General features: G+C 61.8%; 33 protein-coding genes (2 of these 33 running past the window's edge). 23 read left to right on the forward strand and 10 right to left on the reverse strand.

Annotated elements, in window-relative coordinates:
- Together HU727_RS16825 and HU727_RS16830 are read left to right on the forward strand one after the other, a co-directional pair.
- A protein-coding gene (locus HU727_RS16825) for a cyclic peptide export ABC transporter (RefSeq protein WP_186532656.1) crosses the window boundary here: on the forward strand, positions 1–743 show its 3' portion. Its footprint begins 907 nt before the window's first position; the window shows 743 of its 1,650 coding nt (coding positions 908–1,650); the start codon falls outside the window, past its left edge; its stop codon occupies positions 741–743.
- 115 nt (positions 744–858) lie between these two features.
- A complete protein-coding gene (locus HU727_RS16830) occupies positions 859–3,342 on the forward strand; it encodes a TonB-dependent siderophore receptor (RefSeq protein ID WP_186532657.1) in 2,484 nt (827 codons plus the stop codon).
- Between the two features lie 896 nt (positions 3,343–4,238).
- Here the strand turns inward: HU727_RS16830 and HU727_RS16835 are convergent.
- The 6 genes from HU727_RS16835 to HU727_RS16860 form a co-directional block, all read right to left on the reverse strand.
- On the reverse strand, positions 4,239–5,195 hold the full coding sequence (locus HU727_RS16835; protein WP_186532658.1) for an alpha/beta hydrolase: 957 nt from the start codon (positions 5,193–5,195) through the stop codon (positions 4,239–4,241).
- A 69-nt stretch (positions 5,196–5,264) separates the two neighbouring features.
- Positions 5,265–17,579, reverse strand: a complete 12,315-nt coding sequence (locus HU727_RS16840) for a non-ribosomal peptide synthase/polyketide synthase (protein WP_186532659.1) — start codon at positions 17,577–17,579, stop codon at positions 5,265–5,267.
- A 12-nt stretch (positions 17,580–17,591) separates the two neighbouring features.
- The gene (locus HU727_RS16845; RefSeq protein ID WP_186532660.1) at positions 17,592–25,418 is read right to left on the reverse strand and encodes a non-ribosomal peptide synthetase; all 7,827 of its coding nucleotides are present in this window, start codon (positions 25,416–25,418) and stop codon (positions 17,592–17,594) included.
- Positions 25,415–28,816 (reverse strand): non-ribosomal peptide synthetase, encoded by a 3,402-nt coding sequence (locus tag HU727_RS16850; protein WP_186532661.1) that lies wholly within the window; start codon positions 28,814–28,816, stop codon positions 25,415–25,417. The genes HU727_RS16845 and HU727_RS16850 overlap by 4 nt, the downstream gene beginning before the upstream one ends.
- 187 nt (positions 28,817–29,003) lie before the next feature.
- Positions 29,004–29,987, reverse strand: a complete 984-nt coding sequence (locus HU727_RS16855; RefSeq protein WP_186532662.1) for a TauD/TfdA family dioxygenase — start codon at positions 29,985–29,987, stop codon at positions 29,004–29,006.
- A gap of 38 nt (positions 29,988–30,025) precedes the next feature.
- On the reverse strand, positions 30,026–30,766 hold the full coding sequence (locus HU727_RS16860) for a thioesterase II family protein (protein WP_186532663.1): 741 nt from the start codon (positions 30,764–30,766) through the stop codon (positions 30,026–30,028).
- Between the two features lie 136 nt (positions 30,767–30,902).
- On the opposite strand from HU727_RS16860, the gene HU727_RS16865 reads away from it, so the two are divergent.
- Positions 30,903–32,036: a cupin-like domain-containing protein gene (locus tag HU727_RS16865; protein ID WP_186532664.1), complete on the forward strand. Its 1,134-nt coding sequence runs from the start codon at positions 30,903–30,905 to the stop codon at positions 32,034–32,036.
- 34 nt (positions 32,037–32,070) lie between these two features.
- Here HU727_RS16865 and HU727_RS16870 read toward each other — a convergent pair whose 3' ends face one another.
- Entirely contained in the window at positions 32,071–33,243 is a 1,173-nt protein-coding gene (locus HU727_RS16870; protein ID WP_186532665.1) for an MFS transporter, read from the reverse strand.
- A 261-nt stretch (positions 33,244–33,504) separates the two neighbouring features.
- Here HU727_RS16870 and HU727_RS16875 point away from each other — a divergent pair, with 261 nt between their 5' ends.
- The 5 genes from HU727_RS16875 (at position 33,505) to HU727_RS16895 (ending at position 39,024) form a co-directional block, all read left to right on the forward strand.
- On the forward strand, positions 33,505–34,515 hold the full coding sequence (locus tag HU727_RS16875; protein WP_186532666.1) for a terpene synthase family protein: 1,011 nt from the start codon (positions 33,505–33,507) through the stop codon (positions 34,513–34,515).
- A 121-nt stretch (positions 34,516–34,636) separates the two neighbouring features.
- Positions 34,637–35,437 (forward strand): glucose 1-dehydrogenase, encoded by an 801-nt coding sequence (locus HU727_RS16880; RefSeq protein ID WP_186532667.1) that lies wholly within the window; start codon positions 34,637–34,639, stop codon positions 35,435–35,437.
- Positions 35,430–37,256: a glycoside hydrolase family 15 protein gene (locus HU727_RS16885; RefSeq protein ID WP_186532668.1), complete on the forward strand. Its 1,827-nt coding sequence runs from the start codon at positions 35,430–35,432 to the stop codon at positions 37,254–37,256. The genes HU727_RS16880 and HU727_RS16885 overlap by 8 nt, the downstream gene beginning before the upstream one ends.
- A 394-nt stretch (positions 37,257–37,650) precedes the next feature.
- Positions 37,651–38,040 carry a hypothetical protein gene (locus HU727_RS16890; protein ID WP_186532669.1) on the forward strand — a complete coding sequence of 130 codons (390 nt, stop codon included), beginning with the start codon at positions 37,651–37,653 and terminating at the stop codon, positions 38,038–38,040.
- A gap of 96 nt (positions 38,041–38,136) precedes the next feature.
- Positions 38,137–39,024, forward strand: coding sequence for an alpha/beta fold hydrolase (locus HU727_RS16895; protein WP_186532670.1), 888 nt, complete (start codon positions 38,137–38,139; stop codon positions 39,022–39,024).
- On the opposite strand, the gene HU727_RS16900 is transcribed toward HU727_RS16895, so the two are convergent.
- On the reverse strand, positions 38,993–39,976 hold the full coding sequence (locus HU727_RS16900) for a GlxA family transcriptional regulator (protein WP_186532671.1): 984 nt from the start codon (positions 39,974–39,976) through the stop codon (positions 38,993–38,995). The two genes, HU727_RS16895 and HU727_RS16900, sit on opposite strands and share 32 nt — an antisense overlap.
- A gap of 89 nt (positions 39,977–40,065) precedes the next feature.
- On the opposite strand from HU727_RS16900, the gene inhA reads away from it, so the two are divergent.
- From inhA to HU727_RS16915, 3 genes are all read left to right on the forward strand, one after another.
- Positions 40,066–40,752 carry an isonitrile hydratase gene (gene inhA / locus HU727_RS16905; RefSeq protein ID WP_186532672.1) on the forward strand — a complete coding sequence of 229 codons (687 nt, stop codon included), beginning with the start codon at positions 40,066–40,068 and terminating at the stop codon, positions 40,750–40,752.
- A 262-nt stretch (positions 40,753–41,014) separates the two neighbouring features.
- Positions 41,015–41,806, forward strand: coding sequence for a CPBP family intramembrane glutamic endopeptidase (locus HU727_RS16910; protein ID WP_186532673.1), 792 nt, complete (start codon positions 41,015–41,017; stop codon positions 41,804–41,806).
- A gap of 101 nt (positions 41,807–41,907) precedes the next feature.
- The gene (locus HU727_RS16915; protein ID WP_186532674.1) at positions 41,908–43,473 is read left to right on the forward strand and encodes a methyl-accepting chemotaxis protein; all 1,566 of its coding nucleotides are present in this window, start codon (positions 41,908–41,910) and stop codon (positions 43,471–43,473) included.
- A gap of 159 nt (positions 43,474–43,632) precedes the next feature.
- On the opposite strand, the gene HU727_RS16920 is transcribed toward HU727_RS16915, so the two are convergent.
- Together HU727_RS16920 and HU727_RS16925 are read right to left on the reverse strand one after the other, a co-directional pair.
- On the reverse strand, positions 43,633–43,986 hold the full coding sequence (locus tag HU727_RS16920; RefSeq protein ID WP_186532675.1) for a DUF6124 family protein: 354 nt from the start codon (positions 43,984–43,986) through the stop codon (positions 43,633–43,635).
- A gap of 1,022 nt (positions 43,987–45,008) precedes the next feature.
- Positions 45,009–45,686: an alpha/beta family hydrolase gene (locus tag HU727_RS16925; protein ID WP_186532676.1), complete on the reverse strand. Its 678-nt coding sequence runs from the start codon at positions 45,684–45,686 to the stop codon at positions 45,009–45,011.
- Between the two features lie 94 nt (positions 45,687–45,780).
- Between HU727_RS16925 and ccoN (HU727_RS16930) the strand changes: the two genes are divergently transcribed.
- The 12 genes from ccoN (HU727_RS16930) to HU727_RS16985 all read left to right on the forward strand — a co-directional run.
- The gene (ccoN, locus tag HU727_RS16930) at positions 45,781–47,205 is read left to right on the forward strand and encodes a cytochrome-c oxidase, cbb3-type subunit I (protein ID WP_186532677.1); all 1,425 of its coding nucleotides are present in this window, start codon (positions 45,781–45,783) and stop codon (positions 47,203–47,205) included.
- A 10-nt stretch (positions 47,206–47,215) separates the two neighbouring features.
- Complete coding sequence (gene ccoO, locus HU727_RS16935; RefSeq protein ID WP_186532678.1) at positions 47,216–47,824, forward strand: cytochrome-c oxidase, cbb3-type subunit II; 609 nt, start codon at positions 47,216–47,218, stop codon at positions 47,822–47,824.
- A 3-nt stretch (positions 47,825–47,827) separates the two neighbouring features.
- Entirely contained in the window at positions 47,828–48,025 is a 198-nt protein-coding gene (locus HU727_RS16940; RefSeq protein ID WP_186532679.1) for a cbb3-type cytochrome oxidase subunit 3, read from the forward strand.
- Positions 48,022–48,975, forward strand: a complete 954-nt coding sequence (gene ccoP, locus HU727_RS16945; protein WP_186532680.1) for a cytochrome-c oxidase, cbb3-type subunit III — start codon at positions 48,022–48,024, stop codon at positions 48,973–48,975. The genes HU727_RS16940 and ccoP (HU727_RS16945) overlap by 4 nt, the downstream gene beginning before the upstream one ends.
- Before the next feature lie 481 nt (positions 48,976–49,456).
- Positions 49,457–50,899: a cytochrome-c oxidase, cbb3-type subunit I gene (gene ccoN / locus HU727_RS16950; protein ID WP_024012334.1), complete on the forward strand. Its 1,443-nt coding sequence runs from the start codon at positions 49,457–49,459 to the stop codon at positions 50,897–50,899.
- On the forward strand, positions 50,899–51,507 hold the full coding sequence (gene ccoO / locus HU727_RS16955; protein WP_042558541.1) for a cytochrome-c oxidase, cbb3-type subunit II: 609 nt from the start codon (positions 50,899–50,901) through the stop codon (positions 51,505–51,507). Before ccoN (HU727_RS16950) ends, ccoO (HU727_RS16955) begins: the two co-directional genes overlap by 1 nt.
- Before the next feature lie 5 nt (positions 51,508–51,512).
- Positions 51,513–51,698: a CcoQ/FixQ family Cbb3-type cytochrome c oxidase assembly chaperone gene (locus tag HU727_RS16960; RefSeq protein ID WP_003175465.1), complete on the forward strand. Its 186-nt coding sequence runs from the start codon at positions 51,513–51,515 to the stop codon at positions 51,696–51,698.
- Positions 51,695–52,678 carry a cytochrome-c oxidase, cbb3-type subunit III gene (gene ccoP / locus HU727_RS16965; RefSeq protein ID WP_186532681.1) on the forward strand — a complete coding sequence of 328 codons (984 nt, stop codon included), beginning with the start codon at positions 51,695–51,697 and terminating at the stop codon, positions 52,676–52,678. Before HU727_RS16960 ends, ccoP (HU727_RS16965) begins: the two co-directional genes overlap by 4 nt.
- 143 nt (positions 52,679–52,821) lie before the next feature.
- Positions 52,822–53,034 (forward strand): hypothetical protein, encoded by a 213-nt coding sequence (locus HU727_RS16970; protein WP_186532682.1) that lies wholly within the window; start codon positions 52,822–52,824, stop codon positions 53,032–53,034.
- Positions 53,035–53,238: 204 nt separating this feature from the next.
- Positions 53,239–54,654, forward strand: coding sequence for a cytochrome c oxidase accessory protein CcoG (ccoG, locus tag HU727_RS16975; protein ID WP_186532683.1), 1,416 nt, complete (start codon positions 53,239–53,241; stop codon positions 54,652–54,654).
- A gap of 11 nt (positions 54,655–54,665) precedes the next feature.
- A complete protein-coding gene (locus HU727_RS16980) occupies positions 54,666–55,205 on the forward strand; it encodes a FixH family protein (RefSeq protein ID WP_186532684.1) in 540 nt (179 codons plus the stop codon).
- 122 nt (positions 55,206–55,327) lie between these two features.
- On the forward strand, positions 55,328–57,671 hold the 5' portion of the coding sequence (locus HU727_RS16985) for a heavy metal translocating P-type ATPase (protein ID WP_186532685.1). It continues 107 nt past the right edge of the window; the window shows 2,344 of its 2,451 coding nt (coding positions 1–2,344); it begins with the start codon at positions 55,328–55,330; the stop codon falls past the right edge of the window.

Here is a 57,671-nt window from a genome sequence, read left to right on the forward strand (position 1 = left end):
CGTTTCGCCGCATCGCCGAACTCAGCGAACAGTTCTCCTCACCGGAACCGCACCTGCTGCTGCAGGATCAGGGTAGCAAGCCTGCTGCCGTCAATAGCCTGGAACTGCGCAATGTGCGCTACGCCTTCCCGGCCGTGGAAGGCAGCGAACCGTTTCGCCTGGGTCCGGTGAACCTGCGCATCGAACAGGGTGACATCGTGTTCATCGTCGGTGAAAACGGTTGCGGCAAAACCACGCTGATCAAACTGCTGCTGGGGCTGTACGCACCGACCGAAGGCGAAATCCGTGTCAATGACAAGCCGATCACCGCCGTCAACCGCGACGATTACCGGCAGAACTTCACCACAATCTTCGCCGATTACTACCTGTTCGATGACCTGATTCAGGGCGATCGCCAAGTGCCGCAGGACGCTACCCGCTACCTCGAACGCCTGGAGATTGCGCACAAGGTCAGCGTACGCGACGGCGCGTTCAGCACCACTGACCTGTCCACCGGTCAGCGCAAACGCCTGGCGCTGGTCAATGCTTGGCTCGAAGAACGGCCGGTGCTGGTGTTCGATGAATGGGCCGCCGATCAGGACCCGACATTCCGGCGGATTTTCTACACCGAGCTATTGCCCGACCTCAAGCGCCTGGGCAAAACCATCATTGTGATTTCCCATGACGACCGTTATTTCGACGTCGCCGATCAACTCGTGCGCATGGAGGCCGGCAAGGTCAAAAGCGAACTGCAAACCGCTTGATTGAAGAAGCCGCGAACAGGCCGGGAAAAAAACTTTTCCGGTTTGCCGCGGCTTCCTCGTCTTAATGAGATGAATAAGAACCATTAACAACTATACCTGCCAAGGTCTTAACCTCATGTCCGCATCCCGTTTCATGCTTCGCCCTCTGACTCGAGCCCTGCTGATGCACGGCGCGACACGCACTCGCCTGGCCGGTAGCGGCCTGGGTCTGGCAATGGCCCTCACGGCAGCGCCGTATGTTCAGGCTCAGGAATGGACCTTGAACATCCCATCCCAACCGCTGGCCCAGGCCCTGCAGACCCTCGGTCAACAGACCAGCCTGCAAATCGTCTATAGCCCGGAAAGCCTGCAAGGCCTGCGCTCCAGCGCGCTCAATGGGCGTTATCAGGACGACGAGTCGCTCAAGGCGATGCTGAGCGGCACCGGCATCCGTTATCAGCGTGACGGCAACACCGTCACCGTGCTCGGCCCCGTCACCGACGGCAGTGCAATGGAACTGGCCCCGACCAACGTCAACGCCAACCGCCTCAGCGCCACCACCGAAGGCAGCAACTCCTACACCACCGGCGGCGTGACCATCGGCAAGGGCGTGCACTCGCTCAAGGAAACGCCGCAGTCGGTCACGGTCATGACCCGCAAGATGCTCGATGATCAGAACCTCAACACCATCGAACAGGTGATGGAGAAGACCCCGGGCATCACCGTTTACGACTCGCCAATGGGCGGCAAGTACTTCTATTCGCGCGGTTTCCGCATGACCGGCCAGTACCAATACGACGGCGTGCCGCTGGACATCGGCAGCAGCTACGTGCAGGCAGACAGTTTCAACAGCGACATGGCCATCTACGACCGCGTGGAAATACTCCGCGGCGCCGCCGGCATGATGAAAGGCGCGGGCGGCACCGCGGGTGGCGTCAACTTCGTTCGCAAGCGCGGCCAGGACACCCCGCACACGCAGCTGTCGCTGTCAGCCGGAACCTGGGACAACTATCGCGGCCAGGTCGACACGGGTGGCCCGCTGAACGACGCCGGCACTGTGCGTGGCCGCGCCGTGGTCACCCAGCAGACCCGTCAGTATTTCTACGATGTGGCTGAACGCCGCGACCAGATCTACTACGGTGCGCTGGACTTCGACCTCAGCGCCGACACCACCCTCGGTCTGGGCATGGCCTATGAAGACGTCGACGCCACTCCGTGCTGGGGTGGCCTGCCCCGCTACGCCGACGGCTCCGACCTGCATCTGAAGCGTTCCACCTGCCTGAACACCGCATGGAACAACCAGCGCAGCAAACGCGCCACCTACTTCGCCGACGTCAAACACCAGTTCAATGACGACTGGTCGCTGAAAGTTGCCGGTGTCTACTCGCGCAACACTCAGGACATGGAATACGCCTTCCCGAGCGGTGCGGTACCCCTGGGCGCCACGGCCACCAACACGCTGATGCTGGGCAGTACTTATGACTACGATCAGCGTGACTACGGTTTCGATGCCTATGTCGATGGCAAATTCGACGCTTTCGGCCAACAGCACGAACTGATCGTCGGCGCCAACGCCAGCCGTTCGCACAAAGATGACTTCTACGCGGTGGCTGCGTTGCCACAGCGGCAGAACATCTTCAATCCGAACCACCACATTCCACAGCCGGATGAAAGCTACTACCTGGCCAACGCCTCCCGTGGCGGTCCGGTGGATATGCACATCAAGCAATACGGCGCTTACTCGATCGCCCGCCTGAAACTCGCCGATCCGATGACGCTGGTGCTCGGCAGCCGTGTGAGCTGGTACAAATCCGACACCGACTCGGTGCAGTACTTCCGTGGCGAAGGCACCGAGGTCAACACCAAATCCACCGAAACCGGCCAGGTCACACCGTTCGCCGGCCTGCTGTACGACCTCAACGACAACCTGACCGCCTATGCCAGCTACACCGACATCTTCACCCCGCAAGGCTCGTACAAAACCATCGACGGCAGCACGCTCAAGCCGCTGATTGGCCAGAGCTACGAGTTGGGGATCAAGGGTGAGTGGTTCGACGGTCGCCTCAACAGCTCCTTCAACCTGTTCCGCACCATCCAGAAAGATGCGGCCCAGGATGACCCGCGTTGCGAGGACAGTTCCTGCTCGATCAACTCCGGCAAGGTTCGCGCCCAGGGTTTCGAAGCTGAAGTCAGCGGTGAAGTGATCGATCGCCTGCAATTGCTGGCCGGCTACACCTACACCCAGACCAAAGTGCTGGAAGATGCCGACGCGACTCAGGATGGCGTGGTCTACAATTCGTACGTACCGCGTCACCTGTTGCGCGTCTGGGGTGATTACAGCCTGAGCGGCCCACTGGACCGTGTGACGATTGGTGCGGGTGTCAATGCGCAGACCGGCAACTACCGGACTTCACCTTTGGGTGGGGACAACATCAATGGTGCCGGTTTTGCGGTCTGGAACGGTCGCGTTGGCTACCGTATCGATGACACCTGGTCGGTGGCGCTTAACGGGAACAACCTATTTGACAAGCGTTATTACTCGACCATCGGTACCGAAGGGTTCGGTAACTTCTACGGTGATCCGCGTAATTTTGTGATGTCGGTGAAGGCTGATTTCTGATGGTTTGATGTTGTTTGGAAGCCCCGCTTTGGCGGGGCTTTTTTGTTTTTGGGATTGGGATTGGGGGCATATCCGTTGCTGCGGGTGCTGCCGCTGGCGGTTTCGCTCTTACAGCGACTCACTTTTTCAAACACCAAAAAGTAAGCAAAAGGCTTTGCCCCGGCGTACGGCCCGCTCGCTGGGGCTCGGGGTTCCTTCGTTACGGAATCGATCCGGGCGCAGCGGCTCCGGTTGGCTTCGCTGCACCTACACTCGCTGTGTACGACTGCGTCGTACGGTCGCTGCGCTCCCACACCCGGATCGATCCCGTAACGAAGCCTGCCGAAGGGGCAAAAGATCAGAAGCAAAAGCAAAAGCCAGATCAAAAGATCGCAGCCTTCGGCAGCTCCTACCGTTGGATCGCGGGTATGTGATGGAAATCGGTTGACCTGCAGGGCGCCATCGCGAGCAGGCTCACTCCTACAATTGGATTGGGTGCTGGCAGAGAGAAATCAGTCGGCTGTCGGGCCGCCTTCGCGAGCAGGTTCGCTCCAACAAAAGCAAAAGCAACGCAGCGTAGCTGCCCGCGGCGAAGCCGCCCCACTCCACAATGAGCGCAAGCTCGAGTACCGCTCTTGATCTTGATCCACGGGCGACGTCGGAAGGCTGAGTGGAGGGGTTGATCAGGGCGTGGGAGCGCAGCGACCGTACGACGCAGTCGTACACAGCGAGTGTAGGTGCAGCGAAGCCAACCGGAGCCGCTGCGCCCGGATCGATCCCGGAGCGAAGGAACCCGAGCCTGCGAGGGCCGAACGCAGGAGCAAGCCTTTTTGGTTACTTTTTCGGCGTCTGGAAAAAGTGACCCGCCGTAAGGGCGGAACCGTAATCAGCAACCCCCGCAGCAACGGATATGCACGCTAAACCAGAGCCCGCGAAAGCGCCCCACCAACCCGCCCATGCACCTCCAGAACCCCAGGCACCACCGAAGCCAGCCGCAGCAAATCATGCGTCAACCCCTCACAGCGCTCGACCTCGACACGCACTCCATGTTCGCGCAGCTTATCGACATAAGCCTGCCCTTCATCCAGCAACGGATCAAACCCGGCCAACAGCACAATGGCCGGCGCGACACCGCGCAAATCCTCCGCCAGCAACGGCGAAAAACGCCAATCCAGATAATCCTCCGGCGCACGCGCATAGTGCTGATAAAACCACTCCAGCGTGTCGTTCTCCAGCAGATAACCCTCGCCAAACAACAGACGCGAATCATGCGCCCGTGACGCATCAGTCACCGGATAACACAACAATTGCGCCTTGGGCGCGATGGCCACGGTATGCGGTTGCACCACCGCCTGAATGGCAAGCACCGTCGCCAGCGTGGCTCCCGCGCTGTCGCCGCCAAACACGACCCGCGAACCATCCAGGCCGAGGGTCGCAGCCTGTTCGGCCAGCCACGACAAAGCGTCCTCGCCATCCTCCAGTGCTGTCGGAAAGCGATGCTCCGGTGCGCGCCGGTAGCCGACCGAAAGCACCGCACACGGCGTGCGCTGACAGAACTCGCGGCAGACGCCGTCATGTGAATCCAGACTGCCGACCACAAACCCGCCACCGTGGAAATACACCAACACCGGCAGTGGCGAGGGAACTCCATCGGGCCGATACAAACGCAACGCCAGTGCCGCGCCGTCACGGGCCTGTGTTTCGATCTCGATGACTTCAAGATCCTGCGGTGCGGGCCAGCGCAGTTGCGCGGTGGTCTGCTCGAATGTGGTACGGGCCTCGCTCGGGGTCAGCTGGTGCATGGCCGGCAGGCCGGCGTCCTGGCTGTCTTGAGCGAGGTCGAGGAAAGCTTCCAGATCAGGGTGTAACGACATCGATAAAAATCCTTGTATCCGCAAAAAGACGGGCGCGCCTGGGCAGCGCCCGCGCAAAAGGCCCGGCGATCAACCCGCCCGTGCCATGCAGTGCTCGATCAACGCCTCAAGCTCTCCCTGGTAATCGCTCATCAGGGCATCCATGGTGCCGGCCCGGTAGCGCTGGCTGCTGTAGATGCAACGCAAGGCCAATTGACCGTCATAGACCTGGCCGACAATTTCCAGCCAGTTGCCCAGGTTCGCCTTGAGGCTGTAGTTGTCGCCGGTTTCTTCCAGTGCCGGCACCAGCAGTGCCTTCTCGTCGAAGCTCTGGTCGAACTGTCCGAGGTAATTGAACGTGACCCGTGCTTGCGGCAGCCCCGCCAGTTGCGCCGAGATTTCAGGCCCGGCCAGATGGCGCAGCACGCCATAGCCGATGCCCTTCTGCGGTACGGCCGCCAACTGTGTCTGCACATCGACGATCGATTGACCAATGTCGTTGCTGTCCGGGCGCAGGCGCACCGGGAACATGCTGGTGAACCAGCCGAGGCTGCGGCTCAGGTCGATCGATTCGAAGAGGTCTTCGCGGCCGTGTCCTTCGAGCAGAATCAGCGCTGATGGTTGCTGGCTCCAGCGGCACAGGGCGCGACTGAGCGCCGACAACAGCAGATCGTTGATCTGTGTGCCGTACACCGCCGGGGCCTGTTTGAGCAGTTGTTCGGTGTGCTCGCGAGACAGCTTGAGCCGTGCCTGTGCCTGTTGCCGCACAAGGTTTTTACCGCGCGGGTTGTCGCACGGCAGATCGACGCCCGGTTGATCCAGTTGCTCCAGCCAGTAAACCAGTTCCTGCTCGGCAATCACCGGCGCTTGCGCCTGCAACGCTTCGGCGAACGAACGATAACTGCTGGTGCGAATCGGCAGCTGCGGTTGCGACCCCTGCACGCAGGCCTCGTAAGCCACTTTCAGATCGTCGAGCAGAATCCGCCAGGACACGGTGTCGACAACCAGGTGATGGATCACCACCAGCAAGCGCGCCTGGCCGTCCGGCAAAGCCACATGCATGACCCGCCAGACCGGCCCGTCGTCCAGCTTGAGGCTGCGCTGCGCGAGGTTGGCCAAGGCTTCGACCTCTTCGCTGTTTCGCGCTTCACGGCGCCACAGCACCGCTTCGGTCGGCTCGGTGGTGCTGTAGCGCTGCAGCCAGCGCCCGGCGTCATTGGAGAACCGCAGGCGCAGCGAATCGTGATGCTGTTCGATCCAGCCCAGTGCCTGTTCCAGTGCATCCAGATCCAGTGGCTGACGCGCGCTCAGCAGCAGCGACTGGTTGTAGTGATGCGCCTCGGCCATGCCTTCGGCGAAGAACCATTCCTGGATCGGCAGCAGATTGAACACGCCCTCAGCGGCCACTTGGGTCACGTCCGGCAATGGTTGCCCATCGCCCTTCTTCGCCACTTGCTGCTCGACGATGCCAGCGATGGTTTGATAGCGCATCAGATCGCGCAGCTTCAGATCCATTTGCAGCGTCGGATGGTTTCTCACCCGCGAGATCACTTGCAGGCTGAGGATCGAATCGCCGCCGAGTTCGAAGAAGTTATCGCTGATGCCGACCTGCTCGACCTGCAACACCTGCGCCCAGATCTCAGCCAGCAAGGACTCCTGCTCAGTGCGCGGGGCGAGGTATTCGAAGCTTTTGAACTCCGGCTCGGGCAGCGCCTTGCGATCGAGTTTGCCGTTGGGTGTAACCGGGAACGCACTGAGGCAGACAATCTGCGCCGGCACCATGTATTCGGGCAGCGAGGCGCGCAGCCCGACCTTGAGTTCATCACCGATGTCTTCACCGGTGGCGGTGACCACGTAACCGATCAGTTGTTTGCCCGAAGCGTTGTCGCGAGCGATCACCAGCGCGTCGGTGACCGCAGGCAATTGACGCAGGCTGGCCTCGACTTCGCCCAGTTCGATACGGAAGCCACGCACCTTGACCTGATGGTCGATCCGCCCGACGTAATCGACCACGCCGTCGGCACGACGCCGCACCAGATCGCCGCTGCGGTACAGGCGTTCGCCCGGGGCAAACGGGTTGGGCACGAAGCGCTCGGCGGTCAGATCGGGCCGCCCGTAATAACCCCGGGCGACGCCGTAACCGCCGATGTACAACTCACCGGCAAAGCCCGGCGGCAACGGATTCAAGTTATCGTCGAGCACGTACAGCGAGCGCGCACCGACAGCGCGGCCGATCGGCGCATACGCAGCTTCGCAGTGCTGGCTGACGGCGACTTTCCAGAGCATCGGCGTGACCACGGTTTCGGTCGGGCCGTAACCGTTTGTGAAGTACTGCGGGCGCAAAGCCGCTTTCACCTGTTCGAAGGTCTGCTCCGGCACCGCATCGCCACCGAAGCAATAGATGCGCACCGGCGGCGGTGCAATGCCACTGGCCGCCGCGTACTCGGCCAGTTGCTTGAGATAAGCCGGCGGGAAGCAGGCGATGGTCACGCCGTAATCATGCAAGGCCTGATACGTCTGCTCCGGTGTCCACAGGCAACCGTCGCGGATCACCAGGCGACCGCCGCTGTACAACGTACTCAGCCAGCGTTCGTGAGCGCCATCGAAAGCGAACGACATGAAGTGCAGCTCGCAACTGCTGGCATCCATTTCGTACAACTCGGCGATGGCCTGGCAGTGCATGCTGAGCGGGCCTTGCGTCACCGCCACGCCTTTCGGCCGCCCGGTGGAACCCGAGGTGTAAACCAGATACGCCAGGCTCTGTTCGTGAACATGGCAGGCCGGGGCAGCATCGCTGTAACGGCTGCGATCAAGCTGATCGATTTCCAGGCGCTGCACGCCTTGCGGCGCCGGCAACGTCGCGCGCAGGCTGCTTTGCGTCAGCAGCAGGGCCATGCGCGAATCTTCGATCATGTACGCCAGGCGCTCCGGCGGATAATCGATGTCCAGCGGCACGTAAGCCGCACCGCTCTTGAGCACGGCGAGGAAGCTCACCAGCATTTCCAGCGAACGCGGCAACGCCACGCCGATCACTACTTCCGGCCCGGCACCGTGCGCAATCAGGCACTGCGCCAGACGATTGCCCTGCTGCTCGAGTTCGGCGTAAGTCAGGCTTTCGCCCGCGCATTGCACCGCGATCGCATCGGGTTGCTGCTGTGCATGACGGCTGATCAGCTCAGGCAACAGACGCGGCTCATGGCGGTGTGGCGGTTCTGCACTCCAGGCCTGCGCCGCTTGCCATTGTTCGCTGGACAACCGCTGCAGATTGCCCAGCCGTTCATACGGCGCGGCCATCATCGCATCAAGGGTGTTTTCCAGCGTCACGCGAATGCCTTCCACCGCCTCGGCGCTGAAGTGGCTGCGCAGGTACAGGTACTCGATCGACAACTCGTCGCCGAGCATGACCGCGAGGTCCATCGGCACGTTGGTCACGCCGTGGCCGATGGATTTGCCGAAGGTCAGATCGGTGTCGGTTTCTTCCTGCAGACGTTCGTCGATCGGGAAGTTCTCGAACACCACAATGCTGTCGAACAACGCCTGGCCGCCGAGGCTCGACCAGCGCTGCACATCAGCCAGTGGGGCCTGTGAATAGTCGCGAATGTCGAGGTTGTAGGCCTGCACTTCGCCCAGCCAGTCGGCCAGGCGCTGATCGGCTTGCGGGGTTTGAATGATCGGCAAGGTATTGATGAACAGACCGAGCATGTTGCCGACATTCGGCAGACTTTCCGGACGCCCCGACACCGTGGCGCCGAACGTCACCGTCTGTTGGCCGGTATAGCGCTGTAGCAGCAGCAGCCATGCGCCCTGAATCAACGTGTTGGGGGTGATCCGCAAGTCGCGGCAGAACTCCAGCAAACGCGCGGTGTGCGCCTTGTCCCAATTCGAGTAAATCGCATCGTGACCGGCAACATCGGCGCTGTGGCGCGGATGCATCGCCTGACTCAGTGCCGTCGGCTCGTTGACGACTGCCAGACGCGCCTTCCAGAACAACGCTTGCGCGTCCTGATCCTGCGCCTGCAACCAGGCGATGAAGTCGCGATAGCGTCCGTTTTCGCCAGTGATTTCGCCCTTGGAGTAGTACTGCAAGACCTCGCCAAACAGCCTCGAGCTGCTCCAGCCATCCATCAGGATGTGATGGCTGGTCCAGATCATCTGGTACTGCTCGTCGCCCAGGCGCAGCAAAGTCACCCGCTGCAAACGCGCCTCGGACAAGTCGAAACCCAGCGCACGGTCGGCGCTGGCGAACTCGGCAATCGTCGCTTCGCTGCAGTCCTGCTCACGCCAATCGAGTATCTGCATTTGCAGCGGCGCATGGCGATGCACAACCTGCAACGGTTTGGCCAGACCATCCTGCCAATGAAAACTGGTGCGCAGGATCGCCTGACGGACGATGACGAACTCCCACGCCTGGCGGAATCGCTCCACGTCGAGCCCCTTGATCGGCAGGCTGACCTGTTGCACATAAAGGCTGCTGCCGTTATCCGACAGCGTATGGAAGAGCATGCCTTCCTGCATCGGCGACAGCGGATAGACGTCTTCGATCAGTTGCGCTGGCACCGGCAAGGCATCGAGCTGCGCCTGATCCAGTTGCGCCAACGGGTACTCGATAGCGGCGCTCGATTGCTCATCGGCAACCGAAACGACCGCTGCCAGCTTTTGCACGGTCTGCTGCTGGAACAGATCTTTGGGCGTAAAGCCAATCCCCTGCTGACGCGCGCGGCTGACCAGTTGGATCGAGATGATTGAATCACCGCCAAGGGCGAAGAAGTTATCGGTCACCCCGACCCGCTCGATCTTGAGAATGTCCTGCCAGACCTCGGCCAGTTGTTGTTCGAGTGGCGTCGACGGCGCCACGTAATCACGTTGCGACTGGCTGGCGTCCGGCACCGGCAAGGCCTTGCGATCAAGTTTACCGTTGGGCGTCAGCGGCAACTGCTCGAGAAACAGCCACTGCGCCGGCACCATGTATTCCGGCAGATGAGCCTTGAGCGCGGCTTGCAGCGCGGCACTCAGATCATCCAGTTGGGCGAGGCTCTGATCGGCTTCGGCCGGCACCACATAGGCCACCAGTTGCTGACCGCCAACGCCGTCCGCCGCCAGCACCACGCCTTCGCGAACGCCGACCTGCGTCAGCAGACGCGCTTCGATTTCGCCCAGTTCGATACGGAAGCCGCGCACCTTGACCTGGTGATCAACGCGACCGACGTATTGGATACGGCCGTCGTCCATGAAACGCGTCAGGTCGCCGGTGCGGTACATGCGCTCGCCGTTGCTCGACGACGGATTGGGCACGAAACGCTCGGCGGTCAGGCCCGGGCGGAACAGGTAGCCACGGGTGATGCCCTCGCCAGCCAGATACAGTTCCGCTGAAACGCCCAGCGGGGCCGCCTGCAATTGCTCGTCGAGCAGGTACGCGGTGGTGTTGCGCAGCGGCCGACCGATATTGGCCTGGCCGCCGAGTTCGCGACGGGTCCAGGTCGAATACGTGGTGTCTTCCGACGGCCCGTACAGGTCGTAGACGTGAGCCACCGAAGTCTCGCGGTACAACGTGTCGACCAGCGCCTGCTTCAGCGGCTCGCCGGCCAGATTGATGATGCGCACGCCCGGCGGGATCTGACCGATGCGCTGCAGCGCGGCAATCGCCGACGGCACGGTGTTGATCAGACGCACCTGCTCACGCTCGGGCAAGTCCGGCAGCTCGAGGGCGTTGCGCGCCATGACGATCGAACCGCCGCGCGCGAGGGTGACAAAAATCTCCCACACCGACAGGTCGAAGCACACCGACGTCGACGCCAGCACGCCTTGCAGATCGTCCTCGCTGTAGACCTCGGCGGACCAGTCGATCAGCGCCTGTACGTTGCGGTGGGCAATGGCCACGCCTTTCGGTTTGCCGGTGGAGCCGGAGGTGTAGATCACATAGGCGAGACTGGTCGAGTCGGCGCGCGCCGGCAGGTTGTCCAGCGCCTGCCCGGCAAAGGCCTGGCCGCCGGCCTCGACCAGCAGCACCTGCGCTTCGGTCGACGGCAATTGCGCCAGCAGCGCTTGTTGGGTCAGCAAAACTTTCGCCTGGCTGTCGTCGAGCATGTAGGCCACGCGGTCGGCCGGGTAATCCGGATCCAGCGGCACGTAGGTGCCGCCGGCCTTGAGCACTGCCATCAGGGCGATCAACAGCTCCGCCGAACGCGGCATCGCCACCCCGACGCGAACTTCCGCAGTCACACCGAGCGTCAGCAGATGACGGGCCAACTGGTTTGCGCGCCGGTTCAATTCGTCGTAGCTCAGGGCCACACCGGCATGACTCAACGCCAGTGCCTGCGGATGCGCTGCGACCCGAGCTTCAAAGCTCTGCGAGATCAGGCGCTCGGTCGGATACGCCGCGTGATTGTCGTTCCACTGCGCGAGTATCTGCCGCTCGGCCAGCGGCAGCAGGCCGATCTCGCCGAGAGGCCGCTGCGGCGCTTCGATGAATTGCTGAAGCAATTCGCGCAAATGCGCTGCCAGGCCCAGCACGCTGCGTTCGGCAAAGTGCTCGGTGAGGTAGTTGAAATCGAGATTGAGCACTTCGCTGGCGCCCGCGATCAGGGTCAGCCCGTAGTTGGTCTGCTCGCGATGCTCCAGACCGGAGAAACGCAGCCCGCCCGGATTCGCCTCCAGCGCGTCCGACACGGGGTAGTTCTCAAACACCAGCAAGGTGTCGAACAACGCTTCGCCACTCAGCGCGGCCAGGCGCTGAATATCCTGCAGCGGTGTCTGTTCGTAGTCGCGCAACAACAGGTTCTTGTCCTGCACGCTGCGCACCCAGTCGCCGACGCTGACCGTGGCCTGCGGGCTGGCGATCACCGGCAGGGTGTTGATGAACAGCCCAAGTTGTTCCTCGATTCCCGGCAGGTCCACCGGGCGCCCGGACACCGTGGCGCCGAACGCCACGGTGCTCTGGCCGGTGTAGCGCTGCAAGACCAGCAGCCATGCGGCTTGCACCAGACTGTTGAGCGTCACCTGTTGTTGGCGGGAGAAATGGTTCAGACGCTGGGTCAACGCTTCGTCGAAATGCAGGCGATGCATCTGTTTGCCCGGCCCCGGCACGGTTTGCCCGTGGCAGGCCGAGGCCAGTCGGGTCGGCTCGTCGAGCTCGGCCAGTTGACCGCGCCAGAAGTCCTGCGCGGCGGCCTTGTCCTGCCCTTGCAGCCAGACCAGAAAATCCCGATAGCGGCCCTGTGCGCTCGGTACCGGCTGGCCGGCGTAATCCTGCAGCACCTCGCCGAACATCCGCGAGTTGCTCCAGCCATCCATCAGGATGTGGTGGCAGGTGAAGATCAGCCGATGCCGTTCATCGGCGGTGCGCAGCAGGCACAGGCGCAACAGCGGTGGATTCTGCAGGTCGAAGCCGCGTTCACGGTCGGCCTGCGCCCGCGCTTCAAGCACCGCCGGCAGATCGGCGACATCGCGCACATCGACTTCTGGCATTTCCAGGGTCAGCTGGCGATTAATCACTTGCAACGGCGCATCGAGGCCATCGCGGCCCCAGATGAAACCGGCGCGCAGCACTTCATGGCGATCGACCACCCGTTGCCAAGCTTGCTGGAAGCGCGCCACGTCGAGGCCGTCGATGTCCAGCAGCATCTGATAGACATAGGCGCTGGGGTCAGCGTCGTACAGGCTGTGGAACAGAATGCCTTGCTGCATCGGCGCCAGCGGATAGATGTCCTCGATGCGCTGGGCGGCCATCGGCAGGCTGTCCAGATGCGCCTGGGACAAACCGGCCAAGGGTACGTCGGACGGCGTCAACCCGCCCGGATGGCTCAGACAGTGGTCAATCAATTCACACAGCGCTGCCTCGTAGGCGCGGGCCAGGCCGGCAATTGTCACTTCTTCGAAGACATCACTGCTGTAGGTCCAGGTCAGGCTCAACTGGCCCTGATAGACCCGGCCGTCGATGGTCAGCCAGTTGGCCATCGGCGCGTTTTCGTCCTGACCGGCGCCTTTGTCCTCGGTGGCCGGCCGCCACAAGGCGTCTTCATCGAAGTTGTTGTCGAACTGGCCGAGGTAGTTGAACGTCACCTGCGGCTGCGCCAGCTCGCGTAACGCCGCTTGTGCGTCGGGCGTGCCGAGATAACGCAGCAAGCCGTAACCGATACCCTTGTTGGGGATCGCGCGCAGTTGCTCCTTGATGCCTTTGATCGAGGTTTCGAGACTGGCATCAGGCATCAGGCGTACCGGGAACATGCTGGTAAACCAACCCACGGTGCGGCTCAGGTCGATGTCATCGAAGAGGTCTTCGCGGCCATGACCTTCCAATTGCACCAGCGCACTGTCGCTGGCGGTCCACGCACACAACACCCGGGCCAGTGCGGTCAGCAGCAGGTCATTGACCTGGGTGCGGTAGACCGCCGGGGCCTGTTGCAGCAACTGGCGGGTGCGCTCGGCATCCAGACGCGTGTCGACGCTGCGCTCGAAGCGGTTGTTCAACTGGCCCTGCGGATTGTCCAGCGGCAAGGCGACAGGGGCGTCGCGCAACTGCTCGCGCCAGTAAGCCAGTTCACTGTCCAGGGCCGCGCTGCGGGCATGCTCTTGCAGGCGCGAGCCCCAGTCCTTGAAGGCGCTGGTCTTGGCCGGCAGACGCACGATTTTTCCGGCGCCGATCTGCTGATAAGCGCTTTGCAGATCTTCAAGCAGGATTCGCCACGACACGCCATCGACCACCAGGTGATGAATTACCAGCAACAGACGTTGACTGGCGTCCGGCAAGTCGATCAGCGCCGCGCGAATCAGCGGGCCGTTTTGCAGATCGAGGCTGCGTTGCAGTTCCAGACACAACGCCGGCAATGCCGCGCTGTCTTCCAGCGTGAAGGTGCGCAACACGTCTTGCGGCTGATCCGCCGCGCCGTGGCGTTGCTGCCAGCCCTGCTCCGTTTCGCGATAGCGCAGACGCAAGGCGTCATGCTGCTTTTGCACGAGTACCAGGGCTTGTTGCAGCGCAGCGGCCTGCAGGGTTGTGGCCGGGGTCAGCAGGATCGACTGGTTCCAGTGATGACGCGCCGGGATATCGCTGTGGAAAAAGTACTGCTGGATCGGCGTCAGCGGCGCGTCGCCGAGCACCTCGCCCTGCTCCGTTTGCGCCGCGTCGCTTTGTTTCGCGACGGTCGCCAGACGTTGCACGGTCTGGTGCTGGAAGATGTCCTTGGGCGTGAAATGAATGCCGGCCTGCCGCGCGCGGCTGACGACCTGAATCGAAATGATCGAATCGCCGCCCAGCTCGAAGAAATTGTCCTCAAGCCCGACCCGCCCGACCTTGAGCACGTCCTGCCAGATCTCGGCCAGCCGTTGTTCCAGTTCGTTGCGCGGTGCAGCGTAAGCCTGTTGCGCCTGAGCGATTTGCGGCTGTGGCAGTTGCTTGCGGTCGAGTTTGCCGTTGGCGGTCAGCGGCAACCGTTCGAGGAATGCCCAACTGATCGGGACCATGTAATCCGGCAGGGTTTCGCGCAGGTGCGCCTTGATCGAATCACGCAGGGCGCCCTGCTCGTCCGCGTCCAGCGTTTCGTTGGGCACGACCCAGGTCGCCAGTTGCTGGCCGCTGAGGCCTTCCACCGCCAGCACCACGGTTTCGCGCACTTGCGGGTGCTTGAGCAGTTGCGCTTCGATTTCCCCCAACTCGATGCGGAAACCACGGATCTTCACCTGATGGTCGATACGCCCGATGTACTCGATCACTCCGTCGCCACGCAGCCGAGCGAGGTCGCCGGTGCGGTACAAACGTTCACCTGCCTTGCGGTTGAACGGATCGGGCACGAAGCGCGTGGCCGTCATGCCTGCCTGATTCAGGTACCCGCGCGCCAGACCGGCCCCGGCAATGTACAACTCGCCGATGCAGCCCGGCGGCACCAGGTTCAGCGAGCTGTCGAGCAAGTACCACGAAAGGTCGACAATCGGCGCGCCGATCGGACTGCTGTGGCTGCTGTGCAAATCGGCCAGCGACAACGGACGATAGGTCACGTGCACGGTGGTTTCGGTGATGCCATACATGTTGATCAGGGTTGGCGTGTGATCGCCGAACCGCTCGAACCATGGGCGCAGGCTCTGCACTTCCAGCGCCTCGCCACCGAACACCACGTAACGCAGCGTGTTGCGGCGCGAAGAATCACTGGCGACCTGCATCAACGGTTTGAACGCCGATGGCGTCTGGTTCAACACCGTGACCTGTTCATCGCACAGCAGGGTGTAGAAATCCTCCGGCGAACGACTGACGTCATGGGGTACGACCACCAGTTTGCCGCCGTACAACAGGGCGCCGAAAATCTCCCAGACCGAGAAATCGAACGCGTAGGAATGGAACAGCGTCCAGCTGTCCTGCGGGCCGAAATCGAACCAGTGCTCGGTGGCGCTGAACAGGCGCATCACGTTGCCGTGCGGCAGCAAGGCGCCCTTGGGTTTGCCGGTGGAACCGGAGGTGTAGATAACGTAGGCCAGATTGTCCGGTGTGGTCAGGCACGGCGGGTTGGTTTCAATGCCGCATTCTGGCGCTTGATCCAGATCGAGGCACGCCAGCCCCGGCGGAATCGGCAATTGCCCGAGCAGATGGCCCTGGGTCAACAGCAACTCAATACCGCTGTCCTTGATCATGTAGCTCAAGCGCTCATCCGGATAGCTCGGGTCCAGCGGCACATAGGCACCGCCAGCCTTCAACACCGCGAGGATGGCGACGATCATGTTCAGCGAACGCTCGACCGCAATGCCCACGCGCACGTCTGGTCCGACGCCACGATCGATCAGCGTGTGCGCCCACCGGTTGGCGCGGCGATTGAGTTCGGCGTAGGTCAGGCGCTGCCCGGCGAAGGTCACGGCCACGGCGTCTGCATGACGCTCGGCCTGGGCTTCGATGGCTTGATGAATGCACTGCGTCAGCGGCTGTTCGACCAGCACCGGATTCCATTGCGTCAACAGCTGTTGCTGCTGGCCGGCGTCGAGCATCGGCAGTTCGCCAATGCGCTGCGTCGGCTCGGCGACGATGGCCTGCAACAGCGCTGTCCAGTGTTGCGCCAGACGCTCGATGGTTGCCGCGTCGAACAGGTCGGTGGCGTACTTGAGCACCGCTTCGATGCCGTGAGCCTGTTCGGTGGTGTTGAGGGTCAGGTCGAACTGGGCGGTCTGGCTTTGCCATTCCAGCGGCTCGATGTTCAGCCCGTTCAGACGCGTCGCGACGCTTGCGCGGCGCTCTGCCTGGTGGTTGAACATCACTTGGAACAATGGGCTGTGACTGAGGCTGCGGCCCGGCTCCAGCGCTTCGACCAGTTGCTCGAACGGCAAGTCCTGATGGGCCTGGGCGTCCTGTGCAGTCTGTTTGACCTGACGCAGCAGCTCGACAAACGGCAGCTGTGCGTCCATGTCAGCCTTGAGCACCTGGGTGTTGACGAAGAAGCCAATCAGGCGCTCGATTTCCACCCGGCCACGGTTGGCCACTGGCACGCCGACACGGATGTCGCGCTGCCCGCTGTAGCGATGCAACAGGGCCTGAAACGAGGCCAGCAGCAATACAAACAGGGTGACGTTTTCCTGCCGGGCAAAAGCCTTGAGCGCATTGCTCAGCGCCGAATCAAGAATCAGGTTATGGCTCGCGCCGGCGAAGCCCTGATCAACCGAGCGCGGGCGATCCAGCGGCAGCTCCAGCACCGGCTGCTCGCCGCCGAGTTTTTGCTGCCAGTAGGCCAGTTGTCGCTCCTGCTCACCGGCCTCCATCCACTGGCGTTGCCACAAGGCGTAATCGGCGTATTGAATCGGCAGCGCCGGCAGACCGGCGTCGTGACCGAGATTGAAACCGGCATAAAGCTGCACAAGTTCTTCAATCATCACTTGCAGCGACCAGCCGTCGGAGACGATGTGGTGCAGGGTCAGCACCAGCACATGGTCAGTCGGGCTGACCTGCAGCAGCGCGGCACGCAGCAACGGGCCGTGCTGCAAATCGAAAGTCTTTTGGCTCTGGTTCTGCACGAAAGCCTGGATCGAGGTGTCCGGGTCATTCGCCGGCTCACCGCTCAGGCAATGAACGTCGAGGGCAAATGCACCTGCAGGCAGGACCACTTGTAGCGGTTGTGCGGTGTCCTGAGAGAATACCGTGCGCAAGGTTTCGTGGCGTTCGATCAGCGCCTCGATGCTGCGCTCCAGTGCCGGCACATCCAGCGGCCCCTGTAAACGCAGGGCCGTCGGAATGTTGTAGGCCGCGCTGTGCGGTGCCCACTGCCAGAGGAACCACTGGCGCTGCTGAGCGTAGGACAGCAGCAACGGCTCTTCAGCCGTGCGCTTGAAAACCGGGGCAATGTCAAAGAGGTTGACGCCTTTCTGCTTGAGCAGAACCGCCAGGGCCTTTCTTTGCTTAGCCGAAAGTTGTCCTACCGACTCGATTAACTCTTGCACGCGTTTTCCCTCTCAAGAAATCAGTTTTTCCAGATCATCGAGGGATAGACGTTTGAGGGCCTCCAGTGATTTAGCCAATTCATCCTGAACGGGCGACATTTCGACACGCAACGCTTCGATCCGCGCACAGAAATCCTTGAGGGTGTCGGTTTCGAACAATGCCTTGAGCGGCACCTTGTCGCCCAGACGCTCCTGAACCCGGGTCACCACCAACGTCGCCAGCAACGAATGCCCGCCAAGCTGGAAGAAGTTGTCGGCCAGCCCTACCCGTTCGACCTCCAGCACCTCCTGCCAGATCGTCGCGACTTCCCACTGCAGATCGCTTTGCGGCACCTGGTACTGCTCCTGCGTCGGGCTCTCTCCCAAGGTCATCAGCGCCTTGCGATCGAGCTTGCCATTAGGCGTCAACGGGATGGCTTCGATCAGATGCAGATGCCCCGGCACCATGTGCGCCGGCAAGCGACTGGCCAGTGCGCTGCGCACCCGCTCCGTCAGCGTCGTCAGATCGCTGGCCGTCGCAGCGACGAGATAAGCATGCAGGTGTTTGCCGGCGGCACCGTCCTGCGCAAGCACCACGGCTTCGCCAATGTCGTCGAGCTCCAGCAGACGCGCTTCGATCTCGCTGAGCTCGATGCGGAAACCGCGAATCTTCACCTGATGGTCGGCGCGGCCAATGTACTCGATGTTGCCGTCGTCGCCCTGGCGCACCAGATCGCCAGTGCGGTAGACGCGCTCGCCATTGGCCGCGTGCGGATTGGGCACAAAGCGTTCGGCGGTCAGCCCGGCGCGCAGCAGATAGCCGCGCGTCACCCCGGCGCCACCGAGGTACAGCTCGGCCGGCACGCCCTCGGGCAGTACCTGTAGCTGACTGTCGAGCAGGTAGGCGACGGTGTTGTCCAGAGGCCGGCCAATGTTCGCCCGGCCTTGCGGCGTGCGCAGGGTGAAGGTCGAGTAAGTGGTGTCTTCCGACGGCCCGTACAGGTCGTAGACCTGCTGCACTTGAGTGCTGGCATACAGGCTGTCGACCAGACTCTGCTTGAGTGGCTCGCCAGCCAGATTGATGGTGGCGACCGAGGACGGAATCTGCCCGGCGCGTTGCAGCGCAGCAATCGCCGACGGCACCGTGTTGATCAGGGTGACTTGATCACGGGCCGGCAAATCGGCCAGGGCCAGCGCGCTGTCCGCCAATACCAGGCAGCCACCGCGAGCCAGAGTGACGAAAATCTCCCACACCGACAGGTCGAAGCAAATGGAGGTCGAGGCGAGCACGCCGCGCAATTGCTCTTCGCGATAGACCCCCGCCGACCACTGAATCAGCGCCGACAGGTTGCCGTGAGTGATGGCCACGCCTTTCGGTTTGCCGGTGGAGCCGGAGGTGTAGATCACGTAGGCCAGGTTGCCTGCTTCGATATTTACCTGCGGCGCGGTGGACGGGTATTCGCTGGCGACGCCCTCGTCCACCAACAGCACCTGCGCATTCAACGGCTCGGGCAACATGGCCAGCGCCGCCGGTTCGGTGAGCAGCACGGCGGCGCGGCTGTCGTCGAGCATGTGCAGCAAGCGTTCCTGTGGGTAATCCGGGTCGAGCGGCACATAGGCGCCACCGGCCTTGAGGATCGCCAGCAAGCCGACCAGCATGTCCGGCGTGCGCCGCATGCACACGCCGACGCGCACTTCCGGCCCAACGCCCACGCCTTGCAGCTTGTGCGCCAGACGATTGGCCCGGGTATCGAGGTTTTGGTAATCGATGGATTGCTCAGCGAACAGCACCGCACTCGCCTGCGGCTGACGTTGCACCTGCGCGGCGATGTGCGCCAGCACCGTGCGTCGATCCGGCGCGATCACCGGCGCCTTGCCCCACGCGATCGCCCGTTGACGTTGCGGCTCGGCGAGCAGTTGCAACGCACCCAGCGGCTGCGTGACATCGGCGAGGAACTGCTCGAGCAGGCCTTGCAGTTGCGCACTCAGCGCGCGGATCGCTGGCGCATCGAAACTGGCCTGATCGTAACTCACGCCCAGGCTCAGCTCGCGTCCGGTGACCGCCACCAGCGTCAGCGGATAGTTCGTCTGCTCGTGACGACGGATCGCCGAAAACTTCAGACCGGTCTCCGGCCCCTGCGCCAGCGCTTCAGCCATCGGATAGTTTTCGAATACCAGAATGCTGTCGAACAACGCCCCGGCACCCGCACCGGCCCAACGCTGAATGTCGTACAGCGGCGTGTGTTCATGCTCGCGCAAGGCCAGGTTGAGAGCCTGCACCTGTTGCAGCCACCGACCGACGCCGATCTCGGCCGACGGCGCCGCCACCACCGGCAGGGTGTTGATAAACAGGCCGATCTGCTGCTCCACACCCGGCAAATCGGTCGGCCGCCCGGCGACAGTCGCACCGAAGGCTACGTGTTCCTGCCCGGTGTAGCGCTGCAACAGCAGCAGCCAGGCCGCCTGCACCAGCGTGTTGAGTGTGACCTTCTGCTCGCGGGCGAAGCGGTTCAGTTCGGCCGTCAGTTGTTCGCTGAATACATGCTCGTGGTCGGCATAGCCGCTTGCTGCGTCCTGCCTGACTGGCATGGCGCTGGCCAGTCGCGTCGGCTCTTCAAGATCGGCCAGCGCCGTGGTCCAGAACTGCCGACTGGTCTGCTGGTCTCGCTGCCCGAGCCATTCGATGTAATCGCGATAACGCCCCTGCCCTGCGGCCGGCGTCATGCCGGCGAAGCGCTGCAGCACTTCGCCAAACAACTGCGAAGTGCTCCAGCCGTCCATCAGAATGTGATGGCAGGTGTAGATCAAGTGATGACGGGTTTCATCGGTGCGCACCAGCGTCACGCGCAACAGCGGTGCTTCCAGCAGATTGAAACCGTTGTGCAGATCTTCAGCGGCCAGTTGATCGAGCGCTGTATCGAGCCCATCGCGACCGCGCCAATCCTGCACCTGCCACGGCATCTGCACACGGCTGCGCACCACCTGCACCGGCGCGGCGGCATCCTGCGGCCAGACGAACACGGTGCGCAAAATATCGTGGGCGTCGAGGGTCTGCTGCCAGGCCTGACGGAAGCGCTCGGCGTCGAGCTGCTGCACGTCGACGCGCAGCTGATTGGTGTAGGCCGGGCTGTCCGGCTCGTTGCGGCTGTGGAACAGAATGCCTTGCTGCATCGGCGACAGCGGATACAGATCAACGATGTCTCGCGGCGCAATCGGCAGGGCCGACAACTGCGCCTGCGTCAGCTTGGCAAGGTTGAAGTCGGACGGCGTCACGCCACCCGCGCCACGCTCGCAGCAATGCTCGATCAGACGTTCCAGCTCGCGGCGGTAAGCCTCGGCCAGCGCCTCGATAGTTTCGGCGCGGTACATGCCGGTGCCGAAAGTCCAGGTCAATTCCAGCTCACCGGCAAAGACCTGACCGTCAACACTCAGCCAATTGCCCAGCGGCGCTTGCCCGTCCTGGTTGGCGCCGGTACCTTCGCCGCTCGGCACGAACAACGCGCCTTGCTCAGCGCTGAACGCGCCGTCGAACTGACCCAGATAATTGAACGTCACCCGCGGTTGCGCCAGCGCCTGCAATTCGGTGGACCGACTGAGGTAACGCAGCACGCCATACCCGATGCCTTTGCCCGGCACCGCGCGCAATTGCTCCTTGATCGCGCACAGCGACGCAGCGGGAGTCGCCTGTGGTGTCAGGCGCACCGGGAACAGGCTGCTGAACCAGCCGACGGTGCGACTCAGGTCGATATCGTCGAACAAGTCCTCGCGACCGTGGCCTTCGAGCTGGACCAGCACCGAAGACTGCTCGCTCCAGTCACACAACACCCGCGCCAGTGCCGTCAGCAACAGGTCGTTGATCTGCGTGCGATACGCCGCCGGGGCGACTTTCAGCAGCTTGTCAGTCAGTGCCTGACTCAGGCGTGTACTGGCGCGGGCGGCCTGCGCGCGGGTCTGGCTGTCCTCGGCAAAATCCCGTGGCAGTGACGCGTCATCCGCCGCCAGGGTCTGACGCCAGTAAGCGCTTTCGCCGGCCAGCGCTTCGCTCTGTGCATAACGATGCAACTGCTCGGCCCAGCTGTGTAATGAACTGCTTTTGCCCGGCAACACCCGCGCTGTACCCGCTGCCAAAGCGCTGTAAGCGTGTTGCAAGTCCTCAAGCAGGATGCGCCACGACACACCGTCGACGACCAGGTGATGGATGACCAGCAACAAGCACTGCTCCGCGTTCGGCAGATTGATCAACACCGCGCGCAGCAAATACCCGCGTTGCAGATCCAGGCTGCGCTGCGCCTCATCGGCCAGCACTGGCAAGGCGTCGAGGCTGTTCAGCTCGCGCACCCACAGCAATTCAGCGTCACGCTGTGTCTGCGGCAGCGCCTGCCAGCCCTCGCCCGACTGCACGAAGCTCAGGGCCAGCGCATCATGCTCGTCAACCAAGGCCGTCAGCGCCGTGCGCAGATGCCCTGCGTCCAGTGTTGTGGTCGGTTGCAGCATCACCGACTGGTTCCAGTGCTGGCGCTGGGCAATCGGCGTCTCGAAGAAGCGCACCTGGATCGGCAGTAACGGCAACGGCCCACGCGTTGCCGGCATCGCGACGGCGACCGGTTTGGTCTCGATCAGTTTGGCCACGACGGCCAGTTGGCCAATGGTCTGTTTTTCGAATAATTGTTTGGGACTGAGCTTGATGCCTTGGCGCTTGGCTCGGGCGATGATCTGCAGGCTGAGAATCGAGTCACCTCCCAGTTCAAAGAAGTTGTCGCTGCTGCCGACGCGCTCGAGCTTGAGCACCTCGGCCCAGATCGCGGCCAGTTTCTGCTCGATCTCGCCGACCGGCGCGACGAACTGCTGAGTGACCGCTCCCGGAACCGGCAAAGCGCGTTTGTCGAGTTTGCCGTTGGCGGTCAGCGGCAACTGTTCGAGCAACATCAATTGCGCTGGCACCATGTAATCAGGCAGACGCGCCTGCAATTGCTCGCGCAGTTCCTGCGCCTGTACGTTCGCGCCCGCTGCCGGCACGCACCACGCCAGCAACTGCAGACGCGCAGGATCGTCATCCAGTGCGAGCGCCAGCACGGCGGCCTCGCTGACGCCGTCGAGGCTGAGCAAGACCCGCGCGACTTCCGCCGGCTCGACGCGATAGCCGCGCACTTTGACTTGATCGTCGGCGCGACCGATGAATTCCACCGCCTGCTGGCGGTTGCGACGTACCCGGTCGCCGCTGCGGTAAACCCGCGCACCCGGTGCGCCAAACGGGTCGGGCAGGAAGCGCTCGGCCGTCAGCCCCGGCTGATTCAGATAGCCGAGTGCAACGCTGTCACCGCCGATATACAACTCACCGGCGACCTGATCGGGCACCGGGTTGAGCACATCGTCGAGCACATAGACATGAGCACCGGTCAGCGCCGTGCCGACCGGAACGCTACGCGCCTGGGCGACAAGCTCTCCGACCTCATGGGCCAGCACGCCTACCGTGGTTTCACTTGGGCCATAGTGATTGATCAGGCGGCAGCCCGGTTTGAGCCGGCGCACACGCTCGACCAGCGCTGGCGAACAGGCTTCGCCACCGACAATCAATGCGTGTTCCGGCAGCACGTCGGCAGGCGTTGACGCTTGCAACAGCGCGGCGAGATGGCCCGGGACGATTTTCAGCAGGCCGACGCGATGGCGAGCCATGTAACCGGCAAACCGGTCCGGGTCGAAACCGAGGTCTTCCGGCAGCACATGCAGCAGACGTCCGGAGCACAACGCGCCGAACAGCACCGTGAAACCGAGATCGGCGGCGATGGTGGAGACCAGCGCCATGCTCGCCTCTGGTGCCGGCGCCAGACGTTCAAGCACGCCGCGCACATAACTGCCCAGCGCGCCATGGCTGACCAGTACGCCCTTCGGTTGCCCGGTGGAACCGGAGGTGTGAATCACGTAGGCCGGCGACTGCGCATACAGCGTCAGCTCAGGCGCGGACGCCGGCAGCGACTGCCATTGCCCCGGCGCAAAGACCAGCCCCTGACAACGCCCGACCGCCAGCTCGCCGACCCGCGCATCACCTTCGCCCCCCACCAGCACCCGTGCCTGGGCAGCGCCGAGCATCTGCCGCAGGCGCGCGATCGGCGCCTTGACGTCGAGCGGCATGTACACCGCGCCCGCCTTGAGAATCGCCAGCACGCAAGTCAGCCAGTCCAGCGAGCGCTCCATCAGCACCGCCACCGGTTCACCGGTGCCGACACCCTGCGCACGCAGATGCTGGGCCAGGCGATTGGCCGCTTGATCCAGCGCCTGGAAAGTCATGGTTTGATTCATGTCACGCGCGGCCAGCGCTTCGGGTTGGCGGGCGACCTCGCGCGACCAGTGCTGCAGCACGCTCAAGGCCGGTTCGCGAGGCGTTGAAAGCGCATCTGGCCTTTGCGTGGCGACCATGTGCAACGGCGCCTGCGGGGTATCGAGCAACCGGGCAAACAGATCGAGCAACATCGACACGAAGCCTGCGACGGTCTCCGCCCGATAGAGATCGCTGGCGTAGGTCATCTGGCCGTGAATCAGCGCGCCGTCGTCGGTAATGTCCAGCGCCAGGTCGAAGTGCGTACCGTCCCTGTCCAGCGAGTATTCGCTGACAGTCAGGCCAGGCAAGGCCATCGAGCGCTGTTTCTGCATGCCGACATTCTGGTTGAACTTGGCCTGGAACAGCGGGTTGTGCCCCAGGGTGCGTTCGGCTACCAACTCGTCGACCAGTTGTTCGAAAGGCAACTCTTGATGAGCCTGCGCACCGAACGCCGCTTCGCGCACTCGCGCCAGCAAATCGGCGAAACTGCCGCATTCATCGACCTCGCAACGCAGCACCTGGGTATTGACGAAGAAACCGATCAGCCCTTCGACTTCGGCCCTGCCTCGGTTGGCGTTCGGCACGCCGACACGAATGTCGCGCTCGCCGGCCAGACGTGAAAGGAACAGCGAAAAACCCGCCAGCACCAGCATGAACAGGCTGACGCCCTGGCTACGCGCAAAGGCATTGAGCTGTCGAGACAAGTCAGCACCGAAATCGAAGCTCAGGGTCTGCCCTGCAAAGCTCTGCGTCAGCGGCCGGGCAAAGTCCGGCGCCACCTCCAGCAACGGATGCTCTTCGCCCAACTGCTGACGCCAGTAGTCGAGCTGCCGTTCGCCCTCGCCGGCCTCCAGCCAGCGCCGCTGCCAGATCGCGTAATCGGCGTACTGCAACGGCAACGCCGGCAATTGCGGCTCGCGCTCCAGGCTGAACGCCTGATAGCACTGCACGAATTCCTTGACCATGACGTCCATCGACCAGCCGTCGGAGACGATGTGGTGCATGCTCACCACCAGCACGAATTCGTCGCCGGCCAGTGCAAAAAGGCTGGCGCGCAACAACGGGCCGTGGCGCAGATCGAACGGTTGCGCAGTGACAGCCTGCACACGTTGCGCCAGCGCCTGCTCACGCTCTTGTGAGGCGATACCCGTCAGGTCGAAGCGTTCCAGCGCGATACTCTGTTGATCGAGGATCACCTGATGCGGTTGATCGCCGTCAGTCTGGAACACGGTGCGCAACACCTCATGGCGCGCCAGCAGATGATCGAACGAACGGCTCAGGGCCGACTCGTCCAGCCGGCCTTTCAGGCGCAAGCCGGCCGCCATGTTGTACGCTGCGCTGTGCGGTTCCAGCTGCCAGAGGAACAGCAGGCGCTGCTGCGCGAACGACAGCGGGATTTGCGCGCAGTCGTGCCGACTGACCGGCAACGGCAGCAGGCTGAAATCCTTGCCCTCCTCGCGTAGCCTGGCGAGAAACAGCCGACGCTGTTCCAGCGGCAGACCGACGAATCTTTTGGCAATACGCTCCGCCATCGTGCCGCTCATACTTCTTCTCCTTGCAAAGCATTCATGAACTGATCCATGTCGGACCAGTCATCGTCACTGTTCGCCTCGGCCAATTGCCCCAGCACCCCGGCCAGATCCGCCAGCAGCGGTTTTTCGAACAGGCTGCGCAGCGGCAGCACCACCCCCATCTGATCCTTGATCCGCGCAATCACCTGCGCGGCCAGCAACGAATGGCCGCCCAGTTCAAAAAAATGATCGTCCAGGCCCACACGCGGCACCTGCAGCACCTCGGCCCAGACCTGCGCCAGACACTGCTCGGCCGGCGATTGCGGGGCGCGGTAATCGCCCTGCAATTGCGCCGGATCTGGTGCAGGCAAGGCCTTGCGGTCGAGCTTGCCACTTGGCGTCAGCGGCAGATTCGCCAGCACCAGCAGATGCCCCGGCACCATGTAATCGGGCAGGCTGGCTTGCAGCGCGGCGCGGGTCTGCTGACGAAACGCCGTCTGCGTCGCCGCGCTGGCGAGTACTGCAGGATCCGTCACCACATAGGCGACCAGTTGCGCGCCACCAGCGAATGGCACCGCCAGCACGATCGCTTCGCGAACGCCGGGACATTGCTGCAGGCGCGATTCGATCTCGCCCAGCTCGATACGGAAGCCGCGAATCTTCACTTGATGATCGACCCGACCGACGTACTCAATCGCCCCATCTGCGCGCAGCCGCGCACGGTCGCCGGTGCGATACAGGCGCTGGCCTTCGGCGAACGGATCGGCAGTGAAGCGCTCGGCGCTGAGGCCTGGCTGGTGGTGGTAACCGCGCGCCAGACCCGGACCACCGATGTACAACTCGCCCACCGCGCCTTGCGGCAGCAGGTTCAGGTCATCGTCGAGCACATACAGCCGGCGCCCCGCCAGCCCCTTGCCGATCGGTATGCCGCGCCACGACACGTCCTGCGCCGTCAGCGCGGTGCAGTCATGAATCGTCGAGACCACCGTGGCTTCGGTCGGGCCGTACGTATTGAGCAAGCGCACATGCCCCAGCCCGGCCTGTTGCCACAGGCGCAAACCGTCCACCGCCATGGCTTCGCCGCCAACGTGAATCTGCCGCAGCGCGCCGAAGCCTGTGACAGGTTTGGCGGCGTATTCCTGCACCAGCCAGTACCAATAGGCCGCCGGCAGATCGGCCAGCGTGATGCCCTGATCGAGAATGACGCGATGCAGCGTCGCGCTGTCCCACAGCGGCGCATCGCGCATGACCACGCTGGCGCCATGGCACAACGGCGGGAAAAACTGCTCGACGAAACCGTCGAAACTGCTGGTGGCGAACTGCAGAACCCGGTCGCCTTCGCGTAGATCGCTGTAATCGATGGCGCGGGCGATGAACTCGCTCAGCGCGCCATGACTGACCGCCACGCCTTTTGGGCGCCCGGTGGAACCGGAGGTGTAAATCACGTAGGCGAGATTGCCAGGCTCAACCGTGACCGGTAGATTGTCGGCTTGCCCGCTGTCGGGCATTTGCTCAAGGCACAGGCACTCGATGCCGTCCAGAGGCGGCAAGCTGGCGAGGCTGTCGCGGTCGCTCAGCAACAGTTTCAGGCCGCTGTCGTCAAGCACATGGCGCAAGCGTTCGGCCGGGGTTTGCGGGTCCAGCGGCACGTAGGCCCCGCCCGCCTTGAGCACGGCCAGCAATGCCACCGTCAGTTCCAGAGAACGCCCCAGCGCGACGCCGACCAGCACGTCCGGGCCGACGCCCTGCGCGCGCAATTGATGGGCCAAGCGATTGCTGCGGGTGTTGAGTTCGTCGTAGCTGAATGAACATGAAGGCGCGCTCGCCAACAGCACCGCCGGCGCTTGTGCAGTTCGCGCAACTTGCGCTTCGAACAGGCGTTGCACACAGACGAAACGAGGCTCGGGCGCCGTTGCCTGGATCAACTTGTGCCGTTCGCTCTCGGCGAGCATCGCCACCTCTCCGATCAACTGCTGCGGGTTGCGGCAGACGGACTGCAGAATGTTGCGCCAGTGCCCGGCCATCGCGACGATGGTCGAGGCATCGAAAATATCCGTGGCATAAGTGAACGCGGCGAACAGTTGCTCCCCCTCCTCGCGGGTGTCGAGCATCAAGTCACTGGTGGCCGCGTGTTGCCGACCGCTGCCGGCCAGTTGCTCTTCGCTCAGATAACCAACGCGCAAGCCTGACGCCAGCTGCGCCTGCTGCAAATCAGTCACCAGCGGCTGGTGGTTGAACATCACTTGAAACAGCGGGTTGTGGCTCTGGCTGCGCGCCGGTTGCAGAGCTTCGATCAAAGCGTCGAACGGCAGCTCCTGATGGGCCTGAGCGCCGAGCGCCGCCTGGCGCAGGTTCTGCAACAGCTCGGCGAACGGCGTTTGCGCGGTGACCGCGCTGCGCAGGATCTGGGTGTTGACGAAGAAGCCGATCAGGCCTTCGGTTTCACTGCGGGTGCGGTTGGCAATCAGCCCGCCGACGCGAATATCGGTCTGGCCGCTGTAGCGATGCAACAGCGTCTTGAACGCCGCCAGCAGCACCACGAACAGCGTCACGCCCTGGCGCTGGGCAAGGTTTTTAAGCGCCTCGCGCAGGGCTGCATCGATCACCGTTTCGAGCCTTGCGCCCTGATGACTGGACTGTGCCGGGTAGGCGCGATCGGTGGGCAATTCCAGCACCGGATGTTCTTCGCCCAGTTGCGCGCGCCAGTACTCCAGTTGTCGCTCGCGCTCGCCGGCTTCCAGCCAGCTGCGCTGCCACAGCGCGTAGTCACGGTAATGCACGGTCAGCGTCGGTAATGGGGGCTCTCGCCCGGCCACCAATGCGTCGTAAATGCGCATGAACTCGTCGATCAGAATGTTCATCGACCAGCCGTCGGCAATGATGTGATGCAAGGTCAGCAGCAGCACGTGTTCCTGCTCGGCCAGACGCAACAGGCGCAGGCTCAGCAATGGGCCGTCTTGCAGATCGAAGGCTTGGGTTGCCTCAGCCATCATGTGCTGTTGTGCAAGTTGCCAGCGCTGGGTTTCGGGTGACGCGCTCAAGTCAGTGACGGTGAGTTTCAGTGGCTGCGGTTCAGCCACGCGCTGAAAGGCGCGCTCGCCGTCCTCACCGAAAGTGGTGCGCAAACATTCATGACGTGCCACCAGGCGACTGAACGCCTGTTCCAGCGCTTCGACCTGCAGTTGACCGTCCAGACGCACCGCCATCGGCAAGTTATAGGCTGCGCTGGTCGGATCCAGCTGCCAGAGAAACCACATGCGCTGCTGGGCGTAAGACAGGCCGTCACGCTCGGCGATGCCGTCGCAGGCCGTCATGGGAAGCTGCGCAAAATCGATGCCTTCGCGGGCCATACCGGCAAGGAACAAACGGCGTCTGTCCTGAGGCAAATCGATAAAGCGGCGGGCTAGTTTCTGTGCGTCTGCGGCATTCATGCGTGAAGTCCTTGCTGATCGGCGGCGTGACCTGGAGACCCGGTCGTATCAACAAGAACGAACGGCCCGCACGACGATTTAGCAGGCCTGCGGCAATAACAGCCCGACGGCGCATGAGCCGGACAGACAAATGCCGAAGCCGGTACTGGACCGGCTTCGGCACTTATGTGAACGCGATGCGGATCGCTCAGCGCACGTCCAGCGAGTGCCCCTCGGCCATCGCCACGATGACTTTGCGCGGCCCTTCGAACGGTGAACGCGCATGAGCCGAGAGCATGTTGTCGAGCATCAGCACATCGCCCTCCTGCCACGCAAAACTGATCGCGCAATCGTCAAGCACCGCACGAATCTGCGCGAGCACCTCGTCTTCGATTGGCGAGCCGTCCCCGTAGTAAACGTTACGCGGCAGATCTTCCTCGTCGACGATGTCCAGCAGGCTTTCGCGCACTTCCGCTTGCAGATTGGAGATGTGAAACAGATGCGCCTGATTGAACCAGACATGCTCGCCCGTCACCGGATGCACCGCCACCGCCTGACAGGTCTGGCGCGTGCGCAGCTCACCGTCGTCCTTCCACTCGCAGACAATGCCGTGCGCCTTGCAATAAGCTTCAACGACCTCGCGATCCTCGGTGTTGAATACGTCTTCCCAAGCGACATCGAGGCCATTGCCGAAGTTGCGCACATACATCAGGCCTTTGCTGACGAAGCGCTCGCGGATCGCCACGGGAATACGTCGATAGACCTCGCGGCTGTCGGCAATCGGCGTCTCGCCGCCCGTCTTCGCCGCGATCATGCTGTAGAACCAGATCTTCATCGGCCAGTCGCGCGAATACGCCTGCTCGTTGTGCAACGGAATGCTCTGATGCGCGGGGTATTCGGTGGAGGTGTACACCCCTTGAGTCACGTTGGTGCGCGGCGTCGAGCCGAACTCGTAGTTCAGCAGCGGATGACCGAAACTCGCGGCGAACTGCCGAAATTGCTCGGCGCCGTCGAGGCGGAATCCGCGAAACAGCACGCCACCGTCGCGCAGCAGATGCTCATCGACCAGTTCCTTCAACTCATCGAACACCGCCAACAGATCGGTATCGGCATCGGTCGCCTCGACCAACAGCGGCAAGCGCCCGCGCTGCGGCAGCAGTGGCCGGACGGAAAATCCCAGAGCAACAGCCATGACTGGCCTCCTGATTGTGCGTGATAGAGGGTCGCGTCTCAGAACGCCGGTTGCGCTGCCTGCGCATGGCGGCGCTGATGCACCTCAAGATGCGACTTGATCGTGCGGATGACCCGGGCTTCATGTTCATGAATAAAGAAATGCCCGCCGGTCATCATGTCCACCGAGAAACTGCCCAGCGTCTCTTTGCTCCAGCCGATCAATTGCTCGGTGGTGGCGCGGTCTTCCTTGCCGCCCAGCACGTGTATCGGGCAATTGAGCAACGGCCGCTCGGCGGGCGTGAAACGTCCGCACATCATGAAATCGGCACGCAGTACCGGCAGCGTCAGGCTCATCAATTCCTGGTTGGCGAGGACTTCTTCGCTGGTGCCCTGAAACGTGCGCAATTGCTCGATGAGTTCGTCATCACTTCGCGATTCGGCAAAACCCCGGTCGTAATCGCTGCGCATGCTCGGTGCGGCGGTGCCGGAAGCGAACAGCGCCAGCGGTTCCGGCGCGCCGAGCTCGCGAAAGGCATGGGCCATTTCGCAGGCAAGTAACGCACCCAGACTATGCCCGAACAATGCATAAGGGCTTTGCAGACCCGGCTTGTGCTCGCGCGCCAACTGCCGCGCAAGCGCACGCATGTCGATTTGCAAGGGTTCGTCGAACCGCGCACCACGCCCGGGCAGTTCCACCGGTTGCAATTGCAGCCACGTCGGCAACTGGCGCCGCCAGCGGCTGTAAACCATGGCGCTGGCGCCCGAATAGGGCAGGCACAGCAGTGTCAGCTTGGTCACCGCGCTTTCCTTGAAAAATGTGTCTGAAAGAAAGACGGATCACTTGCCGGACAAATTAGTCGCCGGCCGCTAAATTCCCCCGCCAGCCGCTCGTTGCCCGTTCAGGAATAAAACAACAATTGCGAGGGGAATCACCGTGGACCTGCAGAGCATTCTGGGCAAGTTGTTCGCCAACGCCGGCGCGGTCGGCATCGAAGGTATTTTCCAGTTTATCTTCGGTGCGCAACAGGCTTACTGGTATGACATCAAGACCAGCCAGTGCACGGAAGTCGGGCGACACCCTCGCCCGGACGTAAGCATTGAAATCGCGGAAAAGGATTTTCTCGGGATCATGGCCGGTGTGGTCAATGTCGAGGAGCTGTTCGCCAGCGGTCGTCTGAAGATTGGCGGCAACATGGGCCTGGCGACGATGCTGCCGCAGATCATCGACCACGCCCGGCAGGGCGGCGGCACCGTTGAAAAAGTCGACATGAACAAGCGCTACCCGACGCCCCCGCGCTTCAGCGAAAAGATCACCGCCGCGCTGCCGCGCCAGACCAGCGTCGAACGCCGCGCGCGTGCCGAGTTGTCCCGGCACGAATTCGAAACCCGGTATCTGCCCAACGGCATTCCGTTGGTGATCAGCAATGCGCTGCACGACTGGCCGCTGTTCAAGCTCAGCCGCGAAGAATCGCTGGTGCATTTCGCCGAACTGCAGGGCATCACCCGCCATGGCGATTACGTGAAGAAGACCTTTTCCACCGAGCGTGATTTCCGTTCGACCTCGATGGCCGAATTCATCGCCTCGCTGGACAGCCCGGCTGCCAGAGGTGCGGACGGCGAGCCACCCGCATACATGGGCAACAACATTCTGCCGGCCCAGTTGCTGCAGCAAATCCAGTACCCGCCCTACTTCGACACTTCGCTGTTCATCCCGCCACGTATCTGGATCGGCCCCAAGGGCACGCTGACGCCGCTGCATCGCGACGACACCGATAATCTGTTCGCGCAGGTCTGGGGCCAGAAAAAATTCACCCTCGCCGCCCCGCATCACCGCGAAGCACTGGGCACTTGGTCGACGGCACCACAGGGTGGCCTGGACGGCTGCGATTTCAACCCGGACGCGCCCGACTATGAACGCTTCCCGGCGGCGCGCGAGGTGCCGTTTCTGCGGGTGACGCTCGAGGCCGGGGATCTGTTGTTTTTGCCGGAGGGCTGGTTCCATCAGGTGGAATCGGTGTCGACCTCACTGTCGGTGAATTTCTGGGTCAACTCTGGCCGCGGCTGGTAACACCGCAAGACTCGTCAGCACCTACAGTCAGCGCCTACCGGAGGTGGCGGTAACTTTGCACCGCAGAAACGAGCACCACCGCGCCCGCCGCGATTGCCAGCCAGAACCCGCTGCGTGCACCGAACGCATCCACCAGCCAGCCTGAGCCCGCGGCACCGACCGCCACGCCGATGCTCAGCCCCGTCACCAGCCAGGTCAGGCCTTCGGTCAGTTTAGCCGGCGGCACGATGCGCTCGATCAAGGCCATCGCCACAATCAGCGTCGGCGAAAAGAACAACCCGGCAATGAAAACCGCTACCGACAGGCCGACAATGTTGCTCGCCAGTAACAGCGGCAGCGTGGTTACCGCCGTCGCCACGCCGCCATAGAGAAACAGTCGCGGCAACGGCAGTTTCGAGCGCATCGCGCCGAAGGCGATGCCGGCCAGGCAAGAGCCAACGGCATACACCGACAAGACAATGCTCGCCGCCGCCGGCTGGCCCTGGTGCTGGGCGAAGGCGACGCTGACCACATCGATCACCCCGACGATAACGCCCATCGCCAGCATCAACGCCAGCAGCCATTGCACATCAGTCGAGCGAATGATCGAGCCGTGATGCTGTGACTCGTGCGGATGCACTGCAGGCTCCGTGCTGCGCTGGGCGACAAATGCCGTCACGCCGATGGCCAGCGCCAACAACGCCGCCAACGGACCGGCCTCGGGAAACACTGCCACAGACAATCCCACAGACAACGGCGGCCCGACGATAAAACAAACCTCGTCGAGCACCGACTCCAGCGCATACGCCGTTTGTAATTGCGGCTGGCCACGGTAGATTTCGGTCCAGCGCGCCCGCACCATCGCCGACATGCTCGGCATGCAGCCGGCCAGCGCGGCGAAGACGAACAACGTCCAGTTCGGTGCCTGCAACCGCGTGCACAACAGCAACATCAGCAGCCCGCCACCACCGGTCAACGCCGCTATCGGCAGCACCCGGCCCTGACCGTAGCGGTCAACCAGCCGCGACACCTGCGGCGCGCAAAACGCCGTAGCGAGTGCGAACGTCGCCGCCACCGCCCCCGCCAACGCATAGCCACCGGTCAATTGCGCGAGCATGGTGATCACGCCGATGCCGGTCATGGAAATTGGCATGCGCGCGATCATCCCGGCCAGCACAAAAGCACGGGCGCCGGGGGCGGTGAACAGTTCGCGGTACGGGTTGGCCATGGGCACTGCCTCAACAAGGGCAGCCAAGTTGCCACACCCCTCCATCAACACGGAAGGCGGAAATTGTTGGTGGAGTGTTAAGGCCGTTGAAAGCGAAAGGTTATTGCCTGCTGATGCTGCAGTCTGCTGCAACGCAGGAGCTTCGTCCTTCGGGTCAAGCCACGGACCGTTCGTCGCAAACCTCAAAACACCTGTCAGAACTGACAGGTGTGTTTTCTCTCGCAGAGCGTTCTTATGGCCCTTTGAGGAAAGGACGACACCATGGATCAGCCGAAGATCGCCGCAACCCCTCGCAGCGCCGTCGCGCCTTTCGTTGTTCCCGATCTTTATTGCCCACCACCGGCGCGCATCAATGAAGCGTTGGGCAGGAAAGTTAACAAACGACTGATGACCTGGATATCGACCATAGGGATCTTTGCAGGCAAGCGTGAAAAAATCCGTGCCAGCGACTTTGGCCGCTACGCCATGTTATGCCACGCAGACACGGATGATCCGGACAGACTGTTGCTTGCCGCCCAGTGCTTCGCCGCGCTGTTCGCGGTAGATGACCATTACTGCGACGATCCGTCCTTCGGTGGCAGCCCCGAAATAGTGGCAGAGAAATTATCTTTCGCCATCACCGCCCTCGACCCCGTCTATTTGCCTGCACCGTTCGATAAAGAACTTCTGAAACAGCAAAAGTGTGATCCGGTGATCAGGGGCCTGCTGGCTTACATAAAACGCGTGGCGCATTTCTCTACCCCCTCTCAAGTCGCCCGCGTGCGGCAAATCACCATCGCCATGTTCGTCACCATGGCGGCGGAAGGCCCTTGGCGTATCTATCACAGGCAACCGACCATTGCCGAGTACCTGGCCAGCAGGCAAGTCAACAGTTTCTGGCCTTGCCAGGTTCTGATCGATGTAATCGGCGGCTACGAGGTGCCAGCCAATCTGTACTCCCGTCCGGATATTCACCGTATCAGCGCGCTGGCATCGCTGGCCACTACCCTGGTCAACGACTTGTACTCCGCTTACAAGGAGCACCTGAACGAAACCGGTGATTTCAAGCTCCCGTATTTGCTGGCAGCCAAACATAACTGCTCCCTGCAGGAAGCCATCAATATTGCAGCCGATATTCACGACGCCGTCATGCGCCAATACGCCACGCTGGAACGACAATTACTGAGCGATGCGACGCCGTTGATGAAACGCTATCTGACCGGCTTGACGACGTGGGTTGCAGGAAACTGCGAATGGCATAAACACAGCGCGCGTTACCGCATCCAAACGTGAGCGACGGCACATTTGCCAGATCCGGGTATTGAGAGGGTCGGCATTTTTTCATCCCTGCGCTGAACTCTGGTCTGCACGAATCAGTCAGCTGTCTATGCCCACATTTCGAGGCCAGACACCTATGCAGATCTCCCTCGCCAATCAAGTAGCCCTTATCACCGGCGCCAGCTCCGGCATCGGTCACGCCGCAGCCAAGGCCCTCGCCGCGGCCGGTGCCGCGGTGGTCATCAATTACAACAGCAAGGCCGAACCCGCAGAAGAACTTGCTCGCCAGATCATCGCCGACGGTGGTCAGGCCCTCGCCATCGGCGCCGATGTGTCGCAGGAAGACCAGGTCCAGCGCCTGTTCGCCCAGACCGTCGATGCCTTCGGCTCACTGGACATTCTGGTCGCCAATTCCGGCCTGCAGAAAGACGCCGCTGCCGTGGACATGACGCTGGACGACTGGAACACGGTGATCGGCGTCAACCTCACCGGGCAATTTCTCTGTGCCCGGGAAGCGCTGCGGATTTTCCAGCGCCAAGGCGTACGCGAAGGCGTGTCCCGGGCCGCCGGCAAGATCATTCACATGAGTTCGGTGCACCAACGCATTCCGTGGGCAGGGCACGTCAATTACGCCGCCTCCAAGGGTGGCGTCGACCAACTGATGCAGACCCTCGCACAAGAAGTCAGCCACCAGCGCATTCGCATCAACGGCATTGCCCCGGGGGCGATTCGCACCGCCATCAACAGCGAAGCGACCCAGGGCGATGCTGAACAGAAACTGCTCGAGCTGATTCCCTACGGCCGTATCGGCGACGTCGAGGATGTTGCCAACGCGGTGGTCTTTCTGGCCTCGGACCTTTCTGACTACATCGTCGGCACCACCTTGTTCATCGACGGCGGCATGAGTCTCTACCCGGAGTTTCGCGGCAATGGCTGAGCATTCAACGGAACGACAAAGCGCCATTGGTGCTCACGGCATCATCGGCGACATGCGCAGCGCGGCGCTGGTCAACGACAAGGGCAGCGTGGATTTTTTCTGCTGGCCGGAGTTCGACAGCCCGACGATTTTCTGTTCGCTGCTCGACACGCCTGACGCAGGTATTTTCCAGCTCGCACCAGACCTTCCCGATGCGCGCCGTGAGCAGATTTATCTGCCCGACACCAACGTCTTGCAGACGCGCTGGCTGAGTGAACACGCAGTGGTGGAAATCACCGATCTGTTACCCATCGGTGACGATGTGGACGCCCTGCCGCTGCTGATGCGCCGCGTGCGAGTGGTCAGCGGCTCGGCCACGTTCAACTTGCGTTGCGCGGTGCGTCATGACTACGGCCGCGCTGAAACCCGGGCAGCGATGGACGAACAGAACGTGACGTTCAGCGCTGCCGATCAGCCGTCAATCCGCCTTGCTTCGGATCAGACATTGCGGATCGACGCGCAGGCGGCAGTCGCGCAATTCACCCTCAAAGAAAACCAGACCGCCGCGTTCATGCTCGGCGGCATCGACGATTCGCGCTTCGCTGAAGGCGCCGCCGAGCTGTGCCTGCAGCGCACCTTGACGTTCTGGCGCGGCTGGATCGGCCAGTCCAATTACCGCGGACGCTGGCGAGAAATGGTCAACCGCTCCGCCCTCGCCCTCAAACTGCTGACTTCGCGCCGACACGGCGCAATCCTCGCCGCCGCCACCTTCGGCCTGCCGGAAACACCCGGCGGCGAGCGCAACTGGGATTACCGCTATACGTGGATCCGCGATGCGTCATTCACGGTGTACGCGTTCATGCGCCTGGGCTTCGTGGATGAGGCCAACCACTACATGCAATGGCTGCGCGGACGGGTCAGCGATTGCAGCGGCAAACCGATGAAACTCAACATCCTCTATGCCATCGACGGCCAGCAGGAACTGCCGGAAACCGAGCTGACGCACCTGTCCGGCCACGGCGGAGCGAAACCGGTGCGCATCGGCAATGGCGCCTATGACCAAATTCAGCTGGATATCTTCGGCGAGTTGATGGACGCGGTGTACCTGGTCAACAAGTACGGCGACGCGATTTCCCATGAAGGCTGGCGACACGTCGGCGAAGTGGTCGATCAGGTCTGTGAGACCTGGCAGACCGAAGATGTCGGCATCTGGGAAATGCGCGGCGAAACCCATCATTTCCTGCACTCGCGGCTGATGTGCTGGGTGGCGCTGGACCGGGCGATTCGTCTGGCCTCCAAACGCTCGCTGCCCGCGCCGTTCGCGCGCTGGGATCAGACCCGGCAAGCGATTTACACCGATATCTGGGACAACTTCTGGGATGAAGAACGCGGGCACTTCGTCCAGTACCAGGGCGGCACCGCGCTGGACGGTTCGATGCTGTTGATGCCACTGGTGCGATTCGTCAGCGCCAAGGACCCGCGCTGGCTGTCGACCCTCGAAGCGATTGAAAAAAACCTGGTGCGCGACGGCATGGTTTACCGCTATCGCAACGAGGAAGGCAATATCGACGGGTTGGCTGGTACCGAAGGCGCATTCGCGGCGTGCTCGTTCTGGTACGTCGAATGCCTCGCGCGCGCCGGACAGGTGGAAAAAGCGCACCTGGAATTCGAGCAACTGCTGAGGTACGCCAACCCGCTGGGCTTGTATGCCGAGGAATTTGATAGCCACGGGCGACATCTGGGCAACACGCCGCAAGCGCTGACGCATCTGGCGTTGATCAGTGCGGCGAGCTTTCTGGATCGCAAGTTGAGTGGGGAAAAGAGTTCCTGGCAGCCGTAAATCTCGCCACTGTCTGTAGGACATATTCCACAAAACTGCGCTTTACCAGGCCAAGTCCTACGCAGCCATCAGCAGAAAAATTCCCTTTGTGGCGAGGGAGCTTGCTCCCGCTGGGTCGCGAAGCGGCCCCAAACCCTGCGTCTCCATCCGTCCAGAGGGACCGCATTGCCTGACTTTGCGCCTGCTGCGCAGCCGAGCGGGAGCAAGCTCCCTCGCCACAAAACGCGCGTCTCATGGGGATTACACCGCCTCAACATCCCTTGGACTATCCTCCCCCTGCAACTTGCAGTCACACCCCGAAATACCTTGTTGCCAGCCGTTACATCCACACCTACCATCCAACGCAACGGGCACAGCGGAGCTGTCCAACCCCACCCGAATTCAAGGAACCAGAATGCCTCACCACGTCCAGCGCAGCATCGACTCTCCTCTTCGCACCGGGCTGACCCGCACCCAGCTCTGGGAAGCCGCCGACAAAGGCCTGATCAAATGCTGGGAAATCGGCCGCCAGCGCGCCGAACGCTTTCCCGAACTCGCCCGCCAATGCCAGGCCGGTGAGCTGCCGGTGCTTGGCTGGAAAGGTGGCGTCAGTCGCAGCCTGAAGAAAAACGAGAAATACGGCTCGCTGAAATATCTGGCGCAGTGGCAGGGATTACGCGGTGAGGATCTGGATATCGACCTCGGTGAAGAGCGTTCACTCACCTGCTCGCGGACGAAGATGAAGGTGACGTTTACGCCGGATCGGACGAAGTATTTCAATCAGGTGGCGGAAGCTGAGGCTTAGTGCCCGTCGTTGGCATGCGCCTCGTCGGCTGAGTTGAGCCGTGCAGCCTGTTCGCAGGTCCAGGGTTTTGAATGCGTTTATACGGAGTGGCCAGTCATGATCAAGTTCGCGCTCACCCCGACGCTGACCATCGCCTACGAATACCATGGGCCCGACAACGGCGCCCCGGTGATTCTGCTCCACGGTTTCCCCTACTCCCCGCGCGCCTTTGACGAAGTCGCGCCAGCGCTTGCCGCTCAGGGCTACCGCGTCATCGTGCCGTACTTGCGCGGTTATGGACCGACCCGGTTCAACAGTGCGCAAACCCTGCGCTCGGGCCAGCAAGCCGCCATGGCGCAGGATCTGCTCGATCTGATGGGTGCGCTGGGGATCGAACAGGCGACGCTCTGCGGCTATGACTGGGGCGGTCGGGCAGCGTGCATTGTCGCGGCGTTATTCCCGGAGCGGGTGCGCGGGTTGGTCAGCGGCGATGGCTACAATTTGCAAGACATCCCGAATTCGTTTCAGCCTTCGGACCCGGAAACCGAGCATCGGCTTTGGTATCAGTACTACTTCCACACCCCACGTGGAGTCGAGGGTCTGAGGCAAAATCGCCGGGAGTTGTGCCAGTTGCTCTGGCGACTGTGGTCGCCGACATGGGCGAGAAAAGACGAACGCTACTCGCTGACCGCTGCCGCTTTTGATAATCCTGATTTCGTTGATGTGGTGATTCATTCCTACCGGCACCGCTTCGGGTATGCCTCAGGCGATCCGGCACTGGAGTGGATGGAAGAGGCAGTGGCCAAACAGCCGGTAATCAGTGTGCCGACCATATCATTGTGCGGCGCCGATGATGGTGTGGGCCCTGCTTCGCTGGTCGACGAAGATGCCGAGCAGTTCAGCGGCTTTTATGAGCGGCGCGTATTGGCTGGTGTCGGGCACAACATTGCCGAGGAAGCGCCGCAGGAAACCCTCAAGGCACTATTGGACCTGTTGTCTCGCTGACCGAAAAGCGCTCCCGATAAGCTTGCGGCGTCACCCCGATCGCGCGTAGAAAACTGCGCCGCAGCGTCTCTTCACTGCCAAAGCCGCAGTTGGCAGCGATGCGTTTGACCGGCAGGCCGGTATCGCTGAGCAAGCGCCTTGCGGTTTCGACGCGAATCAATTCGATCGCCCGCGCCGGGGTCTGGCCGGTGTCGGCGCGGTAATGGCGAATGAAGCTGCGTTCGCTCATGCCGGCCTGTTCGGCCAGGGTCGGGACGCCGAGGTCGCAGGTCAGGTTTTCGGCGATCCAGGCGTGGAGTTCATCAAAGCGGTTGCCCTGATTTTGCAACGACAGCGTCACGCTGAATTGCGACTGCCCGCCCGGGCGTTTCAGGAACACTACCAGGTGCCGGGCGACGTCCAGGGCAATCTCGCTGCCCAAGTCCTCCTCGACCATCGCCAGCGCCAGGTCAATACCGGCGGTCACGCCCGCCGACGTCCACACCGGGCCGTCGTTGATGAAAATCGGATTGGCTTCGACATGGAGATTGGGATGTTGCCGGGCCAATTGCTCGCAGCGCGTCCAGTGCGTCACCACGCGGCGGCCGTCGAGCCACCCGCTGGCCGCGAGCAGAAACGCACCGGTGCACACCGAAGCCACCCGCCGGCACCCGCTCGCGTGTTCGCGCACCCAATCCACCAGTTGCTCATCTTCCGATGCCGGATAAATGCCCCAGCCACCAGCGATGATCAACGTGTCGCTGGGCGTTTGTGGCAAGGGTTCGGCCAGCACCGCCAGCCCCGCCGACGACATCACCGCCCCGCCGCCGCTGGCAATCACGCTCGGCGCATAAGGCACCGGCAACCCTCGCTGACGGGCGAGATCATTGGCCGAGGCGAACACCTGCAACGGCCCTGTAACGTCGAGGATCTGCATGTTGGCAAACGCGAGGATATGTATGGCTTTGGGCATTTGGCGTAATTCGTGGGGTGATTGGCGTATGCGCCAGAACCTACGCGCCTACAGTGCAGTCGTCCACTTCTTTTAACGGAGCAAAAACCATGACGCTGCAGATCGGTTTTCTGTTGTTTCCACAGATTCAACAACTGGACCTGACCGGCCCCTATGACGTGCTCGCCTCGCTGCCGGGTGTGCAGGTGCATCTGATCTGGAAGGACCTGGTGCCGGTAACGTCCAGCACTGGCCTGCTGCTGAAACCGACTACCACGTTCGAAGATTGCCCGGATCTGGACGTCATCTGCGTGCCTGGCGGCGGTGGCGTTGGGCCGTTGATGGAGGATGAACAGACGCTGGACTTCATCAAGCGCCAGGCCGCCCAGGCACGTTATGTGACCTCGGTGTGCACCGGCTCGCTGGTGCTAGGCGCGGCCGGTTTGCTGAAGGGCAAACGCGCGACCACGCACTGGGCCTATCACGACTTGCTCCCGACACTCGGCGCGATTGCGGTGAAAGATCGGGTGGTGCGTGACGGCAAACTGTTTACCGGTGGCGGAATTACTGCAGGGATCGATTTTGCCTTGGTACTGGCGGCAGAACTGGTCGATGCCGACACAGCGCAACTGGTCCAGTTGCAGCTGGAATATGCACCGGCGCCGCCGTTCAATGCCGGCAGCCCGGACGTGGCACCGAGCGCAATTGTGGATGAAGCGCGGTTGCGCGCGGCGCCTTCGTTGAGATTGCGCACCGAGATTACCGAGCGCGCGGCGGCCCGACTGAACCTGCGCTGATCTCCCAAACATACACCCCCCCCTGTAGGAGCTGCCGAAGGCTCGGGCCGCGATCGGACGATCTTTTGATCTGATCGTTCCCACGCTCTGCGTGGGAATGCAGCCGGGGACGCTCCGCGTCCCAGAGCCTCAAGATCGCAGCCTTCGGCAGCCCCTACGGGTCGCTCTAAAATTATCCGCCGCGCTTCTCACTCCCTTCACTTGTCCCCACCCCTTCGTCCGTGTAGAAAGCCCCTTCCAGACATCCCCACAAGGACTTTCGATGAAGGCGCTGCCCTGGCTCTATCTTGCGCTGCTCGGCCTCGGTTACGGACTGGCCCTGAGTTACGGCCAACTCGGCTGGCTGGCACTGATCTCTGTCGGGCTTTTAGCATTCGCCGCTTTTGCCGTTCGCCAGCAACAGGTACCGGTCGCGCGCTGGCTCGGCCATGGCCTGTTCATCGTGCTGGCCCTGGCGCTGGCGTTGCACTGGCTGCCGGGGTTCGCCAACGGACGGGCCATCAACCCGCAACGGTTCACCGACAACGCCGTGCCGTTCGCGATGTACCTCAATCTCGACAAACCGCTGATCGGCTTTTGGCTATTGCTGGTTTGCCCGTGGATCGTCGCGCGGCGCTCGTTGCGCCTGACTGTTTATTCCACCGCGCTCGCCCTGACGCTGTGCGCAATTGTCGCGCTCGGCGGTGCAGTGTTACTCGGCGTGATCGCCTGGGCGCCGAAGTGGCCGGATCAGGCGTGGCTGTGGCTGCTGAACAATCTGCTGCTGGTGACGCTGGTCGAGGAAGCGCTGTTTCGCGGCTATATACAGGGTGGGCTGAGCCGTCGCCTCAAGCATCTGCGCTATGGCGAAAACCTCGCACTGCTGTCGGCTTCGCTGTTGTTTGGGCTGGTACATGCCGGGGCTGGCTGGACCTGGGTGTTGCTGGCAGGACTGGCGGGGGTCGGCTATGGTCTGGCCTATCGTTTCGGCGGACTGGGCGCGGCGATCGCCACGCATTTCGGCCTGAACCTGCTGCATTTCGGCCTGTTCACCTATCCGATGCTGGCCATTTGACGCAAGTGCCGTTCTGCGACGCGGTACTTAATTCTGAAAAAAAACTTCAATAAAAACCTGTCAGCGCCGACAACCTTTCAAAGCCTTGCGGATTGAACATCATGCGTAACAACCAGCCCATCACACAACGCGAACGGACTTTTCCGGCTCAGCAGCGGTTGATTTCCACGACCGACGCCAAGGGCGTGATCACCTACTGCAACGACGATTTCGTCGACATCAGCGGGTTTTCGCGTGAAGAGCTGATCCGTGCCCCGCACAATCTGGTCCGTCATCCCGACGTGCCGTCTGCGGTGTTCGCGCACATGTGGAGCACGCTGAAACAAGGCTTGCCATGGATGGGCATTGTCAAGAATCGCTGTAAATCCGGTGACCACTACTGGGTTAACGCCTACGTCACACCGATATTCGAAGGCAGTCAGGTGACCGGTTACGAATCGGTGCGGGTCAAGCCCACCGCCGAACAGATCCGCCGTGCCGAAGCGCTCTATCAACGCATCAACCAGGGCAAGTCAGCCATTCCGTCGACCGATAAATGGCTGCCGATCCTGCAGGACTGGTTGCCGTTCATTCTGGTCAGCCAGTTGGGTTTCATGATCGGCGCGACGCTGACCTCGCAATGGGGCTTCGCCCTCGCGGCCGGCCTGTCGGTGCCGCTGGGCCTGATGGGCCTGCAATGGCAGCAACGCGGGCTCAAACGCCTGCTGCGTCTGGCCGAGCAGACCACCTCTGACCCGCTGATCGCGCAGATGTACACCGACAGCCGCGGTCCCCAGGCGCGTCTGGAAATGTCGATCCTCAGTCAGGAAGCCCGCCTGAAAACCTGCCTGACCCGTCTGCAGGACACCGCCGAGCACCTCACCGATCAGGCCAAGCAGTCCGACGCCCTGGCGCACAACAGCTCGACCGGTCTGGAGCGTCAGCGCGTGGAAACCGAACAGGTCGCCACCGCCGTCAACCAGATGGCCGCCACCACTCAGGAAGTCGCCAGCCACGTGCAGCGCACCGCCGACGCCACGCAGGAAGCCAATCGCCTGACCGGTCGCGGCCGCGACATCGCCGGCGAAACCCGCGAAGCCATTCAGCGCCTGTCCGTGGTCGTCGGTGAAACCGGCCTGACCGTCACCCAACTGGCTAAGGACAGCGATGAAATCGGCGGTGTGGTCGACGTGATCAAAGGCATCGCCGACCAGACCAACCTGCTCGCGCTCAACGCTGCCATCGAAGCGGCCCGTGCCGGCGAGATGGGCCGTGGTTTCGCCGTCGTGGCTGATGAAGTACGCCAACTGGCGCAACGCACCAGCGAATCCACCGGGCAGATCCATGCCCTGATCGCCAAGTTGCAACAGACCGCGTCCAGCGCCGTGCAGACCATGGAAGCCGGACATCGCCAGGCCGAAGAAGGCGTGGCGCGGGTACTGGAAGCGGATCAGGCACTGGTCGGCATCAGCGAAGCGGTGGCCAACATCACCGACATGACCACCCAGATCGCCGCCGCTACCGAAGAGCAAAGTGCCGTGGCTGAAGAAATCAGCCGCAACATCAGCAACATCTCGGAACTGGCGGATCAGACCTCCGAGCAGGCGCATAGCTCGGCATTGCTGAGCGAAGAACTGACCAAGACGGCCAACACGCAATATTCGTTGGTGGCGCGGTTCAATCGCTGACGGTTCTGGCGGCAACAAAAAACCCGGAGGGCGAGAGCTTCCGGGTTTTTTGTTGCCTGCTGAAATTGACGGTGTCCGGCAGGATTACAGTTTTGTATCCGACGACAATCCACTGCGGGAGCGAGCCTGCTCGCGATGAGGCCATAACAGCCAGCGAAATTATTGAGGCAACTTCAGCTTATTCAACAACCGATTGACCAACAGTTCGTTAAGCATGATCACCTGTTGCAGCGCCAGCAGTGGTTTGCGTTCCGGGCCGCCTATTGAATTGGCGATGTTACCGGCCATGGCATGTGCGTATGAAAGCGACTCGCAGGCTTCGACCAACAGGGTTTCGTCATCCAGCGAGGGGTTGACGACATAGACGGGGCGATATTTTGGCGAACTTGGCGGGGCTGCCAAGTCTTCGGGTTTGAGGTAGTAGTCGAGGGCGCGGTCGGTGGCTTCCTGGACTTTTTGCGGGTCTAGTGCGCGGTCGTGTGGGGTTGGCGGGTTTGGGGTTACTTTGAACATAGATGAAGCTCCTACTTAGAAAATGAGGAGTCATCACTCTCGCTACCAAACGAGGGTGGCGACCATACGCAGGTTGGTAGACCGGTCTAAGCAGGAAACCCGGCGCTCCCGAAGGAGCCCCACGCATGGCCACCATAAATCGAGTCTCTACAGAGACTGCATATGGCGTCATGACGCTTAGAGACGGGCTACCAAACCCGATCACTGCTTTGTGTCAGTGACCGAGAAACGATATAGCCAACCTCATAGCCGTGTAAGCCGGCGGATTCTGGCGTACGCGTAGGCAATGGCGCAAGGAGTTGTAGCCGGGATGGCGTAACGGATCGTGTAGTTTAAACGTGGGTATTTGATGATGTTTAAGGGCAGGGATTGCCTCTGACAGTCAGGTGGTTTGAGTTCGTCTGGAAGAGAGCTTTCGCGAGCAGGCTCGCTCCCACATTTGGACCGAGTACGTCAGTGAGAGATTGGTCGACTGGGAGGCCGCCATCGCTGGCAAGCCAGCTCCCACAGGGATTTGGTCCAAACGGCAGAGATTGGGCGACTGGGAGGCCGCCATCGCGAGCAGGCTCACTCCTACAAGGGGCGCGGTTTACATCAGGAAAAATCAGGTCGGCTGTCAGGCCGCCTTCGCGAGCAGGCTCGCTCCCACACAAAAGCAAAGCAGCGCAGCTGCCCGCGGCGAAGCCGCACCACTCAACAATGAGCGTTAGCTCGAGTACCGCTTTTGATCTTGATCCACCGGCGACGTCGGAAGGCTGAGTGAGGGATGGATCCGGGCGTGGGAGCGTAGCGACCGTTTGGCGCAGCCAAACACAGCGAGTGTAGGTGCAGCGAAGCCAACCGGAGCCGCTGCGCCCGGATCGATCCCGCAGCGAAGGCACCCCGAGCCCCAGCGAGCGGGCCGCACGTAGGAGCAAGCGTTTTTTTGCTTACTTTTTTTAGGCGTTTGAAAAAAAACTGAGTCGCCGTAAGGGCGAAACCCTAAGCAGCCGTTACCGCAGCAACGGATATACCCCCAAACATTACCGAAGAAACTTCGCTACTTTCTGCGCGGCGCTAGCCAAATGCTGTTCATGCGTAAACCCCGACACCTTCAACGGCTTCAAATCATGATCCCCCGCCCCCAACCAAAACACCTCAATACCCGGCGCTAACGAATACCCCCCAACCGCCTCACGATTGCCCAGCGCATCCCGCTCCCCCTGCACAACCAACGTCCGCGTACGCAAAGAAGCCAAATGCTCAACCCGAGGCTTCTGCGGTTTCCCCACCGCATAAAACGGATACCCCAGACACACCAACGCATCAGCTCCCAACTCGTCCGCCAAGAGACTGGCCATCCGCCCCCCCATCGACTTCCCGCCAACAGCCAAAACCCCAGCGACATGACGCCGCACAACAGCAAACACCTCCCGCCAGCAATCCAACAGTTTCGGAGCAGGATTCGGCGGACGCTTAACCCCATCCACGCGCCGCTGCGCCATATATGGAAACTCAAACCGCAACACGTTGACCCCAAGCCCGGCAAGGCGCCCAGCCATGTCGTTCATCCAGTCGCTGTCCATCGGCGCCCCCGCCCCGTGCGCCAGGATCAACGTCGCCGAAGCCTTACCCACGGCGGCATCCCAAAGCCATCCATGATCGAGCACACACTGCGCCCATTGATCCCCGTCAATACTGGCCTTGTGCTGTTTGTCCATGCTTGCCTCGCTTTTAGTCTGCCTATAACTCCAGACGAAGGATTCGCAGCGTCTTTGCGCGCGCTCACTTCGGCTGAACCGTGGATGGGGAACCATGAACACTTCTATCAGTACCGCCTACAACTACAAGGTGGTCCGCCAATTCGCCATTATGACGGTGGTGTGGGGCATCGTCGGCATGGGGCTCGGGGTTTTTCTCGCGGCTCAATTGGTCTGGCCGCAGCTCAATTTCGATTTGCCCTGGACCAGTTTCGGCCGTCTGCGCCCGCTGCACACCAACGCGGTGATCTTCGCCTTCGGTGGTTGTGCGCTGTTTGCGAGCTCGTTTTATTCAGTGCAGCGCACCTGCCAGACCCGATTGTTCGCGCCAAAAATCGCTGCGTTCTGCTTCTGGGGCTGGCAGTTGGTCATCCTGCTGGCGGCGATCAGCCTGCCTTTGGGTTACACCAGTTCCAAGGAATATGCCGAACTTGAATGGCCGATCGATATCCTGATCACCATCGTCTGGGTCGCCTATGCGATCGTGTTCTTCGGCACGATCATGCAGCGCAAGACCAGACACATCTACGTGGGCAATTGGTTCTTCGGCGGTTTCATCATCACCGTGGCGATTCTGCACATCGTCAATAACCTTGAGCTGCCGGTGAGTCTCACCAAGTCGTACTCTGTGTATGCCGGTGCAACCGACGCGATGGTGCAGTGGTGGTACGGCCACAACGCCGTGGGCTTTTTCCTCACCGCCGGGTTCCTCGGGATGATGTATTACTTCGTGCCGAAACAGGCCGAGCGTCCGGTGTATTCGTATCGCCTGTCGATCGTGCACTTCTGGGCCCTGATCACCCTGTACATCTGGGCCGGCCCGCATCACTTGCACTACACCGCGCTGCCGGACTGGGCGCAGTCGCTGGGCATGGTGATGTCGCTGATTCTGCTGGCGCCGAGCTGGGGCGGCATGATCAACGGCATGATGACCCTCTCGGGCGCCTGGCATAAATTGCGCAGCGACCCGATCCTGCGCTTCCTCGTGGTCTCGCTGGCGTTCTACGGCATGTCGACCTTCGAAGGTCCGATGATGGCGATCAAAACCGTCAACGCCCTCTCCCACTACACCGACTGGACCATCGGCCACGTTCATGCCGGCGCACTCGGCTGGGTGGCGATGATTTCCATCGGCGCGCTGTACCACATGATCCCTAAAGTGTTCGGCAGAGAGCAAATGCACAGCATTGGCCTGATCAACGCGCATTTCTGGCTCGCGACCATCGGCACCGTGCTCTATATCGCCTCGATGTGGGTCAACGGCATTGCCCAGGGCCTGATGTGGCGGGCGGTGAACGAGGACGGCACGCTGACTTATTCCTTCGTCGAAACCCTGGTGGCCAGCCACCCGGGCTTCGTCGTGCGGCTGATCGGCGGGGCGATTTTCCTCAGCGGCATGCTGCTGATGGCTTACAACACCTGGCGCACCGTGCGGGCTTCGCAGCCTGCCGAAGTCGTTGCCGCCGCGCAGATGGCCTGAGGAGTTCGCCATGAAACACGAAACAATTGAAAAGAACGTCGGCCTGCTGATGTTGTTGATGGTGTTTGCCGTGAGCATCGGCGGCCTGACTCAGATCGTCCCGCTGTTCTTCCAGGATGTCACCAACAAACCGGTGGAAGGCATGAAGCCCTACACCGCGCTGCAACTGGAAGGTCGCGACATTTATATCCGCGAAGGCTGCGTCGGTTGCCACTCGCAGATGATCCGTCCGTTCCGCGCCGAAACCGAGCGCTACGGGCACTATTCGGTGGCCGGGGAAAGCGTCTGGGATCACCCGTTCCTCTGGGGCTCGAAACGCACCGGGCCGGACCTGGCCCGCGTTGGCGCGCGTTACTCGGATGACTGGCATCGCGCGCATTTATACAACCCGCGCAACGTGGTGCCCGAGTCGAAAATGCCGGCCTACCCGTGGCTGGTCACAAAAGCGGTCGACAGCAGCCACACGGAAACCAAGCTCAAAACCATGCGCACCCTCGGCGTGCCGTACACCGACGACGACATCAGCGGCGCGGTGGCCAGCCTCAAGGGCAAGACCGAAATGGACGCCCTCGTCTCCTACCTGCAAGTGCTCGGCACTGCGATCAAGAGCAAGAGGTGAGCTATGGACATTGATCTGAGTGCAGGCCTGATCCGCGGCCTCGGCACCGTCGTGGTGTTCGTCGCCTTTGTCGGTTTGACCCTGTGGGTGTTCAGCCGCAAGCGCACACCGGAATTCGCCGAAGCGCGCCTGCTGCCGTTTGCCGACGAACCCCGACCCGAAACAATTTCCGCCCCTGAAACAAGGAGTACCCGGCCATGACCACCTTCTGGAGTACGTGGATCTGCGTACTGACCCTCGGCAGCCTGATCGGCCTGACGTGGTTGCTGATCGGCACTCGCCGGGGCGAGACCAAGGGCAGCGTCGACCAGACCATGGGCCACAGCTTCGACGGCATTGAGGAGTACGACAACCCGCTGCCGCAGTGGTGGTTCATGCTGTTCGCCGGCACGCTGGTGTTCGCGGTGGGCTATCTGATTCTGTATCCCGGCCTGGGCAACTGGAAAGGTATCCTGCCGGGCTACGAGGATGGTTGGACCGGCGTGCATGAGTGGGAAAAGGAAATGAACAAGGCCGACGCCCGGTTCGGCCCGATCTTCGCCAAATTTGCCGCGATGCCGCTGGAGGAAGTGGCGAAAGATCCGCAGGCGCTGAAGATGGGCGGCCGCTTGTTCGCCTCCAACTGCTCGGTGTGCCATGGCTCGGATGCAAAAGGCGCGTTCGGTTTCCCTAACCTGGCCGACAGCGACTGGCGTTGGGGTGGCGATGCCGAGACCATCAAGACCACGATCATGGGCGGGCGAATGGCGGCGATGCCGGCGTGGGGCGAAGTGCTCGGCGAAGCCGGGGTAAAAAACGTTGCGGCTTATGTGCGCCACGAACTGGCCGGCCTGCCCTTGCCGGCCGACAGCAAGGCCGATCTGCAAGCCGGGCAACAAGCGTTCAACAGCACTTGCGTGGCCTGCCATGGCGCAACCGGCCATGGCACCGAAGCCATGGGCGCGCCCAACCTGACGCATCCGGCCGGTTTCATTTACGGCACCAGCCTGACTCAGCTGGAGCAGACCATCCGTCATGGTCGCCAGGGCCATATGCCTGCCCAAAATGAGCTGCTGGGTAACGACAAGGTGCAACTTCTGGCCGCTTATGTGTACAGCCTGTCTCATGGATTGAATACACAAAATCTTCAAGCTGAAGACAATAAGCACTGACTTTATCTGCACTTTTGCCGCGTCCGTCCGGATGCGGCAGTTCCCTCCCCAGTTGCGACCCATTGTCGCACCCCCATCAGTTCCTCCTTTCGGTTCGCCTGATTCAGGTCTACGCTTCGTTTAAGCGAGCCGATCCGTTGGGGTTTTCAAGCCCCATTCAGAGCGCTGCGCCAAAGCAGTCCAGCGGCAAAAAGGCTGCAGATGCCGGTAGACACCGGCCAGCGCGCGCATCGCCGTTCGCAGGTTGCAGAAGGCCAGCAAATTCGCTCGCTCGGCAACGCGCGCGACCAATGTGATCGACGGCGCGCGGGAATGGTTTTCAGCACGCCTGATTTGCCCCTACGCGGCGCATGGAAAGGCCGCAGAATCAGCGTTGGAAAGCATTGACCCCGGTCATGGCGCGTTGCAATGACCCCCTGCTTTCTACATACTTGCGGCCGATTTTATCCCTATAAAAATACCCAAACCGTGGAACCTTAGAATGAGCACAGCAATCAGTCCGACTGCTTATAACTATAAGGTAGTCCGCCAGTTCGCCATCATGACGGTGGTCTGGGGGATCCTTGGCATGGGGCTCGGTGTTTTCATCGCCTCGCAACTGGTCTGGCCGGAACTGAACTTCGGTCTGCCGTGGACGAGCTTTGGACGCCTGCGCCCGTTGCACACAAACCTGGTGATTTTCGCCTTCGGTGGTTGTGCACTCTTTGCCACTTCCTACTATGTCGTGCAGCGAACCTGCCAGACGCGACTGATTTCCGACAGCCTCGCCGCCTTCACCTTCTGGGGATGGCAAGCGGTCATCGTCGGCGCGATCATTACCTTGCCGCTGGGCTACACGACCACCAAGGAATACGCGGAACTGGAATGGCCGATCGCCATTTTGCTGGCCATTGTCTGGGTCACCTACGGTCTGGTGTTCTTCGGCACCATCACCAAGCGCAAAACCAAGCACATCTATGTCGGCAACTGGTTCTACGGTGCGTTCATCGTCGTGACCGCGATGCTGCACATCGTCAACCACATGTCACTGCCGGTCAGCCTGTTCAAGTCGTATTCGGCTTACTCGGGCGCCACCGACGCGATGATCCAGTGGTGGTACGGCCACAACGCCGTGGGCTTCTTCCTGACCACCGGTTTCCTCGGGATGATGTACTACTTCGTGCCGAAACAGGCCGAACGCCCGATCTACTCCTATCGCCTGTCGATCGTGCACTTCTGGGCGCTGATCACCCTGTACATCTGGGCCGGCCCGCACCACCTGCACTACACCGCCCTGCCGGACTGGGCGCAGTCGCTGGGCATGGCCATGTCGATCATCCTGCTGGCGCCAAGCTGGGGCGGCATGATCAACGGCATGATGACCCTCTCGGGCGCCTGGCATAAATTGCGCACCGACCCGATCCTGCGTTTCCTCGTGGTGTCGCTGGCGTTCTACGGCATGTCGACCTTCGAAGGTCCGATGATGGCGATCAAGACCGTCAACTCGCTCTCGCACTACACCGACTGGACCATCGGCCACGTTCACGCCGGCGCGCTCGGCTGGGTAGCGATGATTTCGATCGGCGCGATCTACCACATGATCCCGAAACTGTTCGGCCGTGCGCAGATGCACAGCACCGGTCTGATCAATGCGCACTTCTGGCTCGCGACCATCGGCACCGTGCTCTACATCGCTTCGATGTGGGTCAACGGCATCACTCAAGGCCTGATGTGGCGTGCTATCAACGATGACGGCACCCTCACCTACTCGTTCGTTGAAGCGCTGCAGGCCAGCCACCCGGGCTTCATCGTCCGAGCGCTGGGCGGTGCGTTCTTTGCCAGCGGCATGCTGCTGATGGCTTACAACGTCTATCGCACCGTACGTGCGTCGGATCCGGTGGAAGCCGAAGCCGCCGCCAAGATTGCCGTCGTTGGAGCTCACTGATGAAGCATGAAGCTGTCGAGAAGAATATTGGCCTGCTGGCCTTCTTCATGGTCATCGCCGTCAGCGTCGGTGGCCTGACCCAAATCGTTCCGCTGTTCTTCCAGGACGTCACCAACAAGCCGGTCGAAGGCATGAAGCCGCGCACGGCGCTGGAACTGGAAGGCCGCGACGTCTACATCGCCAACGGTTGTGTCGGCTGCCACTCGCAGATGATCCGCCCGTTCCGCGCTGAAACCGAACGCTATGGCCACTATTCGGTTGCCGGTGAAAGTGTCTGGGATCACCCGTTCCTGTGGGGTTCCAAACGTACCGGCCCGGACCTGGCCCGTGTGGGCGGTCGTTACTCCGATGACTGGCAACGTGCGCACCTGTACAACCCGCGCAACGTGGTGCCTGAGTCGAAGATGCCGGCGTACCCGTTCCTCGTGGAAAACAAGCTCGACGGCAAGGAAACTGCCAAGAAAATGGAGGTTTTACGCACCCTCGGCGTCCCTTACACCGACGAAGACATCGCCGGTGCGCAGGATGCCGTGAAGGGCAAAACCGAAATGGACGCGCTGGTGGCCTATCTGCAGGGCCTGGGCACCATCATCAAAAGCAAACGGTGATCTGAATGGATATCGGGATGATTCGTGGCCTGGGCACCGTCGTTGTGATGGTGGCCTTCATCGGTCTGGCGTTGTGGGTGTTCAGCCCCAAGCGCAAGTCGGAGTTTGAAGACGCGACCTTGTTGCCTTTTGCGGATGATCCCGAAGCCATCAAGCACGTCGAGCAAGCTTCTAGGAGTAACAAAGAATGACTACATTCTGGAGTCTGTACGTCACAGTCCTCAGTCTCGGTACGATCTTCGCCCTGACCTGGCTGCTGCTGTCGACCCGCAAGGGCCAGCGCAGCGAACAGACGGACGAGACGGTCGGGCATTCCTTCGACGGGATCGAGGAGTACGACAACCCGCTGCCGAAATGGTGGTTCATGCTGTTCGTCGGCACCATCGTTTTCGCCCTGGGCTATCTGGTGCTGTACCCGGGCCTGGGCAACTGGAAAGGTCTGTTGCCGGGCTATAACTACCTCGATAACGAGAAGCAGACTGCGTTCGCCAACGGCCAGACCGGCTGGACCGGCGTGCACGAATGGGAAAAGGAAATGGCGCGTTCGGAAGCGCGCTTCGGTCCGATCTTCGCCAAGTTCGCAGCGATGCCGATCGAGGAAGTCGCCAAGGATCCGCAAGCGTTGAAAATGGGCGGTCGCCTGTTCGCTTCCAACTGCTCGGTGTGCCACGGTTCCGACGCCAAGGGCGCCTACGGCTTTCCTAACCTGACCGACGCCGACTGGCGCTGGGGCGGCGAGCCGGAAACCATCAAGACCTCCATCATGGGCGGCCGTCATGCGGTGATGCCTGCGTGGGCTGAAGTAATCGGCGAGCAAGGCGTGGCCGATGTCGCTGCCTATGTAGTGACCAACCTGGATGGCCGCAAACTGCCGGAAGACGCCAAGGCCGACCCGGTCAACGGCCAGAAGCTGTTTGCCGCCAACTGCGTGGCCTGCCACGGCCCTGCCGGTAAAGGCACGCCAGCAATGGGCGCACCTGACCTGACGCACCCGGGCGCATTCATCTACGGCTCGAGCTTCGCGCAACTGCAGCAGACCATCCGTTACGGCCGCCAGGGCCAGATGCCTGCCCAGGAACAACTGCAGGGCAACGACAAGGTTCACCTGTTGGCAGCGTATGTGTACAGCTTGTCTCACGGTGAAAAAGCCCCGGAAGCGGACGCTGAATAAAGCCTGCGCCTGAAGCAATACGAGACGGCCCCGCCAATGGGAATTGGCGGGGCCGTTTTGTTTGAGCAGAAGCATCAAGCGGTTTGCGCGTGAAGGCGATACTGGATACCTTCAATCCCGCAATAATTCAGAGGAGATCAATGATGGATAACCGATCAGAACAAATGCCGGCACAAAGGAAGCGAAACACAAAAACCGATGAGAAAGGGTTAGGCGCCGAACTCCCTGAGCAGGTGCCTGTGCCTTGCACACCAGTGCAAATAGCAAATATCGCCGACTTGTTACGCATGCCAGAGAACGACATCGATTTCTTTGTTGAGCGTGGATTAATCTTCACCAGGCAAGCGTTTGACTGATCCGCTTGTCCCAAAAGTTCGGCCATACTTCATAAGTCAATTGATCCAAGTCACTACACCATCAATTGGTTTCCCCCAACGCGACCAAAGGTCGCACCCTTGAGCCAGAGCTGCAGGCGTATCATTGCGCCACTGCAACAGCCCTTTTTGACCTTGGTTGGCACGTATCGACCGAGGCATTTTCCACTGCCGTGGGATGCAATGATGAGCAATCAGATTCCGGTACACGACGTCACGCCGCCCGGTAAAAACCCGAGCAACAGCGTCGATCTTTATGCCTCACGAGAAAAAATCTACACCCGTGCCTTTACCGGTCTGTTCCGCAACCTGCGGATGCTGGGCGGCGCGCTTCTGTTCCTGCTGTATTTTGGTACGGTGTGGCTGAACTGGGGCGGCCACCAGGCGGTGTGGTGGAACCTGCCGGAGCGCAAGTTTTTCATCTTTGGCGCCACCTTCTGGCCACAGGATTTCATCCTGCTCTCGGGCCTGCTGATCATTGCTGCGTTCGGGTTGTTCTTCATCACCGTGTATGCCGGTCGCGTCTGGTGCGGCTATACCTGCCCGCAGAGCGTATGGACGTGGATTTTCATGTGGTGCGAAAAAGTCACCGAAGGCGACCGCAACCAGCGCATCAAGCTCGACAAGGCGCCGATGAGCGGCAACAAATTCGTGCGCAAGCTGGCCAAGCACTCGCTGTGGCTGTTGATCGGATTTGTCACCGGCATGACGTTCGTCGGGTACTTCTCGCCGATCCGTGAACTGGTGATTGAATTCTTCACCGGTCAGGCCGATGGCTGGTCGTATTTCTGGGTCGGCTTCTTCACCCTCGCCACGTACGGCAATGCCGGCTGGTTGCGTGAGCAGGTGTGCATTTACATGTGTCCGTATGCGCGTTTCCAGAGCGTGATGTTCGACAAGGACACGCTGATCGTTTCCTACGACCCGCGCCGTGGCGAAAGCCGTGGGCCGCGCAAGAAAGGCGTCGACTACAAGGCGCTCGGTCTGGGCGACTGCATTGATTGCACGATGTGTGTACAGGTCTGCCCGACCGGCATCGACATCCGCGACGGCCTGCAGATCGAGTGCATCGGCTGTGCCGCGTGCATCGACGCCTGCGACAGCATCATGGACAAGATGGAATACCCGCGCGGGCTGATCAGCTACACCACTGAACACAACCTTTCGGGGCAGAAAACCCATAAACTGCGGCCGCGCCTGATCGGCTATGCCGTGGTGCTGCTGGCGATGATCAGCCTGTTGGTCACCGCGTTCTTCATGCGCTCGCTGGTCGGTTTCGACGTCAGCAAGGATCGCGTGCTGTACCGCGAAAACGCCGAGGGCCGGATTGAAAACGTCTACAGCCTGAAGATCATGAACAAGGATCAGCGCGACCACACTTACGTGCTGCACGCCGAGGGTCTGCCGGACCTGCGCCTGCAAGGCAAGCGCGAGATCAAGGTCGCGGCCGGGGACATCGTCAGCATGCCGGTCGAGCTGTCGAGCGCCCCGGAACAAATGCCATCGAGCACCAACGAGGTGAAGTTCATCCTCAAGGATGCCGATGACGACAGCGTCCACGTTGAAGCCAAGAGCCGATTCATCGGCCCACAAATCCGTTGAGAGAACTGAACATGCCCGCTGCAAACGCCGCAAGTCCCTGGTACAAGCACCTCTGGCCGTGGATCATCATCGCGATTCTGGCCTGCTCGGTGGCCTTGACCTTGTCCATGGTGACCATCGCGGTGAACAACCCGGACAATCTGGTCAACGACAATTATTACGAGGCAGGCAAAGGCATCAACCGTTCGCTGGATCGTGAACTGCTCGCGCAGAACCTGAAACTGCGCGCGGCGGTGCATCTGGATGGCGTGACCGGCGAAGTCGACCTTCGACTGGATGGCGACAGCCAGCCGCAAACTCTGGAACTGAACCTGATCTCGCCGACCCAGCCAGAGAAAGATCGCAAGATCGTCCTGACCCGCAGCGAAAGCGAAACCGGACGTTACATCGGCCAACTGAGCGACAAGGTTGAGGGCCGCCGCTTTGTCGAATTGCTCGGCACCGAGGATGACCACATCTGGCGCATGTTCGAGGAAGAGCTGGTCAGCGATGACAAGGACCTGCTGCTGGGCGATGAGCCGCTGCAGGGTGCGGAAGACCTTAAGAAATAAAACCTGCGCTTTGCGCATTCGCGAGCAGGCTCGCTCCCACAATGGATCTTCAGTGTCCACAATACCTGTGGGAGCGAGCCTGCTCGCGAAGAGGCCCTTGCGGACGACATAGACTTTTCCTGATGACCACCCCAACCCCTTGCTACCACTGCGCCCTGCCCGTACCGTCGGGCAGTCGCTTCACCGCCGTCGTACTCGGGCAGTCCCGCGAATTCTGCTGCCCCGGTTGCCAGGCCGTGGCCGAAGCGATTGTTGCCGGCGGGCTGGAAAGCTACTACCAGCATCGCAGCGAGGCCTCGGCGAATCCCGAGGCATTGCCGGTGCAACTGGTCGATGAGCTGGCGCTGTACGACCGCGCCGATGTGCAGCAAGCCTTCGTGCGCCATGACGGCGATCTGGCCGAAACCACTTTGTTGATGGAAGGCATCAGTTGCGCCGCCTGCGGCTGGCTGATCGAAAAACACCTGCGCACCCTGCCGGCCGTGGCCGAGGCTCGACTGAACCTGTCCAACCATCGCCTGCACGTCAGCTGGGCGGACGCGCAGTTGCCGCTCAGCCAGATCCTCGCCGAACTGCGCCAGATCGGCTACGCCGCCCACCCGTATCAGGCGGATCGCGCGAGCGAGCAACTGGCCAGCGAGAATCGTCTGGCGCTGCGCCAACTCGGTGTCGCCGGATTGTTGTGGTTCCAGGCGATGATGGCAACGATGGCGACATGGCCGGAATTCAACATCGACCTCAGCCCCGAACTGCACACGATTCTGCGCTGGGTCGCGCTGTTTCTGACCACACCGATCGTGTTCTACAGCTGTGCGCCGTTTTTCAAGGGCGCGATGCGCGACTTGCGCACGCGGCATCTGACCATGGACGTCTCGGTATCTCTGGCCATCGGCAGTGCCTATATCGCCGGGATCTGGACATCGATCACCGGCGTCGGCGAGTTGTATTTCGACGCGGTCGGCATGTTCGCGCTGTTCCTGCTGGCCGGTCGTTATCTGGAGCGCCGTGCCCGCGAGCGCACCGCCGCGGCCACCGCGCAGTTGGTGAACCTGTTGCCGGCTTCGTGCCTGCGCCTGGATGCAACTGGCCAGAGCGAGCGCATCCTGCTCAGTGAATTGCGTGTGGGCGAGCAGATTCTGGTGCCGCCGGGCTCGATTCTGCCGGCGGACGGCAAGATCATCGACGGCCAGTCGAGCATCGACGAATCGCTGCTGACCGGCGAATACCTGCCGCAACCGCGCCTGCCGGGCGACGCAGTCACGGCCGGCACGCTCAACGTCGAAGGCGCATTGACTGTGCACGTGCAGGCGCTGGGGCCGGACACGCGCCTGTCGGCGATTGTCCGCTTGCTCGATCGTGCTCAAGCCGAGAAACCGCGTCTGGCGGAAATCGCCGACCGCGCCGCGCAATGGTTCCTGCTGTTCTCGCTGATCGCGGCGGCGGCCATCGGCCTGTTGTGGTGGCAGCTGGATTCCTCGCGGGCGTTCTGGATCGTCCTCGCCATGTTGGTGGCGACCTGTCCGTGCGCTCTGTCGCTGGCGACGCCAACGGCCCTGACCGCTGCCACCGGCACGCTGCACAAACTCGGCTTATTGCTGACGCGTGGCCATGTGCTGGAAGGCCTGAATCAGATCGACACGGTCATTTTCGACAAGACGGGCACCCTCACCGAGGGACGTCTGGTGCTGCGCTCGATCCGCCCGCTCGGCGCACTCGACGGCGATCAATGCCTGAGCCTGGCCGCTGCGCTGGAAAATCGTTCGGAACACCCGATCGCCCGGGCATTCGGTCGCGCACCGCACGCAGCCGAAGACGTTCAGAGCACGCCAGGGCTGGGCCTTGAAGGCGTGGTCGGTGCACAACGTTTGCGCATCGGTCAGGCTGAATTCGCCTGCGCCCTCAGTGGCGCCTCAGTGCCGTCGTTGCCCGATGAAGCAGGGCAATGGCTGCTGCTCGCTGACACTGACGGCCCGCTGGCCTGGTTCGTCCTCGATGATCGCCTGCGTGACGACGCCCCCGCCTTGCTCGCTGCGTGCAAGGCGCGCGGCTGGCGGACGCTGCTGCTCTCCGGCGACAGTTCGCCGATGGTCGCCAGTGTCGCCGCCGAACTGGGTATCGACGAGGCCCGGGGCGGGTTGCGCCCCGATGACAAACTGCAAGTGCTGCAACAGCTCCATAAAGAAGGTCGCAAGGTATTGATGCTCGGCGACGGCGTCAACGACGTGCCCGTGCTGGCCGCCGCCGACATCAGCGTGGCGATGGGCTCAGCCACTGATCTGGCGAAAACCAGTGCTGACGCTGTGCTGTTGTCCAATCGCCTCGACGCCCTGGTGCAGGCCTTCACGCTGGCGCGGCGCACGCGCCGGGTAATCATCGAGAACCTGCTGTGGGCTGCGCTGTACAATGGCCTCATGTTGCCGTTCGCCGCCCTTGGCTGGATCACGCCAGTGTGGGCCGCGGTCGGTA

The organism is Pseudomonas khorasanensis, from assembly GCF_014268505.2.
GTDB classification, from domain to species: Bacteria; Pseudomonadota; Gammaproteobacteria; order Pseudomonadales; family Pseudomonadaceae; genus Aquipseudomonas; species Aquipseudomonas khorasanensis.

Bases quoted from the DNA above. Each gene is read 5' to 3' on its own strand.
- HU727_RS16830 (WP_186532657.1), top strand. From the start codon at position 859: ATGTCCGCATCCCGTTTCATGCTTCGCCCTCTGACTCGAGCCCTGCTG.
- HU727_RS16835 (WP_186532658.1), bottom strand. From the start codon at position 5,195: ATGTCGTTACACCCTGATCTGGAAGCTTTCCTCGACCTCGCTCAAGAC.
- HU727_RS16845 (WP_186532660.1), bottom strand. From the start codon at position 25,418: ATGAGCGGCACGATGGCGGAGCGTATTGCCAAAAGATTCGTCGGTCTG.
- HU727_RS16850 (WP_186532661.1), bottom strand. From the start codon at position 28,816: ATGAATGCCGCAGACGCACAGAAACTAGCCCGCCGCTTTATCGATTTG.
- HU727_RS16855 (WP_186532662.1), bottom strand. From the start codon at position 29,987: ATGGCTGTTGCTCTGGGATTTTCCGTCCGGCCACTGCTGCCGCAGCGC.
- HU727_RS16870 (WP_186532665.1), bottom strand. From the start codon at position 33,243: ATGGCCAACCCGTACCGCGAACTGTTCACCGCCCCCGGCGCCCGTGCT.
- HU727_RS16875 (WP_186532666.1), top strand. From the start codon at position 33,505: ATGGATCAGCCGAAGATCGCCGCAACCCCTCGCAGCGCCGTCGCGCCT.
- HU727_RS16880 (WP_186532667.1), top strand. From the start codon at position 34,637: ATGCAGATCTCCCTCGCCAATCAAGTAGCCCTTATCACCGGCGCCAGC.
- HU727_RS16885 (WP_186532668.1), top strand. From the start codon at position 35,430: ATGGCTGAGCATTCAACGGAACGACAAAGCGCCATTGGTGCTCACGGC.
- HU727_RS16890 (WP_186532669.1), top strand. From the start codon at position 37,651: ATGCCTCACCACGTCCAGCGCAGCATCGACTCTCCTCTTCGCACCGGG.
- HU727_RS16895 (WP_186532670.1), top strand. From the start codon at position 38,137: ATGATCAAGTTCGCGCTCACCCCGACGCTGACCATCGCCTACGAATAC.
- HU727_RS16900 (WP_186532671.1), bottom strand. From the start codon at position 39,976: ATGCCCAAAGCCATACATATCCTCGCGTTTGCCAACATGCAGATCCTC.
- inhA (WP_186532672.1), top strand. From the start codon at position 40,066: ATGACGCTGCAGATCGGTTTTCTGTTGTTTCCACAGATTCAACAACTG.
- HU727_RS16910 (WP_186532673.1), top strand. From the start codon at position 41,015: ATGAAGGCGCTGCCCTGGCTCTATCTTGCGCTGCTCGGCCTCGGTTAC.
- HU727_RS16915 (WP_186532674.1), top strand. From the start codon at position 41,908: ATGCGTAACAACCAGCCCATCACACAACGCGAACGGACTTTTCCGGCT.
- HU727_RS16920 (WP_186532675.1), bottom strand. From the start codon at position 43,986: ATGTTCAAAGTAACCCCAAACCCGCCAACCCCACACGACCGCGCACTA.
- HU727_RS16925 (WP_186532676.1), bottom strand. From the start codon at position 45,686: ATGGACAAACAGCACAAGGCCAGTATTGACGGGGATCAATGGGCGCAG.
- ccoN (WP_186532677.1), top strand. From the start codon at position 45,781: ATGAACACTTCTATCAGTACCGCCTACAACTACAAGGTGGTCCGCCAA.
- ccoO (WP_186532678.1), top strand. From the start codon at position 47,216: ATGAAACACGAAACAATTGAAAAGAACGTCGGCCTGCTGATGTTGTTG.
- HU727_RS16940 (WP_186532679.1), top strand. From the start codon at position 47,828: ATGGACATTGATCTGAGTGCAGGCCTGATCCGCGGCCTCGGCACCGTC.
- ccoP (WP_186532680.1), top strand. From the start codon at position 48,022: ATGACCACCTTCTGGAGTACGTGGATCTGCGTACTGACCCTCGGCAGC.
- ccoN (WP_024012334.1), top strand. From the start codon at position 49,457: ATGAGCACAGCAATCAGTCCGACTGCTTATAACTATAAGGTAGTCCGC.
- ccoO (WP_042558541.1), top strand. From the start codon at position 50,899: ATGAAGCATGAAGCTGTCGAGAAGAATATTGGCCTGCTGGCCTTCTTC.
- HU727_RS16960 (WP_003175465.1), top strand. From the start codon at position 51,513: ATGGATATCGGGATGATTCGTGGCCTGGGCACCGTCGTTGTGATGGTG.
- ccoP (WP_186532681.1), top strand. From the start codon at position 51,695: ATGACTACATTCTGGAGTCTGTACGTCACAGTCCTCAGTCTCGGTACG.
- HU727_RS16970 (WP_186532682.1), top strand. From the start codon at position 52,822: ATGGATAACCGATCAGAACAAATGCCGGCACAAAGGAAGCGAAACACA.
- ccoG (WP_186532683.1), top strand. From the start codon at position 53,239: ATGAGCAATCAGATTCCGGTACACGACGTCACGCCGCCCGGTAAAAAC.
- HU727_RS16980 (WP_186532684.1), top strand. From the start codon at position 54,666: ATGCCCGCTGCAAACGCCGCAAGTCCCTGGTACAAGCACCTCTGGCCG.